Annotated in this window: 50 protein-coding genes and 3 pseudogenes (1 of these 53 only partly in view); 21 read left to right on the top strand and 32 right to left on the bottom strand. The window is 71.0% G+C overall.

Annotated features, from left to right (window positions below):
• Positions 1 to 153, bottom strand: the 5' portion of a protein-coding gene (locus AB0I54_RS32485; RefSeq protein WP_363299790.1) for a WXG100 family type VII secretion target. 150 nt of this gene lie to the left of the window's left edge; the window shows 153 of its 303 coding nt (coding positions 1-153); its start codon is at positions 151 to 153; its stop codon lies beyond the left edge, outside the window.
• A 200-nt stretch (positions 154 to 353) separates the two neighbouring features.
• On the opposite strand from AB0I54_RS32485, the gene AB0I54_RS32480 reads away from it, so the two are divergent.
• Positions 354 to 4934: an FtsK/SpoIIIE domain-containing protein gene (locus tag AB0I54_RS32480; protein WP_363299789.1), complete on the top strand. Its 4581-nt coding sequence runs from the start codon at positions 354 to 356 to the stop codon at positions 4932 to 4934.
• A 348-nt stretch (positions 4935 to 5282) separates the two neighbouring features.
• Positions 5283 to 5411 (top strand): hypothetical protein, encoded by a 129-nt coding sequence (locus AB0I54_RS32475; protein WP_363299788.1) that lies wholly within the window; start codon positions 5283 to 5285, stop codon positions 5409 to 5411.
• A 7-nt stretch (positions 5412 to 5418) separates the two neighbouring features.
• Here the strand turns inward: AB0I54_RS32475 and AB0I54_RS32470 are convergent, their stop codons facing one another.
• Both AB0I54_RS32470 and AB0I54_RS32465 read right to left on the bottom strand, forming a co-directional pair.
• A complete protein-coding gene (locus AB0I54_RS32470) occupies positions 5419 to 7164 on the bottom strand; it encodes a serine/threonine-protein kinase (protein ID WP_363299787.1) in 1746 nt (581 codons plus the stop codon).
• A gap of 71 nt (positions 7165 to 7235) precedes the next feature.
• The gene (locus AB0I54_RS32465) at positions 7236 to 8084 is read right to left on the bottom strand and encodes a menaquinone biosynthesis protein (protein ID WP_363299786.1); all 849 of its coding nucleotides are present in this window, start codon (positions 8082 to 8084) and stop codon (positions 7236 to 7238) included.
• 289 nt (positions 8085 to 8373) lie between these two features.
• Here AB0I54_RS32465 and AB0I54_RS32460 point away from each other — a divergent pair, with 289 nt between their 5' ends.
• On the top strand, positions 8374 to 8577 hold the full coding sequence (locus AB0I54_RS32460; RefSeq protein WP_004984723.1) for a cold-shock protein: 204 nt from the start codon (positions 8374 to 8376) through the stop codon (positions 8575 to 8577).
• Between the two features lie 91 nt (positions 8578 to 8668).
• Here AB0I54_RS32460 and AB0I54_RS32455 read toward each other — a convergent pair whose 3' ends face one another.
• Complete coding sequence (locus tag AB0I54_RS32455; protein WP_363299785.1) at positions 8669 to 9232, bottom strand: XRE family transcriptional regulator; 564 nt, start codon at positions 9230 to 9232, stop codon at positions 8669 to 8671.
• A gap of 68 nt (positions 9233 to 9300) precedes the next feature.
• Here AB0I54_RS32455 and AB0I54_RS32450 point away from each other — a divergent pair, with 68 nt between their 5' ends.
• The 4 genes and pseudogenes from AB0I54_RS32450 to AB0I54_RS32435 all read left to right on the top strand — a co-directional run bounded on the left by AB0I54_RS32450 (position 9301) and on the right by AB0I54_RS32435 (position 11165).
• Positions 9301 to 10005, top strand: coding sequence for an AzlC family ABC transporter permease (locus AB0I54_RS32450; RefSeq protein WP_363299784.1), 705 nt, complete (start codon positions 9301 to 9303; stop codon positions 10003 to 10005).
• On the top strand, positions 10002 to 10316 hold the full coding sequence (locus AB0I54_RS32445; protein ID WP_363299783.1) for an AzlD domain-containing protein: 315 nt from the start codon (positions 10002 to 10004) through the stop codon (positions 10314 to 10316). Before AB0I54_RS32450 ends, AB0I54_RS32445 begins: the two co-directional genes overlap by 4 nt.
• A gap of 10 nt (positions 10317 to 10326) precedes the next feature.
• Positions 10327 to 10467, top strand: a pseudogene (locus AB0I54_RS32440) (AzlD domain-containing protein); the annotation flags it as partial.
• 50 nt (positions 10468 to 10517) lie between these two features.
• Positions 10518 to 11165 carry a class I SAM-dependent methyltransferase gene (locus AB0I54_RS32435; protein ID WP_363299782.1) on the top strand — a complete coding sequence of 216 codons (648 nt, stop codon included), beginning with the start codon at positions 10518 to 10520 and terminating at the stop codon, positions 11163 to 11165.
• Positions 11166 to 11168: 3 nt separating this feature from the next.
• On the opposite strand, the gene kstD is transcribed toward AB0I54_RS32435, so the two are convergent.
• Both kstD and AB0I54_RS32425 read right to left on the bottom strand, forming a co-directional pair.
• Positions 11169 to 12938, bottom strand: coding sequence for a 3-oxosteroid 1-dehydrogenase (gene kstD, locus AB0I54_RS32430; protein WP_363299781.1), 1770 nt, complete (start codon positions 12936 to 12938; stop codon positions 11169 to 11171).
• Positions 12939 to 13004: 66 nt separating this feature from the next.
• Positions 13005 to 13550 carry a DUF6817 domain-containing protein gene (locus tag AB0I54_RS32425; RefSeq protein WP_363299872.1) on the bottom strand — a complete coding sequence of 182 codons (546 nt, stop codon included), beginning with the start codon at positions 13548 to 13550 and terminating at the stop codon, positions 13005 to 13007.
• Positions 13551 to 13706: 156 nt separating this feature from the next.
• Here AB0I54_RS32425 and AB0I54_RS32420 point away from each other — a divergent pair, with 156 nt between their 5' ends.
• Entirely contained in the window at positions 13707 to 14603 is an 897-nt protein-coding gene (locus AB0I54_RS32420) for a LysR family transcriptional regulator (RefSeq protein ID WP_363299780.1), read from the top strand.
• Between the two features lie 113 nt (positions 14604 to 14716).
• On the opposite strand, the gene AB0I54_RS32415 is transcribed toward AB0I54_RS32420, so the two are convergent.
• The 3 genes from AB0I54_RS32415 to AB0I54_RS32405 all read right to left on the bottom strand — a co-directional run bounded on the left by AB0I54_RS32415 (position 14717) and on the right by AB0I54_RS32405 (position 18991).
• Positions 14717 to 15928 carry a cytochrome P450 gene (locus tag AB0I54_RS32415; protein WP_363299779.1) on the bottom strand — a complete coding sequence of 404 codons (1212 nt, stop codon included), beginning with the start codon at positions 15926 to 15928 and terminating at the stop codon, positions 14717 to 14719.
• The gene (locus AB0I54_RS32410; RefSeq protein ID WP_363299778.1) at positions 15928 to 16980 is read right to left on the bottom strand and encodes a DUF1259 domain-containing protein; all 1053 of its coding nucleotides are present in this window, start codon (positions 16978 to 16980) and stop codon (positions 15928 to 15930) included. Before AB0I54_RS32410 ends, AB0I54_RS32415 begins: the two co-directional genes overlap by 1 nt.
• A 139-nt stretch (positions 16981 to 17119) precedes the next feature.
• Complete coding sequence (locus AB0I54_RS32405; RefSeq protein ID WP_363299871.1) at positions 17120 to 18991, bottom strand: AMP-dependent synthetase/ligase; 1872 nt, start codon at positions 18989 to 18991, stop codon at positions 17120 to 17122.
• Positions 18992 to 19504: 513 nt separating this feature from the next.
• On the opposite strand from AB0I54_RS32405, the pseudogene AB0I54_RS32400 reads away from it, so the two are divergent.
• Both AB0I54_RS32400 and AB0I54_RS32395 read left to right on the top strand, forming a co-directional pair.
• Positions 19505 to 20014 (top strand): annotated as a pseudogene (locus AB0I54_RS32400) (SDR family oxidoreductase); the annotation flags it as partial.
• Positions 20014 to 20868 (top strand): MaoC/PaaZ C-terminal domain-containing protein, encoded by an 855-nt coding sequence (locus AB0I54_RS32395; protein ID WP_363299777.1) that lies wholly within the window; start codon positions 20014 to 20016, stop codon positions 20866 to 20868. The pseudogene AB0I54_RS32400 and the gene AB0I54_RS32395, both read left to right, overlap by 1 nt.
• Before the next feature lie 399 nt (positions 20869 to 21267).
• Here the strand turns inward: AB0I54_RS32395 and AB0I54_RS32390 are convergent, their stop codons facing one another.
• The 10 genes from AB0I54_RS32390 to AB0I54_RS32345 all read right to left on the bottom strand — a co-directional run bounded on the left by AB0I54_RS32390 (position 21268) and on the right by AB0I54_RS32345 (position 28998).
• Complete coding sequence (locus AB0I54_RS32390) at positions 21268 to 21918, bottom strand: TetR/AcrR family transcriptional regulator (RefSeq protein ID WP_363299776.1); 651 nt, start codon at positions 21916 to 21918, stop codon at positions 21268 to 21270.
• Between the two features lie 47 nt (positions 21919 to 21965).
• Positions 21966 to 22265, bottom strand: a complete 300-nt coding sequence (locus tag AB0I54_RS32385) for a DUF4229 domain-containing protein (RefSeq protein WP_363299775.1) — start codon at positions 22263 to 22265, stop codon at positions 21966 to 21968.
• 103 nt (positions 22266 to 22368) lie between these two features.
• Positions 22369 to 22893 (bottom strand): GNAT family N-acetyltransferase, encoded by a 525-nt coding sequence (locus AB0I54_RS32380; protein ID WP_363299774.1) that lies wholly within the window; start codon positions 22891 to 22893, stop codon positions 22369 to 22371.
• A gap of 16 nt (positions 22894 to 22909) precedes the next feature.
• On the bottom strand, positions 22910 to 23560 hold the full coding sequence (locus AB0I54_RS32375; RefSeq protein WP_363299773.1) for a UdgX family uracil-DNA binding protein: 651 nt from the start codon (positions 23558 to 23560) through the stop codon (positions 22910 to 22912).
• A gap of 35 nt (positions 23561 to 23595) precedes the next feature.
• Positions 23596 to 24759, bottom strand: a complete 1164-nt coding sequence (gene mqnE, locus AB0I54_RS32370; RefSeq protein ID WP_363299772.1) for an aminofutalosine synthase MqnE — start codon at positions 24757 to 24759, stop codon at positions 23596 to 23598.
• Positions 24760 to 24797: 38 nt separating this feature from the next.
• A complete protein-coding gene (locus AB0I54_RS32365) occupies positions 24798 to 25253 on the bottom strand; it encodes an Lrp/AsnC family transcriptional regulator (protein WP_363299771.1) in 456 nt (151 codons plus the stop codon).
• A gap of 68 nt (positions 25254 to 25321) precedes the next feature.
• Positions 25322 to 25972, bottom strand: a complete 651-nt coding sequence (locus tag AB0I54_RS32360) for a UbiX family flavin prenyltransferase (RefSeq protein ID WP_363299770.1) — start codon at positions 25970 to 25972, stop codon at positions 25322 to 25324.
• Between the two features lie 55 nt (positions 25973 to 26027).
• A complete protein-coding gene (locus tag AB0I54_RS32355; RefSeq protein WP_363299769.1) occupies positions 26028 to 26600 on the bottom strand; it encodes a Uma2 family endonuclease in 573 nt (190 codons plus the stop codon).
• A 47-nt stretch (positions 26601 to 26647) separates the two neighbouring features.
• On the bottom strand, positions 26648 to 27550 hold the full coding sequence (gene mqnP, locus AB0I54_RS32350) for a menaquinone biosynthesis prenyltransferase MqnP (RefSeq protein WP_363299768.1): 903 nt from the start codon (positions 27548 to 27550) through the stop codon (positions 26648 to 26650).
• The gene (locus AB0I54_RS32345) at positions 27547 to 28998 is read right to left on the bottom strand and encodes a menaquinone biosynthesis decarboxylase (RefSeq protein ID WP_363299767.1); all 1452 of its coding nucleotides are present in this window, start codon (positions 28996 to 28998) and stop codon (positions 27547 to 27549) included. The genes mqnP and AB0I54_RS32345 overlap by 4 nt, the downstream gene beginning before the upstream one ends.
• A 76-nt stretch (positions 28999 to 29074) precedes the next feature.
• Between AB0I54_RS32345 and AB0I54_RS32340 the strand changes: the two are divergent.
• Positions 29075 to 29329, top strand: a pseudogene (locus AB0I54_RS32340) (PLD nuclease N-terminal domain-containing protein); the annotation flags it as partial.
• Positions 29330 to 29343: 14 nt separating this feature from the next.
• Entirely contained in the window at positions 29344 to 30225 is an 882-nt protein-coding gene (locus AB0I54_RS32335; RefSeq protein ID WP_363299870.1) for a LysR family transcriptional regulator, read from the top strand.
• On the opposite strand, the gene AB0I54_RS32330 is transcribed toward AB0I54_RS32335, so the two are convergent.
• Both AB0I54_RS32330 and AB0I54_RS32325 read right to left on the bottom strand, forming a co-directional pair.
• Positions 30122 to 31069 carry a DMT family transporter gene (locus AB0I54_RS32330; protein ID WP_363299766.1) on the bottom strand — a complete coding sequence of 316 codons (948 nt, stop codon included), beginning with the start codon at positions 31067 to 31069 and terminating at the stop codon, positions 30122 to 30124. The two genes, AB0I54_RS32335 and AB0I54_RS32330, sit on opposite strands and share 104 nt — an antisense overlap.
• A gap of 102 nt (positions 31070 to 31171) precedes the next feature.
• Entirely contained in the window at positions 31172 to 31939 is a 768-nt protein-coding gene (locus tag AB0I54_RS32325) for a CDP-alcohol phosphatidyltransferase family protein (RefSeq protein ID WP_363299765.1), read from the bottom strand.
• 165 nt (positions 31940 to 32104) lie between these two features.
• Here AB0I54_RS32325 and AB0I54_RS32320 point away from each other — a divergent pair, with 165 nt between their 5' ends.
• From AB0I54_RS32320 to AB0I54_RS32305, 4 genes are all read left to right on the top strand, one after another.
• On the top strand, positions 32105 to 32554 hold the full coding sequence (locus tag AB0I54_RS32320) for a nucleoside deaminase (protein ID WP_363299764.1): 450 nt from the start codon (positions 32105 to 32107) through the stop codon (positions 32552 to 32554).
• Entirely contained in the window at positions 32547 to 33518 is a 972-nt protein-coding gene (locus AB0I54_RS32315; protein ID WP_363299763.1) for a 2-oxoglutarate and iron-dependent oxygenase domain-containing protein, read from the top strand. The genes AB0I54_RS32320 and AB0I54_RS32315 overlap by 8 nt, the downstream gene beginning before the upstream one ends.
• 99 nt (positions 33519 to 33617) lie before the next feature.
• Positions 33618 to 35726 carry a hypothetical protein gene (locus AB0I54_RS32310; protein WP_363299762.1) on the top strand — a complete coding sequence of 703 codons (2109 nt, stop codon included), beginning with the start codon at positions 33618 to 33620 and terminating at the stop codon, positions 35724 to 35726.
• Positions 35726 to 37273 (top strand): hypothetical protein, encoded by a 1548-nt coding sequence (locus tag AB0I54_RS32305; RefSeq protein ID WP_363299761.1) that lies wholly within the window; start codon positions 35726 to 35728, stop codon positions 37271 to 37273. Before AB0I54_RS32310 ends, AB0I54_RS32305 begins: the two co-directional genes overlap by 1 nt.
• 15 nt (positions 37274 to 37288) lie before the next feature.
• Here the strand turns inward: AB0I54_RS32305 and AB0I54_RS32300 are convergent, their stop codons facing one another.
• The 8 genes from AB0I54_RS32300 to hemL all read right to left on the bottom strand — a co-directional run bounded on the left by AB0I54_RS32300 (position 37289) and on the right by hemL (position 45413).
• A complete protein-coding gene (locus AB0I54_RS32300; protein WP_363299760.1) occupies positions 37289 to 37693 on the bottom strand; it encodes an SRPBCC domain-containing protein in 405 nt (134 codons plus the stop codon).
• Between the two features lie 35 nt (positions 37694 to 37728).
• The gene (gene ccsB, locus AB0I54_RS32295; RefSeq protein WP_363299758.1) at positions 37729 to 38829 is read right to left on the bottom strand and encodes a c-type cytochrome biogenesis protein CcsB; all 1101 of its coding nucleotides are present in this window, start codon (positions 38827 to 38829) and stop codon (positions 37729 to 37731) included.
• Complete coding sequence (locus AB0I54_RS32290; RefSeq protein ID WP_363299757.1) at positions 38826 to 40538, bottom strand: cytochrome c biogenesis protein ResB; 1713 nt, start codon at positions 40536 to 40538, stop codon at positions 38826 to 38828. Before AB0I54_RS32290 ends, ccsB begins: the two co-directional genes overlap by 4 nt.
• Before the next feature lie 3 nt (positions 40539 to 40541).
• Positions 40542 to 41318, bottom strand: a complete 777-nt coding sequence (locus tag AB0I54_RS32285) for a cytochrome c biogenesis protein CcdA (protein WP_363299756.1) — start codon at positions 41316 to 41318, stop codon at positions 40542 to 40544.
• A gap of 1 nt (position 41319) precedes the next feature.
• Entirely contained in the window at positions 41320 to 41907 is a 588-nt protein-coding gene (locus tag AB0I54_RS32280; RefSeq protein WP_363299755.1) for a TlpA disulfide reductase family protein, read from the bottom strand.
• A gap of 66 nt (positions 41908 to 41973) precedes the next feature.
• Positions 41974 to 43257, bottom strand: coding sequence for a hypothetical protein (locus AB0I54_RS32275; RefSeq protein WP_363299754.1), 1284 nt, complete (start codon positions 43255 to 43257; stop codon positions 41974 to 41976).
• Positions 43258 to 43416: 159 nt separating this feature from the next.
• Entirely contained in the window at positions 43417 to 44064 is a 648-nt protein-coding gene (locus AB0I54_RS32270; RefSeq protein WP_363299869.1) for a histidine phosphatase family protein, read from the bottom strand.
• 32 nt (positions 44065 to 44096) lie between these two features.
• Positions 44097 to 45413, bottom strand: coding sequence for a glutamate-1-semialdehyde 2,1-aminomutase (gene hemL / locus AB0I54_RS32265; protein WP_363299753.1), 1317 nt, complete (start codon positions 45411 to 45413; stop codon positions 44097 to 44099).
• A gap of 324 nt (positions 45414 to 45737) precedes the next feature.
• Here hemL and AB0I54_RS32260 point away from each other — a divergent pair, with 324 nt between their 5' ends.
• Positions 45738 to 46373, top strand: coding sequence for a hypothetical protein (locus AB0I54_RS32260; protein ID WP_363299752.1), 636 nt, complete (start codon positions 45738 to 45740; stop codon positions 46371 to 46373).
• Between the two features lie 186 nt (positions 46374 to 46559).
• Complete coding sequence (locus tag AB0I54_RS32255; protein WP_363299751.1) at positions 46560 to 47300, top strand: alpha/beta hydrolase; 741 nt, start codon at positions 46560 to 46562, stop codon at positions 47298 to 47300.
• A gap of 110 nt (positions 47301 to 47410) precedes the next feature.
• On the opposite strand, the gene AB0I54_RS32250 is transcribed toward AB0I54_RS32255, so the two are convergent.
• Positions 47411 to 48871 (bottom strand): amino acid permease, encoded by a 1461-nt coding sequence (locus AB0I54_RS32250; RefSeq protein ID WP_363299750.1) that lies wholly within the window; start codon positions 48869 to 48871, stop codon positions 47411 to 47413.
• A gap of 275 nt (positions 48872 to 49146) precedes the next feature.
• On the opposite strand from AB0I54_RS32250, the gene AB0I54_RS32245 reads away from it, so the two are divergent.
• The 3 genes from AB0I54_RS32245 to AB0I54_RS32235 all read left to right on the top strand — a co-directional run bounded on the left by AB0I54_RS32245 (position 49147) and on the right by AB0I54_RS32235 (position 52761).
• Positions 49147 to 49881, top strand: coding sequence for an FCD domain-containing protein (locus tag AB0I54_RS32245; protein WP_363299749.1), 735 nt, complete (start codon positions 49147 to 49149; stop codon positions 49879 to 49881).
• Between the two features lie 70 nt (positions 49882 to 49951).
• Positions 49952 to 51421 (top strand): APC family permease, encoded by a 1470-nt coding sequence (locus AB0I54_RS32240; RefSeq protein ID WP_363299748.1) that lies wholly within the window; start codon positions 49952 to 49954, stop codon positions 51419 to 51421.
• A 71-nt stretch (positions 51422 to 51492) separates the two neighbouring features.
• Positions 51493 to 52761 carry an ArgE/DapE family deacylase gene (locus AB0I54_RS32235; RefSeq protein ID WP_363299747.1) on the top strand — a complete coding sequence of 423 codons (1269 nt, stop codon included), beginning with the start codon at positions 51493 to 51495 and terminating at the stop codon, positions 52759 to 52761.
• On the opposite strand, the gene AB0I54_RS32230 is transcribed toward AB0I54_RS32235, so the two are convergent.
• Entirely contained in the window at positions 52730 to 54607 is a 1878-nt protein-coding gene (locus AB0I54_RS32230) for a phosphatidylglycerol lysyltransferase domain-containing protein (protein ID WP_363299746.1), read from the bottom strand. The two genes, AB0I54_RS32235 and AB0I54_RS32230, sit on opposite strands and share 32 nt — an antisense overlap.
• Positions 54608 to 54691: 84 nt before the next feature.
• Entirely contained in the window at positions 54692 to 54985 is a 294-nt protein-coding gene (locus tag AB0I54_RS32225) for a hypothetical protein (protein ID WP_363299745.1), read from the bottom strand.
• Positions 54986 to 55866: the final 881 nt, after the last annotated feature.

Raw genomic sequence — 55866 nt, 5'->3', positions numbered from 1 at the left:
CGACGAGCTCTTGGTGACGTAGCCGGACTCGACCAGGTTGGCGATGTACTTGCGTAGGCCGTCGAGCTTCTCGTGGAGCTTTTCCTTCTCCTTCACGACATGCTTGGCCGCATCGCGCATGTCCTGGTATGTGACATCAAGGTCCTTGGCCATGAAGCCGCTCCCTCTTCGAACCACGGCAGAGCCATCCCTCGTGGCTCCGTGTGCGCGCAGCTTATGGCCGTTGCACTCACCGTTGCCATCGGGAAGCCCGGCTGCCTCCCGTTGCCTCGTGGTCGAAGGGAACGAACATCGTCAACTACTCTCTGTGACCTGCGTGACGAAAGCGGTCACACGGGCCTGGGAGGATCAGCGTGCGCCTGACTCTGACCGTCGTCGACCCGTTCGGCGGGGGCTCCGCCGACGTCGTACTCGATGCCGATCCCGAGTCCACCGTCGGGGACATCGCCCAGGAACTGGCCCAGCAGGTGGGGCAGAGCGGGGCGCAGGTCATTCCCATCGGGCAGCACGGGCCGGCACCTGCGGGCGGGGCGCCGCTCGTGTATGTCGACGGGTACGCCGTCGATCCGGGCGCGACCGTGGTCGGGTCGCCGTTGCGGGAAGGGGCTGTGGTCAGCCTTCAGGATCCCGCCGGGTGCCTGCCCGGTGAGCCCGCCGGTCTGGTCGAACTGCGCGTCGTCGGCGGGCCCGTGGCGGGGTTCGTGCACCGGCTCGGGGTCGGCCGGTACGACATCGGCAGCGGGCCCGCGTCGTACGTCCGGATCGAGGACCCCGAACTCGCCTCCCGCGCCCTCACGTTGTCAGTTGCAGCCGATGGCACCTGTCAGGTCGTCGTGCATCAGGACGATAAGGGGGTGGGGGTCACCCTCGACGGGGAGACGGTTGGCGAAAGCGGCAAGGTCAGCTGGCCCCTCGGCGGACAGATCGCCCTCGGCAACACCCTGCTGGAGCTGGCCCGTTACAGCCCGCCCGACGCCGCCCTCAAGTGGTCCGACGACGGGGTCGGGCTCGACTACAACCGGCCGCCCCGGCTTCGCCCGCCGGACCGGCAGACCAAGTTCCGGCTGCCCAGCCCGCCACGGGAGTACGAGGCACGGCCGCTGCCCTGGCTGATGGCGCTCACGCCCCTGGTGGGGTCCGTGGTGTCCGTGCTCATCTTTCACCGGTGGTACTACCTGATCATGGCGGGGCTCAGTCCCATCATGCTGTTCGCCAACTACTTCATGGACAAGAAACACGGGCGCAAGTCCCATGCCAAGCAGCTCAAGGAGTACAAGGAGCAGAAGGAGCGGATCGAGAAGGACGCTCAGGACGCCCTGACCACCGAGCGGTTGGACCGGCGCAATGCCGTTCCCGATCCGGCTGCCGTTCTTTCGCTCGGTACCGGGCCTCGTACTCGGCTCTGGGAGCGGCGGCGTACCGATCGCGATCACCTGGTGCTGCGGGTCGGGACCGGGCGGCTGCCCTCCGAGGTCGTGCTCGACGACCCGGAGCAGGACGACCACCGGCGTCAGGTGACCTGGAACATCGAGGACGCGCCCGTCTCCCTCTCCCTGCGCTCCCTCGGTGTCATCGGCATGGCGGGGCCCGGAGACTCCGCCCGGGCCCTCGGGCGGTGGGCCGTCGCCCAGACCGCCGCGCTGCACAGTCCCATGGACGTCCAGTTCTATGTGCTGAGCGAGAACAGCGCACAGAGCAGCTGGGACTGGGTGCGCTGGCTGCCGCACGCCCGCCCGGCCGGCGGTCAGGACGTCAACGTCCTCATCGGTACCGACGCCGAGACCGTCGGCGCCCGTATCGGCGAGCTCACGCAGATCCTCGACGCGCGGAAGAAGGCCGCCGAGCAGAACCGGGGTCAGGGTGCCGGCTTCAGCGATCCGGACATCGTCGTCGTATGGGACGGGTCGCGGCGGCTGCGCTCGCTGCCGGGTGCCGTACGGCTGCTGCGCGAGGGGCCGGCCGTCGCGATGTACGCCATCTGCCTCGACGCCGAGGAGCGGTTCCTGCCGGGTGAGTGCCAGGCGTTCGTCGTCGCCGAGCCCAAGTCCCAGGAGTACGACAGCGCTCAGAGCGACGCCTCCCGGCCCGCGGCACAGCAGCAGGTCGCCGGGGGTTTTCCGTCTTTCCACCAGGCCTGGCACGACACCAGTGCTCCGGAGGGCGAACGGAGCGAGCAGACACGGGAGTTGCGGCTGCGCGTCGAGGAAGCCGGTGCGGAGCGCATCAAGGACGTGCGGCCCGACTTCGTCTCCGCGGCATGGGCGCTGCGGCTCGCCCGGTCGCTGTCCGCCCTGCGTGACATCAGCGGGGAGACCGAGGACTCGGCCCTGCCGGGTGCCAGCCGGCTGCTGGACGTGCTCCAGTTGGAGCCGCCGACCAGCGATGCGATCGTCGCGCGGTGGCGGACGGGCGGGCAGTCCACGCTCGCGGTGATCGGTGAGTCGTACGACGGTCCGTTCGGCATCGACATGCGCAAGGACGGGCCGCACGGTCTGATCGCCGGTACGACGGGTTCCGGTAAGTCGGAGCTGCTGCAGACCATCGTGGCGTCGCTGGCCGTGGCCAACACGCCGGAGAACATGACCTTCGTGCTCGTCGACTACAAGGGCGGCTCGGCGTTCAAGGACTGTGTGAAGCTGCCGCACACCGTCGGCATGGTCACGGACCTCGACGCGCACCTCGTCGAACGCGCCCTGGAGTCGCTGGGTGCCGAGCTGAAGCGGCGCGAGCACATCCTGGCCGCCGCCGACGCCAAGGACATCGAGGACTATCAGGATCTCGTGCGCAGGGATCCCTCGCATGCGCCCGTGCCCCGACTGCTCATCGTCATCGACGAGTTCGCGTCCATGGTGCGCGATCTGCCCGACTTCGTGACCGGTCTGGTCAACATCGCCCAGCGGGGTCGTTCGCTGGGCATCCATCTGCTGCTCGCCACCCAGCGGCCCAGTGGTGTCGTCTCCCCCGAGATCCGCGCCAACACCAACCTCCGTATCGCCCTGCGTGTGACCGACGGCGGTGAGTCGAGCGACGTCATCGACTCGCCGGAGGCCGGGCACATCTCCAAGAACACGCCCGGTCGGGCGTATGTGCGCCTCGGTCATGCGTCCCTGGTGCCCTTCCAGTCGGGGCGGGTCGGTGGCCGCAGGCCCGGTGCCGCCGACCCCACCGCCCTCGCACCGTGGGTGGGCGAGCTGGCCTGGGCGGACCTGGGCCGGGCCGCGCTGGTCAAGCCGAAGGCTCAGGCGCGGGAGGACGAGGAGATCACCGATCTGAAGTTGCTCGTCGATGCCGTCCGCGACGCCAACGGGAGCCTCGGCATCCCGGCCCAGCACAGCCCGTGGCTGCCCGCCCTCGCCGAGACGCTGCTGCTCGACGAGGTCGAGGTCCCGGTCGCGTCCCTCGCCCCGGGCAGGCTGCCGCCCGCGCCGTACGGTGTGGAGGACCTGCCGGCCGACCAGGCGCGCCGCCCGGTCGTGGTCGACTTCGCGACCTTCGGGCATCTGATGATCGGCGGTGCGCCGCGCAGCGGCCGCTCCCAGGTGCTGCGGACCATCGCCGGCTCCCTCGCCCGCACCCACTCCTGCGCCGACGTCCACCTCTACGGCATCGACTGCGGCAACGGCGCCCTGAACGCGCTGACCCGGCTGCCGCACTGCGGCGCGGTCGTGGGCCGTAACCAGACCGAGCGGGTGATCCGCCTGGTCAACCGGCTCAAGGGCGAACTCGGCCGCCGTCAGGACCTGTTGGCGGAGAAGGGCTACGCCGACATCGGCGAGCAGCGGGCCGCGGCCGCCGAGGACGAGCGGCTGCCGCACATCGTCGTGCTCCTCGACCGCTGGGAGGGCTGGGTGCCCACTCTCGGCGAGATCGACCACGGCTCGCTGACCGACGAGTTGACGACGATGATGCGGGAGGGCGCGAGCGTCGGCATCCATCTGGTGCTGACCGGCGACCGCACGCTGCTCGTCGGCCGTGTCGCCACGCTCACCGAGGACAAGTACGGCCTGCGCCTCGCCGGCCGCAGTGACTTCTCCACGCTCGGCATCCCGGCCCGCAAGGTGCCGGAGGAGATCCCGCCGGGGCGTGCCTTCCGCAACGAGTCCGGTACGGAAACCCAGTTCGCGCTGCTCGCCGAGGACACCACGGGTCAGGGCCAGGCCGCGGCGATCGGCGCGATCGGTGAGGCCGCCACGGCCCGGGACGTCTCCGTGCCGCGCTCCCGGCGTCCCTTCCGGGTGGACAGCCTGCCCAGCCGGATCTCGTTCGCCGACGCCTGGGAGATGCGCGACCCGGAGGCCTCCCGCTCCCGGCTGTGGGCGCTGGCCGGCATCGGCGGCGACGAGATCGTCGGCTTCGGGCCGGACCTGGCCGACGGCGTGCCGACGTTCGTCGTCGCGGGCCCGGCGAAGTCCGGCCGCTCGACGGTTCTGATGAACTTCGCCCAGTCCTATCTCTCGCAGGGCATACGGCTGGTCGTCGCGGCCCCGCGTCAGTCGCCGTTGCGCGGGCTCGACGGCACGGAAGGCGTGCTGAAGGTGTTCACCGGCGACGACATCGACGAGGACGACTTCGAGGAGGTCATCGACTCGGCGTCGCTGGAGGAGCCGATCGCCGTCCTCGTCGACGACGGCGAGATCCTTGAGGACCTGGACGCCGAGTCCCATATGAAGCGGATCGTCTCGCGCGGCGCCGAACGCGGCCTCGCCCTCGTCATCGCCGGTGACGAGGAGGACGTGTGCAGCGGCTTCTCCGGCTGGCAGGTCGACGCCAAGAAGGCCCGCCGCGGCATCCTGCTCTCCCCGCAGGAGTCGTCGAGCGGGGACCTGATCGGCGTACGGCTGTCCCGGAGCATGGTCGGCGGCCAGGTGGTACCGGGCAAGGGCATGCTGCACCTGGGCGACGGCGAGCTGCGGACGGTGGTGGTTCCCGGGTGAGCCGGGGGCGCGGCGAGGCCGGCGCGGCGGAGGGCGGCGGGGGCTTCCCTTCGCTACGGGCACACCCCCGGCCGCAGGGTCACGGCACCCGTCGGCGGGCCTCGGCGGCGCCGGTTCGATCGCGACAAGGTGGTGCGCGGACTGCTCGTGGGCCTCGCCGTCGTCGCGATCCTCAGTCCGGCTGTGGTCGCGCTGTCCTGGGCCCCGGGCTCTAAAGCGAGGTCGCCCCCGCCTGGCCCGGCGGCGGATACGGCTTCGCCGCCACGACGGGGGCCCTGCTGCCGTGGGCGGCGGCAGCCGCGATCCTTCCGCCGGCCCGAGCCCAGGAGGCACTGGCTGGTTCAGGGCATGCGCGAGCAGTACCCGTACGTCTGGGCGGTGGGCCTCGGCGTCACGGTCGCCGCGGCCGCGCTGCTCGTCCCCGTGCTCGTCGCGTACGCGCGACGGCAAAGGGACCGGACGGCGCCCGCTGCTTGACCTTCGGCTACTCGACCTTCGACATCCGGGCCACCGGATTCCCCTCCGCCGAACTGTCCGACGTGTACTTGAGATCGTCGCCGACCGGCGTCAACTCGACCGAGTGGGGAGCCGGGTTGCAGCCGTCGTGGTTGCCCTTGGCCCCCACCGATGTCGCGACGAGCTGCGTCTTCGTCACCTTCTTCAGGGTGAGCACGTCGGTGCAGACCCCGCCGAGCTGGTCGGTCTGTGTCATACGGCCCAACTCCTCGCCGACGCCCGCCCGGTGGACCGTGAGCCGGAAGGTGCCGATGGGGAGATTGCCGTCGAGGGCGGTGCCCTGGCCCTCCCAGGTGCCGAGGTAGCGGGCGGGGACGGCGGTCGGCGTGCTCGCGGCGTCGCTGGAGGAGGCGCTGGGTGCGGTGCTGGATGCGGTGCTCGGTGCCTGGGAGTACTGCTGGTCGCTGCCGGCGTCGGAATCCTTGTCGCCGCCGAGCATCGGGCGGATCACGAAGCCCAGCCCCACGGTCACCGCGGCCAGTGCCCCGGCGACCGCGAGCGCCACCGTGCAGCTCACCCGGCGCCCACGGCCTCCCTCGCCCTGAGTGGAGGCGGCCGCCACGGAGACGGAGACCTTGCCCGGCGGCTGCTCGGCAGGCACCGCGTCCCGCGGCTCCGGTACGACGGTCGGGGCACCCGGTACGGCGTTCTGCTCCCCCGGCACGAAAGTCGGCGGCCCCGGCGCGACGGCCGGGGACGCCGGCGCCGACATGTCCGGCGCCGGTCCGAACTCCCCCGCCGCGGCCGGGGGCACTGCGCCCGCGTTCCCGCCCACCGACGGACTGCTGAAGCCCACCGGCCCGGACGGCACCGCCTCCGCGGTCTCCAGATTGAGCAGCCGTACGGCGCTCCGGCTGACCTGCTCGACCAGCGCCCCCGGCAGCCACCCGCCCGCGACGAGCCGCGCGGCCCCGTCGGGAGCGAGGCGTCGGCCGATCTCCCCGGGGGTCGGCCGCGCGCCCGGGTCCTTCGTCAGGCAGGCCTCGGCCACCTCCCGCAGCTCACCGCCGAGCGAGCCGAGTTCGGGCGGCTCGTGGACGACCTTGTAGAGCAGGGCGGCCGAGGAGTCCCCGGGGAAGGGCGGATTCCCGGTCGCCGCGTAGGCCAGGACCGCGCCGAGGGAGAAGACGTCCGCCGCGCCGGTGACCCCCTTGCCCAGGATCTGTTCGGGCGACATGTAGCCGGGCGAGCCGATCGACACGCCGGACGAGGTCAGCGACGCCGTGCCGTCCGTGGCCCGGGCGATGCCGAAGTCGATGAGCAGCGGTCCGTCCAGGGTCAGCAGGACGTTGGACGGCTTCACGTCCCGGTGCACCAGGCCCAGTTCGTGCACCGCCGCCAGTGCCTCGGCGAGGCCCGCGCCCAGCACCCGTACGGAGTGCGCGGGCAGCGGTCCGCCGTCGGTCACGGCGGCCGCGAGGGACGGGCCGGCCGCGTAGCCGGTGGCGACCCAGGGCACGGCGGCCTCCGGGTCCGCGTCCAGGACCGGCGCGGTCCAGGCGCCGCCGACCCGGCGCGCGGCCTCGACCTCGCGCCGGAAGCGGGCGCGGAACTCCTCGTCGAGCGCGAAGTGCGGATGCACGATCTTCACGGCGACCGTGCGGCCGCCCGTGCTCCGCCCCAGGTACACGCGCCCCATTCCGCCGGCACCGAGCCGGCCGAGGAGCCGGTAGGGTCCGACGACGGTCGGTTCGTCGACTCCGAGCGGCTGCATGGCGTCCCCCTCCCCCTGGGTGCTGTCGTCGTACGACAGGATCTGCGCCTGGCTGCCCTGCAGCGTAGTGATTAGGGCTGGAGCAGATCCACCTTCACATCCGCCGGGAAGCCCGTGGTCGGGCCCACCCGGCGGGCGAACTCCGCGACCGCCGCCAGCTGGGGCCCGCCGAAGCGGAAGTCGAGGGTGGTGAAGTACTGCTCCAGGACCCGCTCGTCGAAGGCCTCCCAGCGGGCCGCCTGCTCGGCGACCTTGCCGACCTCCTCCAGGGAGAGGTTGCGGGAGGACAGGAACGCCTCGTGCACCTGACGGGTGATCAGCGGCTCGCGCTCCAGGTAGTCACGGCGGGCGGCCCACACCGCGAAGACGAACGGCAGGCCCGTCCACTCCTTCCACAGCGCGCCCAGGTCGTGCACGGCGAGGCCGTAGCGCGGCCCGTCGAGGAGGTTGGCCCGCAGCGCCGCGTCGCCGATGAGCACCGCCGCGTCCGCCTCCTGCATCATCAGGCTGAGGTCGGGCGGGCAGGTGTAGTAGTCGGGCCGTACGCCGTAGCGCTCGGCGAGCAGCAGCTGGGCGAGGCGGACGGAGGTGCGGGAGGTGGAGCCGAGGGCGACCCGGGCGCCGTCCAGCCGCTCCAGGGGGACCTGCGAGACGATCACGCAGGACATCACCGGGCCGTCGCAGCCGACCGCGATGTCGGGGAAGGCGACCAGGTCGTCGGCGTTGCGCAGGAACTCGACGAGGGTGATCGGCCCGATGTCGAGGTCCCCCCGCACCAGCTGCTCGCTGAGCTTTTCCGGCGTGTCCTTGGTCAGCTCGAAGTCGAGGAGGGTGCCGGTTCTCGCGAGCCCCCAGTACAGGGGCAGGCAGTTCAGGAACTGGATGTGACCGACGCGCGGCCGGGTGCGAGAATTGTCCACATCGCGAGACTAGACCCCATGAGGTACGGTGCTGTCTCCGACCCCACGGTCAACCCGGCTCACCGGATCTTCAAACATCCGGGTGACGTGATCTTGACCTCTATTGCTTTCGGCTGCCTGCATGCTAGGCTCGCCGCAAGTTGCAGTTTGGTTTCCCTTGCAGTACAGAGCCTGCGGAGCATGTGACCGCGGGCTCTCGTCGTTTTCAGACATATGCAGTTGTGCGGCGTTGTTTCACACTTGCAGGTTCTGGAGCAGGGCAAACCCTTTGTGAGCCCAAGGAGGGCTTATGGCTACCGGAACCGTTAAGTGGTTCAACGCCGAAAAGGGCTTTGGCTTCATCGCCCAGGAGGGCGGCGGCCCCGACGTCTTCGTTCACTACTCCGCGATCAACGCCACCGGCTTCCGCTCCCTCGAGGAGAACCAGCAGGTGAGCTTTGACGTGACGCAGGGCCCGAAGGGTCCGCAGGCGGAGAACGTCACCCCCGTCTGATCTCTGCCTGACCGCAGAACCTGAGAGCAGTACCCAAGGAGCCCCGCGCCGCAAGGCGACGGGGCTCCTGCCTTTTGAGTTCATTTCCGGTTCACATGTGCTGCATGATCAGTACGAACTTCGTTCCGGCCGTGAGTGCCTCGTAAGCGTGCGGCACGTCCCCGCGGTACGACATGTAGTCCCCCGGTCCCAGTTCGACCGCCTCGCCGCGCGGTCCGGCCTTCACCGTTCCCGCACCGACCACGATGTGCTCCGTGGTCCCGGGAATGTGCGGCTCGGAATCCCGTACGGTCCCGGGTTCCAGCCAGACGTAATAGATATCCCTGCGCGCGCCCGGCGGGCTCGCGGACAGCAGCGTGGCCAGATAGCTGGACTGCTCGGAATGCACCGTGGGTCCGGCGCCGGCCCGGATCACCTGGACGGCGGGCGCGGGCGGCTCGACGAGTGCGCTGAAGGGCACCCCGAGGGCCACCGCCAGTGCCCAGATGGTCTCCATGCTCGGATTCCCGCTCGCCGCCTCCAGCTGGGACAGCGTGGACTTCGCGATCCCGGCGCGCTTGGCCAGCTCGGACAGGGACAGCCCGGTGCGGGTGCGCTCGCGCTTGAGGGACGCGGCGATCCACTCCATCGGGAGCCGGGCGGGAGGCTGGGACATGTCGTTCGCTCCATCGGTACGATCGTTCGCCTTGACGGACAGGGCGTGCGTTGTTCATTGTAGAAAACATGCGTTCGCTTCTCCGAACACGCTCGCTTCTCCGCACACCCGAGTCCGGCTCGCTGGTCCGGGACAGTTCACTCGTCTGGCTGGCCGGCGGCATCGTCGGCGTGTCGTTCGGTGCCGTCTCCGTCGCGGGCGGGCTCCCGGTGTGGGTGCCGGTGGTGATGTCGCTGGTGGTGTACGCGGGCTCGGCCCAGTTCAGTACGGTCGGCGTGCTGCTCGCCGGGGGCGGCCCGCTGGCCGCGGCGGCCACCGGTCTGCTGCTCAACACCCGCACGGCCGCCTTCAGCCTCGCGGTCGCCGGGATCATCGGCCGGGGCCGGGCCACCCGGCTGCTGGGCGCGCACCTGGTCACCGACGAGACGGTCGCCTTCGCCCTCGCCCAGCCGGATCCGGTACGGCGCCGCAGGGCGTTCTGGATCTCCGGACTCGGCCTGTTCGCCGCGTGGAACACCGGGGTGCTGATCGGGGCGCTCGCCGGGAGCGCCCTGGGCGACACCGCCCGGTACGGCCTGGACGCCGCCTTCCCCGCCGTACTCGTGGCCCTGGTGCTGCCCGCCCTGCGCGCGGACGCGGCCGTACGACGCTGTGCGCTGCTCGGCGCGGCGGTGGCCCTGGCGGTGACGCCCGCCGTGCCCGCCGGGGTACCGGTGCTGCTCGCACTCGCAGGGCTGCTCCTGCACGGCCGCGGTCAGCGGACCGCCGTATGAACGCGACGGTGGCCGCGGTCCTGGCGCTGGCGGTGGGCACCTACGCCCTCCGGCTGGTGGGCCCGGTGCTGCACGGGCGGGTGGAGATCCCGGCGCGGGTGCGGGAGCTGGCCTCGGCGGGGGCCGTCGTCCTGCTCGTCGCCCTGCTGGCGACCGGCGCGCTGAACGAGGACGGCGGCTTCGCGGGATGGGCACGACCGGCCGGCGTCCTGATGGGCGGGGTACTGGCATGGAGGCGGGCACCGTTCGCGGTGGTGGTGCTCGGCGCGGCAGGCACGACGGCACTGCTGCGCGCGGCCGGGGTGACCTGAGGACGACGGGCTGTCAGTCGCCTTCCGCCTGGTGGGCCCGGTGCTGCACGGGCGGGTGCGGGAGCTGGCCTCGGCGGGGGCCGTCGTCCTGCTCGTCGCCCTGCTGGCCACGGGTGCGCTGACCGAGGGCGGCGGCTTCGCCGGATGGGCGGTGGCCTGAGGACGACGGGCTGTCAGTGCCGTCCGCTACGGTCCCCGTCCATGACCGACGCCGACTTCCTCACCGCCACCCGCACCTTCTACGACGCGATCGCCGACGACTACGCCGACCGCTTCCGGGACGACCTCGCCGCCAGGCCGCTGGACCGGGCCGTGCTCGGCGCGTACGCCGAACTGGTCGGCACCGGCGGCACGGTGGCCGACCTCGGCTGCGGTCCCGGACGGACCACCGCCCGCCTCGCCGCCCTCGGCGTGCCGGTCTTCGGACTCGACCTGTCGGAGTCGATGCTCGCGATCGCGCGCCGCGAGAACCCGGCCTTGCGTTTCGTCCAGGGCTCGATGCTGGACCTGGACCTGCCGGACGGCGGTCTGGCGGGGGTCATGAGCTGGTACTCCTCCATCCACACCCCCGTGGAGCTGCTGCCCGCCCTGTTCACCGAGTTCCACCGGGTGCTCGCCCCGGGCGGCCACCTCTTGCTTGGCTTCCAGGCCGGCGACGCGCCACGCCGCCACGACAACCCGTGGGGCCACCCGGTCGCGCTGGAATTCCAGCGGCGCCGCCCGGAGCGGATGGCGGAACTGCTCGCCGGGGCCGGCTTCGCGCTGCTGTCCCGCACGGTGCGCGAAGCGGACGAGGACCTCGGCGAGTCGACCCCGCAGGCGTTCCTGATCGCGCGCAAGCCCCTCTAGCGCCTAGAGCCGCCCGGCGAGGTCCAGCGCCGCGACGTACCCGAACGTCATGGCCGGGCCGATCGTCGACCCGGCGCCCGCGTAGCTGTGCCCCATCACGGCGGAACTGGCGTTCCCGGCGGCGTACAGCCCCGGGATCACCGAGCCGTCGGCCCGCAGCACCCGCGCCCGTGCGTCCGTCACCAGCCCGCCCTTGGTGCCGAGGTCGCCCGGCACGATCCGGAAGGCGTAGTACGGCGGCAGCCACAGGGGCGCCAGGCAGGAGTTGGGCAGGACGACCGGGTCCGTGTAGTAGTGGTCGTAGGCGCTGTCGCCCCGCTGGAAGTCGGTGTCCTTGCCGTTCAGCGCCTGGGAGTTGAACCGGTCGACGGTCGCCCTCAGGGCGCCGGCCGGGATGCCGATGGCCGAGGCGAGGGCGTCCCAGCTCCAGGCCTTGTGGACGGCGCCCGAGCCGTACCAGTCGTCGGGCAGGACGAAGGCCGGGGCGACGTCCCGGAACAGATACCGGTTGCGGTAGTTCTGATCGACGATCAGCCAGGCCGGGATGTCGGGGTCGGTGGGGTCGCGGTCGTACATGGTGTGGACGACGTCGCTGTACGGGGCGGCCTCGTTCACGAAGCGGCGGCCCGCCGCATTGACCACCAGGCCGCCGGGCAGGGTGCGTTCGGCCAGGCAGAAGTACGGCTGGCCAGGGAGCGGGATCGCCGGTCCCCACCAGGCGTCGTCCATCAGACCGAGCGCGGCGCCGGCCCGCTCCCCCGCCCGGATCCCGTCCCCCGTGTTCTCCCTGGCCCCGACGGTCCACTCCGTGCCGATGGGCTGCCGCTGGTACTGCGCCCGCATGGCCGCGTTGTGCTCGAACCCGCCGGAGCCGACCACGACCCCGCGCCGCGCCCGGACGAGCCCCGGGGACCCGTCCCGGGTGACGACGGCCCCCGTCACCGCCCCGCTCTCCGTGTACAGGTCGGTGAGCGGGGTGTCGAGCCAGAGCGGCACCTGGGCGTCCAGCAGTCCCTTGCGCAGTCCGGCGGCGAGCGACTGCCCCATGGTGAGCGGCTTCTGCCCGAGCAGGGCCGCCTTGGTGCCGCGCGCCAGGCACTCGGCGGCGACGGCGGCCCCCTTCACGCTCACCGCGGCCAGGGCGAGCCACTTGTAGTCGGCGCTGAAGACCACCATGCCGGCGGGCACCTGCAGATACGGCGGGTTGAGACGGGCGAGTTCGGCGCCCAGGACGTTCCCGTCGAGCTGGTCGGGCTCGATGGAGCGCCCGCCCGGCAGGCCGCCCGGCAGCTCGGGGTAGTAGTCGCTGTAGCCCTCCATCCACCGGAACCGCAGCGGGCTGTTGGCCATGACGAACGAGATCATGGCGGGCCCGTGGGCGAGAAACGCCTGCTGCCGCGAGGCGGGCACGTCCGACCCCACCACGGCGGCGAGATAGGCGGCCGCCTTGGCCGGGGTGTCCGGTACTCCGGCCGCCAGGAGGACGGGGTTGTTGGGGATCCAGATCCCGGCGCCGGAGCGGGCGGCGGAGCCTCCGAAGGTGGCCGCCTTCTCCACGACGACGCAGCTCAGCCCCTGTTTCGCGGCGGTGAGCGCGGCCGTCATCCCGGCCGCCCCGGCCCCGATGACGACGACGTCGTACGTGCCCAGGAGGGGCAGGTCGGCCGCACTGGCACCCTGCTGGGGCCCGGTCACCGCGAGGGCGAGTCCGGCGCCCGCGGCGGTGCCGAGCACTTGTCTCCGGGTGGGTGAGCCGGTGCGTGTGGCGGCCATGGCAGGTCCCTCCGAGGCGGGCTTGGGGGACCGGAATGTCGCGCGGGGGTCTTGTGAAGTCAAGGGCTAAGCGTCGGCCAGCACTTCGAGGCAGTCCTGCCGGGCCGGCTCGCTCAGCAGGGCGCGCCAGCGGGTGAAGAGGGCGAGCAGATCCAGGCCGTGCTTCGCGCGGAAGGCGGGGTCGTGGCGGGCGAGGTCGAGTTCGTTGGCGGCGGTGAGTTCTGCGAAGTCCCGCAACAGTCCGGGGGCGGGGCGCAGGGTGCCGTGCGTGAAGCGGTCACGGAAGGGGGAGTTGTGGTCCGTGAGGGTCGGATAGGTGGCCCTGCGGTCGCAGCTCGCGTAGAAGTACACGATCGCCTCGGCCTCGGTGCCGATCACCGTCCTGAGCTCGGGGCGGCGGTCGAGCGGGAGCAGTGCGGAGGGAAAGCCGTCGGTGCCGTAGGCCGCATGGCACAGGCCGGCCAGCCGGAGGGCGGGGCGGGCGCCCCAGACGGCCAGTCGCTCCCGTACCCGGTCGAGGTGGGCGAGGAGGGTGCCGCCCGGGTGGGCGAGGGTGTCGGCGCCCAACTGCCGTAGGCATTCCCGTGCTTGCGTCACCGTCCGGTCGTCCATGTGCCGTGTCCCTTCGGCGAGTGCGGTCGGCACCCGCTCCTCTTCCCGGGGGAGGAGCGGGTTGCCGCCTGGGCCCGCAGAAGAGCTTCGTCCTTGCCCCGCATTCCAGTCAATCCTTGGGATTTGTCACCAACTCCAAGTGCTAGCTTGGATGTCGTGACCCTCGACGACCTGCGTGTGTTCGTGGCCGTGTGCCGGGCCGGGAGCCTGAGCGCGGTGGCCCGGGATCTCGGGTGTACGCAGTCGGCCGTGAGCCAGCACGTCAAACGCCTGGAGCGGGAGACCGGAGTGGCCCTGCTGGAGCGGCAGCCGCGCGGGGTCGTGCCGACGCAGGCGGGACGGATACTCGAAGCCGCGGCCGCCGAGGGGATCTTCGGACTCGATCTCGCCGTACGGCAGTTGCGGGACCTGGTCGAGGGGCACAGCGGTTATGTGCGTGTGGCGACCGGGGCGACGACCGTACGGCACTTCATGTCGGAGGCGGTGGTCACCTTCCGCCGCCGCCATCCGAAGGTGAACCTGGAGTTCCGGACGGTCAGTTCGGGGCGCGGCAGCTTCGACGCGCTGGCGGACGGCACGCTGGACCTGGCCTGGATAACGCTCGGTGCGCCGGTGCGGGGGATCGAGCAGCGGGCGGTGGTGGAACTGCCGTGGGTGCTGGCGGTACGGGCGGACGATCCGCTGGCGGAACGCTCCTCCCTGGCCGCCGGTGAGCTGACGGACGTACGCCCGATCCGGCTTCCGCCGAACTCCGCTTCCGCCGCCCATCTGGAGGCCGCGTGCGCGGAGTCGGGGGTGCGCTTCGCCTACGACACCAGCGTCGCCGACTGGGACACGGCACTCCTGCTGGCGGAACTCGGTGTGGGACGCGCGGTCGTCCCCGCCCTGCCGGGGCTCGCCGTCCCCGGCGCCGGCCGGCTCCGGCTGATTCCGCTGCCCGCTCTGCGCCCGCTGCCGGTCGGCTGGGCGGTGCGCCGCTGGGACGCCCTCGGCCCACCGGCCCGCGCCTTCGCGGACACGGTCGTCGAGAGCGCTCGTGCCCAAGCTGCCTGAGGGGTCCCAGGCGGCCTGAGGAGGTTCGGACGGCCTGAGGGGTCCGGACGGTCTGAGGGGGTCCGGGCGATGCGCGCCCCGAACCCCCTCCGCCTCAGCCCGCCGCCCTCAGCTCACCAGGCCACCGGCAACTCGATCGGGAACCGCCGGATCGTCTCCGTGTCCCAGCGCACCTCCTCCGGCGCCACCGCCAGCCGCAGTTCGGGGAACCGTGCCAGCAGCCGTTCGATCGCCACCTCCAGCTCCGCCATGGCCAGGGGGACCGCGATGCACCGGTGGCCGCCCCAGCCGAAGGTCATGTGGGGGGAGTTGCGCCCGGGCAGGTCGGGGTCGATGACATGGGGTTCGGGATAGCGCACCGGGTCCCGGTTGGCGGCCAGGTACGACACATGGACGAACTCGCCCGCCCGGATCTTCACGCCGTCCATCTCGACGTCCTCCATCGCCACCCGGGGGATGCCGACCCCCTTGCGGAACGGGATGTACCGGAGCATCTCGTGGATCGCGTTCGTCAGGTTGTCCGGGCGCCGCCGCAGATAGTCCGCCAGCTCGGGCCGGGTCAGCAGCAGATACGCGATGTTGCTGATCTGGCAGGTGGCCGTGTCCTGCCCGCTGAGCACCAGGGTCAGGGTCATGACGGCCAGCTCCCTGTCGTTGAGCTGGTCCTCGCCCTCCCGTGCGGCGGCCATCGAGCTGATGATGTCGTTGCCGGGGGTGCGGCGGCGCTGCTCGACCATGGCACCGAAGTAGTCCGTCAGATCGGTCTTGACCTTGGCCGCCGCCGCCCTGTTGTCCGCGCCGGTGACCAGGAGCCGGTGGACCTGCTCGCGCATCCGGGACCACTCGTCGCGGGGGATCCCGAGCAGATGGAGGATCGTGTGCTGGGGGAACGGGTTCGACAGATGCTGCACCAGGTCCGCCGGCGGTCCCTGCTGTGCCATCTCGTCGAGCAGGGAGTCCGCGAGCAGGACGATCCGCTCCCGCATCCCGTCGACCTGCTGCTGGGTGAACGCCTGGGAGGCCAGGCGCCGTACGCGGCTGCTGTGCGGCGGGTCCATGACGTTGATGGACTCGGGGGAGACGATGGGCTCCGGTGTCATCCGGGGATAGTCGTGGCCCATGATCTGCGCCCGGCTGAAGCGCTGGTCGGAGCAGACCTGCTGGACCGAGCGGAAGCCGGTGACCAGCCAGGCGCCGGCGTCGCCGTACGGGAGCCGGATGCGGGTGAGGGAGTCGCGTTCCATGATGGCCGCGAGCTCGGGATCGAAGTCGAGGGCGTCGCTGTAGTCGAACGGGCAGGTGATCGGCTCGTCGCTCGTGCTCATCAGGCACCTGTCCCCTTCATCGGCGTGACATTGGTGGCGTCCACGACGGGGCGCAGGCGCCGCGCCAGGGTCACGGCGTCGCCGACGGCCCAGTAGTGGACGAAGAACAGCCGGGGCTGGTCGGTGAGGTTGTGGTGGTGGAGCTCGACGAGGTCGGCGCCGCCGCGCCGGAGCCCGGCGAGGACGTCCTGGACCTCGTCGGCGATCACGGCGAAGTCGCCGCTGATCGCGGCCCGGCCGCGGCCGAGCGGCTGGAAGTTGAACGAGGTGGTCGAGCCGAGGCCCGGCGGCAGGAGGAGATGGCCGTCGGTGATGGTCTCCCTGCGGACGAACGTGCTCTGGTAGACGCCGCTGTCGGCGGTGCCCTTCACCCCGAGCGCGGCGTCGATGGCCGCGGTGTCCAGGTCGAAGGGTGGGGCGAGGGGCACGACGGGGGGCACGGTGAAGGCGGCATGCGGCTTCGGGAACGGGGTGGCGGTGCGGTCCAGGGCGGCGCGCAGTCCGCGGGCGACGGCCACCGGGTCGGTGCCGTGGGCGTGGAGGTGGCACCACCAGATGTCGGGCCGCTGGGCCAGCAGGTGCTTGTGGATCGCGGTCTGCCCGATCCCGTGCTCGTGCAGGGCGTCGCTGAACGGCTGGAGTTCACGCTCGGTGACCACCGCGTCGCCCATGAGGAGCGAGCTGCCGTCGGCGTACCGGACGAAGGACACGTGGGTGCCCAGGGCGAGCGCGGGGGCGACCCTGATGCCCCGGGAGACCACATGGAGGTCCCGGCGCAGCAGGGGCGTGTGGTACATGAACCGCTTCATGCCGCCCGGTGCGCCGAGGGCCGCGCCCACGTCCGCCCAGTCGGCGAGTTCGGTCATCACCGGCGGGACCGGGGTGTGGACCGGCTCGGTCCCCGGCCCGGCGGTCGCGGCGCGGGCGGGGGGAACCGCCCCGATCGCCCCGATCGCCCCGGTCAGTACGGGCGCGAGGGCGGCGGTGGCCAGCACGCGACGCCGGGACGCTCTCGGTCTGGGGTCGGCATGCTGCTGTCGGTCGTCAGTCATCTCATATGCCTCCTGGCGCGATGGAAGCACGGGAGAACTCCCGGACCCGTGATCTGCACCGGCACATGGGCCCAGGTGGGCTAAGCGGGCTGGAGCGGTCGGATGAGCCCACCGCACACCGCCGGACGGGCCAGGGACCCTACGCCCTGTCGTACAGCTCCTCGACCTGTGCCGAGAAGTCGCGCATGACCGCCTCCCGGCGCAGCTTCATCGACGGGGTCAGATGGCCCGCCTCCAGCGTGAAGTCGACCGGGAGCACCGTGAACTTCCTGATCGACTCGGGGCGGGAGACCAGCCGGTTCGCCTCGTCCACCGCTCGTTGCAGCAGCGCCCTCAACTCGGGGTCGTCCACGAGGAGTTCCGGCGGGACGGGATGCCTGCCGTTCATCTGGCGCCAGTGGGTGATGCCGTCGGGGTCGAGGGTGAACAGGGCGGTGACGTAGGGGCGGGCGTCGCCGACGAGCATGCACTGGGAGATCAGGGGGTGGGAGCGGAGCCAGTTCTCCAGCGGGGCGGGCGCCACCGACTTGCCGCCCGCCGTGATCAGCAGCTCCTTCTTGCGGCCGGTGATGGTCAGATAGCCCTCGTCGTCCAGCTCGCCGATGTCGCCGGTCGCCAGCCAGCCGTCGCGGGTCGCGGGGACGACCCCGCCCGCCTGCGGGTCCCAGTAGCCGCGCAGCACATGGTCGCCGGCGATGAGGATCTCGCCGTCCGCCGCGATACGGACCCTGGTGCCGGGCAGCGGCCAGCCCACCGTTCCCAGCCGAGGCTTCAGGGGCGGGGTCACGGTCGAGGCGCCCGTCGTCTCCGTCAGCCCGTAGCCCTCGAAGATCTCGATGCCCGCACCGGCGTAGAAGGCGGCCAGCCGGCGGCCCAGCGGGGAGCCGCCGCAGATGGCGTACTTGACCCGGCCGCCCATCGCGGCGCGGATCCGGCGGTAGACCAGGGGGTCGTAGAAGGAGCGGGCGGTCTTCAGGGAGCGGCTCGGGCCGTGGCCCGTGCCGGTCTGCCGGGCCTCCAGCGCCTCGCCGTAGCGCTGCGCCACCGACACCGCCCGGTCGAAGGTGGACACGCGGCCGCCCGCCTCCGCCTTGGCGCGGGCGGTGTTGAAGACCTTCTCCAGCATGTAGGGGATGGTCAGCAGGCAGGTCGGCCTGAAGGCCGCGAGGTCCGGGAGCAGGTCCTCGGCCTTCAGGCTGGGGGCGTGGCCGAGCCGTACCCCGGCCCGGATGCAGGCGATGGCGACCATGCGGCCGAAGACATGGGACATCGGCAGGAAGAGGAGGACCGACACCTCCTCGCCGGACTTCGCCTTGAAGATGGGGTAGAGGAGCTCGATCGCGTTGTCCACCTCGGCGAAGAAGTTGCCGTGCGAGAGGGCGCAGCCCTTGGGGCGGCCGGTGGTGCCGGAGGTGTAGATGATGGTGGCGAGCGTGTCGGGGACCAACATGCCGCGGCGTACGCCGACTTCGCCGTCCGGCACCGGTGCGCCGAGCTCCGCCAGACGGCTCACATGGCCCTTGTCGATCACCCACATGTGCCGCAGGTCGGGGAGGCGTTCGAGTTCGGGGCCCATGGCGGCGGCCTGCGCCGAGGTCTCCGTGACCAGGGCCACCGCGCCCGAGTCCTGGAGGATCCAGCGGGTCTGGAAGACCGAGGAGGTGGGATAGACGGGGACGGTGACGAGGCCGGCGGCCCATGCGGCGAAGTCCAGCAGGGTCCACTCGTACGTCGTGTTGGCCATGATGGCGATCCGGTCGCCCGGTACCAGCCCCTCCGCGATCAGGCCCTTCGCCACCGCCAGGACCTCCTGGGCGAACCGGGCCGCCGTGACGTCCTCCCAGTCGCCGCTCGCCGTCTTGCGGCTGAGGACCACGGCTCCGGGTTCCGCCTGCGCGTTGTCGAACGGCAGGTCCGCCAGCGACCCGTGCGTCACCGGCGGGGCGAACGGCGGTACGGAGGCCTCGCGTACGGCTCCGTCGAGGCGGCGTGTCTCGGGCTCCACGAGGATCGGCGCACCGTCGTAGTCGGTCGCCGAGACCGTCGCGCCGGAGGAGAGGGGGGCGTTCGGGTACGGAGTGGACACGGGGCGGCTCCTCTGGCGTGCAGCGGTGGACTGCTTGCTGCATGTCGTACGTGCCTCGCGCACCGAGGCGTTCAGCGGCGGTTCGTCCAAACAGGGGTTACCGCTGGTCAGGCAGGCGATCGTACGGGGCCGCTGTGGCGGGCTTGTGCGCTTTCGGGAATGGTCCGGGAACGGGGCTGTGCAATCTCGTGGGTTGCGTGAGGGAGGTTCAGGTTCTGACGGAATCGCCGTGACGTAGGCTTACCTCCGGTAACCTTACTCCAGAGTAAGCAAATTCGCCCCAGTCTTGCGGGAGTTGGAGACATGGCCGACCGCTACCTCAGCCTCACCGGCACCGCACCCGGCCGCGTCCCGGCCCGCCGGCTGGGACTCCCACAACCCGCACGACTCAGCCGCAGGTCGGCCCAAACCCCTTCCCCGACCGGCCCTTTGCCGGACGGCGCCCAGGTCGTCGTACTCGACGTGCCCGCCGCCGAAGCCGACGCGCGCGGGGTCGCCGAGCGTTGGAGTTCGGTCCTGGAGGTCAATCTCGGGAGCGTGCTCCGTACGACCGACGCGCCGCTCGCGAGCGGCACCCTGCGGCCCGGCGGACGGATCGTGGCCACCGCCTCCATCGCCGGGCTCGCCGGGTTCGCCGGCAACGCGGGGCAGACGAACTACGGCGCGAGCAAGGCCGGGGTCGTCGGGCTGGTGCGGTCCCTCGCGCCGCGGGCGGCGGCCCGGCACGGGGTGACCGTCGACGCGGTCGGGCCCGGCTTCATCGAGACACGGATGACCGCCGCGACACCGCTCCTCGTCCGGGAGGCGGGGCGCCGGATGAACTCCTTCGCCCAGGGCGGCCTGCCCTTCGACGTCGTCGCGACCACCGCCCGGCTCGCCCGCCCCGCCTCCGGCGCGGTGAACGGGCGGGGCGTGCGGGTCTGCGGCCAGCGCCTGCTGGGGGCCTGATGTCCGCCGCCGTCGTCCTCACCGGCTCCCCCGCCCTCGCGCCCCTGCTCGCCCGGGGCGCCCTGCGCTCGCCGTTCAAGCGGCCCCGGCCCGACGCCGGCTTCCCGCGCACCCGGCTGGTGCTGCCCGGCGTACGCGTCGACCTGGCCCGGCTGGCCGCCTACGAGCGGGTGTGCGGCTTCGCCACCGGTGACGACTCGCTCCCGGTGACCTATCCGCACGTCCTCGGCTTTCCGCTGGCCATGCGGCTGATGAGCGGCCGCGACTTCCCGCTGCCGCTGCTCGGCCTGGTCCACACGTCCATAGAGATCACCCGGCGCTCAGGGCTTCCGGCCACCGGGGAGTACGAACTCTGCGTGCACGTCGACGGGTTGGCGCCGCACCGGCGCGGGACGGAGGCGGCCGTCGTCACCGAGGTGCGCGGCGACGGGGAGGTCGTATGGGAGTCGCGGAGCACCTATCTCGCCCGGCACCGGACCGGTTCCGGCGCGCCCCGGCAGACCGGCCGCGAGCGGGGGCCGCTGCCCGCCGTCGCCGAGTGGCGGATCGCGCAGGACGTCGGACGGCGGTACGGGGCCGCGTCCGGCGACCGCAACCCCATCCATCTCCACCCGCTCACCGCCCGCCTCTTCGGCTTCCCCCGGGCCATCGCGCACGGCATGTGGACGGTGGCCCGCTGCCTCGCCGCGCACGGCACGCCCGGGGCGGTGCGGGTGCGGGCGGAGTTCCGCGCCCCGGTGCTGCTGCCGGGCACCGTGCGGTACGCGGCGGACGACGCGGGCGGCTTCGAGCTGCGGGACGGCGACGGGCGCCACCTCCATGTGACCGGCGAGGTGCGCCCGCTCACCGCGTGAACACGTGAACGGGGGCGAACAGCAGGTGACCGGTCGCCGGTGCCGGCCGCACACAGCCCGGCCCCCTCATGCCTCCCAGACCCCGACGCACCGTCGTGCTCGCGGACCCGGACACCCGCTGGAAGTGGGGCGCCTCCGTGGCCCGGCAGATCGCTCCCGAACACGGGTGGCGCGCAGCGGCGCGAAGAGGCTGTACCGGGTGGGGCGTCAGCGGGTGGCGCCGGCGCTGCGGCGGTGGGGAGCGGCGTAGGGCACCGCTAGGGCCTGTCCGGCGGATCATGCCGCAGACGCGGGGCCTGGCACGCCCTCCTCCGCCTTGCAGCTGGACGCACCAGGCCCCGCTCACCTGGGCTGATTCGGCGCCGCTGCTTTCCTGCGACTTGATCCGCCGGACAGGCCCTAGTCGGCGGTGAAGGGCGGGGACCAGGGCCGGCCCTCCATCAGGTTGCCGAGCCCCGCCCAGGCGAAGTTCATGAGGGTCGCCGCGGCCTGGCGGGCGGTGACGCCTGGGGTGACGTTGGCCCAGGCGGCGAGGGACTCGGCGGCGCCGACCAGGGCCTCGGCCAGGCCGGCGACCTCGCGCTCGGGAAGGTCCGGGTCCCGGTGCGCGGCACGTGCGGCAACGACGATGAGATGGGTCACGAACGCGACGAGTTCCTCGCGCATCGCGGCGACCTCGGCGGCGAAGGGCTCGCCGTGGGTGCGGGCCTGGAGGTGCAGGATCGACCAGCCGTCGGGGTGTTCGGCGGTGTGCGCGAAGAACGCCTGGAGCCCGTCCCAGAGCTGGCGGTCGGCGGGCAGTCCCGACTGGACGCCGTCCCGCACCGCCTGCGTCAGCGCCTTGCCCTCACGGCGTATGCACGCCGTGAACAGGTCTTCCTTGGAATTCAGGTACAGATACACCAACGGCTTGGACACGCCCGCCAGTTCGGCGATCTCGTCCATCGATGCGGCCATGTACCCCCGCTGGCCGAAGGTCCGTACGGCGGCGTCGAGCATCTGCTGCTCCCGCACCGCCCGCGGCATCCGCTTGGTCTTCACGGCACCCATGGGGGCAAGCCTAATTGGGCCCCCGGGCACTCAACGCGGGGAAGGCGCTAGGAAGTCTGGCCGTGGGCCCGCGCGGTGTCGTCCGCCGCGTCCTCCTGGTTGCGGTTGGCCTCCAGGTTCGACTTCATCCGGTCGACCTTCTGGACGATCTTGACGGACGCCCGGTCCCGCTCCTTGCGCAGCACCACCCAGCTGATCGGCGCCGAGAGCACCAGGGCGAGCAGGAGGACCCACAGGAAGTTCGAGTCGCCGAAGCCGCGCGGGAAGACGCCGGAGTAGACAGCGCCCCAGACGACCAAGAAGCAGCCCGCGAAGATCCCGAGCCGCATCAGCGTGTAGCGGAGCATCTCAATCCACACTTCCGTTTCGAACGGTCCTTACGCCACAAACGGGCACCGTCCAGTGAAGCACGTCCGGGACCCGATCTTGCACGGGGGTCGCGCGGACCCCTCACACGAGCGGCAGCAGCATGGTGATCTCGTCCCGGTCGTCCCCGGGGGCGACGCGGATCGCGTCCGGCACCCGGCCGACCTCCTTGTAGCCGCAGGAGCCGTAGAACCGCTCCAGGCCGTGACCGCCCCGGCAGCCGAGCCGTATGGCGTCGATGCCCTCGAAGCCGCGGGCCGCGTCGGCGGCGGCCGCCAGCAGGTCCCGGCCGTACCCCTTGCCCTGGTGCCGCGGGTGGACCATCACGGTGTAGAGCCACACCCAGTGCTTCATCAGCCGGTGTGTGTTGAAGGAGATGAACACGGTCGCGGCCACCTCGCCCGCCTCGTCGTGCCCGACGAGCAGCCGGACCCGCCCCTCGGTCATCGCCACGAGGTGCTTCACGAGCTCGGGCCGTATCTCCTCCCGCCCCACCGGCGCCACGAAGCCCACGGCTCCGCCCGCGTTGGACACCTCGGCCCACAGATCGAGAACCCCGTCGCGGAGGGCAGGAGTGACGGAGGGGTCGAGAGTAAACGTAAGGGGCATGCGCGCATGCTATCCATTACCCCAGGGCGCGCACAGCCACTTCCAGATCGGCCACCAGCCCCCGGTACGCCCCCTCCCGGTCCTCGGCCCGGAGCACCGCCGAAGGATGCACGGTCGGCACCAGCCGCTGCGGCCGCCCGTGGATCTCCCGCTCCAGCACTGTCCCGCGCGCCTCGGTGACCCGGAACGAGGAGCCGAGCAGCGCCTTGCCCGCGGTGGCGCCCAGCACCACGATCAGCTCGGGCTCGACCGCGGCCAGCTCGGCGGCGAGCCAGGGTCCGCAGGCGGTCATCTCCCGCAGGGTCGGTGCCTTGTGGATACGGCGCTTGCGGGGTTCGTCCCGGGTGAACTTGAAGTGCTTCACGGCGTTGGTGACATACGCCTCACCCGGGTCGAGACCGGCCTCCTCCAGCGCCCGGTGGAGCAGCTTCCCGGCGGGCCCGACAAAGGGCCTGCCCTGCCGGTCCTCCTGATCCCCGGGTTGCTCCCCGACCAGCATCACCCGCGCGTCCGCCGCGCCCTCGCCGAACACGGTCCGCGTGGCCTCCCGGTGCAGGGGACAGCCGCGGCAGCCGGCGGCCGCCCTGCGCAGAGCGGCGAGACCGCCCCGGGCAGGGACGAAGGGCTCCGCGGTATAGGCGTCCTCAGGGGCCTTCGTCACGGTCATGCCGGACGGGTACCCGTCCGGCCGCCGGCGTCACGTCACACGCGCATCGGCTGCGGGGACTCGCGCCGCGCCGGGTCCGGACCGTCGTACTCGCGGATGATCTCGTAGCGGGTGTTGCGCTCGACCGGGCGGAAGCCCGCGTCGCGGATGAGGTCCAGCAGGTCCTCGCGGGTCAGCTTGTTCGGGGTGCCGTAGTTGTCGGCGTCGTGGGTGATCTTGTACTCGACCACCGAGCCGTCCATGTCGTCCGCGCCGTGCTGGAGGGCGAGCTGGGCGGTCTGCACACCGTGCATCACCCAGAAGACCTTCACGTGCGGGACGTTGTCGAAGAGGAGCCGGGAGACGGCGAAGGTCTTCAGCGCCTCCGCACCGGTGGCCATCTGGGTCCTGGCCTGGAGCCGGTTGCGGATCTTCCCGTCCTTCATGTCCACGAAGTCGTGCTGGTAGCGCAGTGGGATGAAGACCTGGAAGCCGCCGGTCTCGTCCTGCAGCTCACGCAGCCGCAGCACGTGGTCGACGCGGTGGCGGGGCTCCTCGATGTGGCCGTACAGCATGGTGCACGGGGTCTTGAGGCCCTTCTCGTGCGCCAGGCGGTGGATCCGGGACCAGTCCTCCCAGTGGGTCCGGTGGTCCACGATGTGCTGCCGGACCTCCCAGTCGAAGATCTCCGCGCCACCGCCGGTGAGGGACTCCAGGCCCGCGTCGATGAGTTCGTCGAGGATCTCGGAGGCGCTGAGCCCCGAGATGGTCTCGAAGTGGTGGATCTCCGTCGCCGTGAACGCCTTCAGCGACACGTCCGGCAGCGCGGCCTTCAGCTCGCGCAGCGAACGCGGGTAGTAGCGCCACGGCAGGTTCGGGTGCAGGCCGTTGACGATGTGCAGCTCGGTGAGGTTCTCCGACTCCATCGCCTTGGCGAGCTTGACGGCCTCCTCGATGCGCATCGTGTACGCGTCCTTCTCGCCCGGCTTGCGCTGGAACGAGCAGTAGGCGCAGGAGGCCGTGCACACGTTGGTCATGTTGAGGTGGCGGTTGACGTTGAAGTGCACGACGTCGCCGTTCTTGCGCGTCCGCACCTCGTGCGCCAGGCCGCCCAGCCAGGCCAGGTCGTCCGACTCGTACAGCGCGATGCCGTCCTCGCGGGTCAGCCGCTCACCGGAGCGGACCTTCTCCTCCAGCTCGCGCTTGAGCCCGACATCCATGCCAACACCTTTCTACGACAGCCCGACCAACGGTATCCCTACACCTCTTCGGGCAGTTCCCCGACCCGGTTCTCCCACTTCGTGGACAACACGATGGTGGTACGGGTCCGGGAGACGCCCTTGGTCCCGCTCAGCCGCCGGATGGTCTTCTCCAGCCCGTCCACGTCCGTCGAGCGCACCTTGAGCATGAAGGAGTCGTCGCCGGCGATGAACCAGCAGTCCTCGATCTCCGGCAGGTCCTTCAGCCGGCGGGCCACGTCCTCGTGGTCGGCGGCGTCGGAGAGCGAGATGCCGATCAGGGCGGTGACGCCGAGGCCGAGGGAGGCGGCGTCCACCGTGGCGCGGTAGCCGGTGATGACGCCGGCCGCCTCCAACCGGTTGATGCGGTCGGTGACGCTGGGCCCCGACAGGCCGACGAGGCGTCCCAGCTCCGCGTAGGAAGCCCGGCCGTTCTCTCTCAGGGCCTGGATGAGCTGCCTGTCCACCGCGTCCATGCGATCGAAGCCTTCCGCTGAAGAGTTCCAGAAGTAATGAGAGTTGCTGCGACTTGCTCGGACGGCGATCACGCCGTGCGGGTTCCGCCGCCTAGTTCGCCCGCCCAGCGGCGGTAGAGGCCGTGTGCGACGCCCGCCGCGTCGAGGACCCGTCCGGCGACGAAGTCCACCAGGTCCTGGATGTGGGTCGCCCCCGCGTAGAAGGCCGGTGAGGCGGGCACCACGGTCGCGCCCGCGTCGTCCAGGGCGACCAGGTGCCGCAGGGTCTGGCCGTTCAGCGGGGTCTCCCGTACGGCCACGACCAGCTTGCGGCGCTCCTTGAGGCTGACGCTCGCCGCCCGCTGGAGCAGGTCCTTCGACAGGCCGAGCGCGACGCCCGCCACGCAGGCGGTGGAGGCGGGCACGATGAGCATCCCCTTGGTGGGGTACGACCCCGAGGACGGCCCGGCCGCGAGGTCGCCCGCGTTCCAGTACCGCACCCCCTCGACGTCCGCATCGAAGGTCCCGGGCTTTCCGTCCGCCCCACGGGCCAGCCATTCCCGCAGGTCGTCCTGCCAGTGGGCGTCCCGGAAGGAGATCCCCGTCTCATCGAGCAGGGTGAGCCGCGAGGCCCGGCTGACCACCAGGTCGACACTCTCACCGGCCACGAGCAGCGCACGCAGCACAGCGGCCGCGTACGGAGTCCCGGATGCTCCGGACACCCCCACGATCCAAGGCACGCGCTGCGTTTCTCCTGCGTTCACACCTTGAGCGTACCGGTGTGCCGCCCGGTCCTCAGGCCGGGTGGGTGGCCTTGGGATCGACGGGGAGACGTGAGGTGGGCACGGTCAGCTTGCCGAGGGGTGAGACCACGGTCAATTCGGGACCGTAAGGGATGGTGTCGCGGCCCAAATAGCCGTCGGGTCCGGGATTCCACATGGTCACGACGTGGCCCTTGAGCGGGTCGAGGACGAGGTAGTTGGCAATGCCCCGGGCGGCGTACCACCGTGGTTTCACCTCGTAGTCCCGTCGGATGCTTTCCGGGGACACCACTTCCGCGACGAACTCGATGAGATCCGGCGAGTAGGCGCTGCGGTTCTCGGCCTCCGCCTCGGCCGGGATGACCGCGATGTCCGGGCAGAATTCGTGGGCGTCGTCGAACGGAAACGCCACATCGCTCACCACGACCCATCCGGCCGGGAGCTGTTCCTCGACGATCGCCCAGAAACGCTGGATCGTCCTCCCGTGGAACGGCCTGACCGGGTTCATCACGATGCTGCCCTCGACAATCTCCGTCACATAGCCGGGGAACATGTCCTCCAGCTTGCTGAGCTGCGAGTGCAGGCGATCCATGCCCGAGACGGTCACGCTGGCCTCCCTGGGGGTCCTGCCCTCGATGGTAGGCCGCACCGTACTCAGACGGTCAGACCCCGAACCAGGAGATCCAGCAGCGCGCACACGAACAGGGCAATGCCGATGAAACCGTTGACGCTGAAGAACGCCCTGTTCAGGCGGGACAGGTCATGTGGGCGGACGATCGTGTGCTCGTAGACGAACGCGGCCGCGACGATCAGCAGGCCCAGCCAGAAGAACGCGCCGGCGCCGGTCAGTACGGCGTACCAGACGAACAGGGCCGTGGTGAGGGTGTGGCAGGCGCGTGCGCCCCAGATGGCCGCGGGGATGCCGAAGCGGGCCGGGACCGACATGACGCCGATCTCGCGGTCGGTCTCGACGTCCTGGCAGGCGTAGATCAGGTCGAAACCGCCGATCCAGACGCCGACGGCGAGGCCGAGGACCACCGCGTCCCAGGACCAGGTGCCCGAGATGGCGAGCCAGCCGCCGACCGGGCCCATCGCCTGGGCCAGGCCCAGGATCGCCTGCGGGAAGTTCGTGAACCGCTTGCCGTAGGGGTAGACCACCATCGGGATCACCGCGATGGGGGCCAGGGCCAGACAGAGCGGGTTGAGCAGGGCCGCCGAGCCCAGGAAGATCACCAGCGCGATCAGCGCGCCGGTCCAGGCGTGCATCACCGACATCGCGCCGGTCACCAGCTCACGGTGGGCGGTGCGCGGGTTACGGGCGTCGATCTCCCGGTCGATGATCCGGTTGACCGCCATGGCGAACGTACGCAGGCCCACCATGCAGATCGTGACCAGCAGCAGCCGGCCCCAGTGGATGTTCCGGTCCCACTCGAACATCGCGGTCAGCGCGGCGATGTAGGCGAAGGGAAGCGCGAAGACCGAGTGCTCGATCATCACCAGACGCAGGAACGCCTTGGTGCGTCCCGGCTGCGGGAGTGCCGCGGAGGCGCTGCTCACAGGCCGTACTCCTTCCAGCGACGGTCCACCAGGGCCGCCGTATCCGGGTCCGACAGGACCATCTCCGGCCATCCGCCGTCCCTCGTGTAGCCCTCCTCGGGCCACTTCCTCGTCGCGTCGATGCCCGCCTTGCCGCCCCAGAACTGCTGGTAGGAGGCGTGGTCGAGATGGTCGACGGGCCCCTCGACGACCGTGAGGTCACGGGCGTAGTCCGTGTTGCCGAGGGCCCGCCAGGCGACCTCGTGCAGATCGTGCACGTCGCAGTCGGCGTCCACGACGACGATCAGCTTGGTCAGGGACATCATGTGGGCCCCCCAGATCGCGTGCATCACCTTCTGCGCGTGCTTCGGGTACTTCTTGTCGATCGAGACGATCGCGCAGTTGTGGAAGCCCCCGGCCTCGGGCAGGTGGTAGTCCACGATGTCCGGGACGATGATCTTCAGGAGGGGGAGGAAGAAGCGCTCCGTGGCGCGGCCGAGGGGGCCGTCCTCCGTCGGGGGGCGGCCGACCACGATCGACTGGAGCAGCGGCCGCTTCCGCATCGTCACGCAGTCGATCTTCAGCGCGGGGAAGGGCTCCTGCGGTGTGTAGAAGCCGGTGTGGTCGCCGAAGGGGCCCTCCGGGAGCATCTCGCCCGGCTCCAGCCAGCCCTCCAGGACGACCTCGGCGTTCGCCGGGACCTGGAGCGGGACCGTCTTGCAGTCGACCATCTCGATGCGCCTGCCCGCGATGAAGCCGGCGAACAGGTACTCGTCGATGTCACCGGGCAGCGGGGCGGTCGAGGCGTACGTCACGGCCGGGGGGCAGCCGAAGGCGATCGCCACCGGCAGGCGCTCCCCGCGCCTGGCCGCGACCTGGTAGTGGTTGCGGCTGTCCTTGTGGATCTGCCAGTGCATGCCGATGGTGCGCCGGTCGTGGCGCTGCAGGCGGTAGAGCCCGAGGTTGCGGACCCCGCTCTGCGGGTCCTTGGTGTGCGTGAGCCCCAGGTTGAAGAAGGAGCCGCCGTCCTGCGGCCAGGTGAACAGCGCGGGGAGCATGCCGAGGTCGACGTCGTCGCCCTGGAGGACGACCTCCTGCACCGGAGCGTCCTTGACCTTCTTCGGCGGCACGTGCGTCATCGAGCCGAGCTTCCCGAACGCCTCGCGCACCCCCACGAAGCCGTGCGGCAGCTCGGGCCGCAGCAGCCCGCCGATCTTCTCGCTGATCTCGCCGTACGACTTCAGGCCGAGCGCCTTCAGCAGGCGCCGGTCGGTCCCGAAGACGTTCATCGCGAGGGGCATCGCGGAGCCCTTCACGTTCTCGAAGAGCAGCGCCGGGCCGCCGGACTTCTGCACCCGGTCGACGATCTCCCCGACCTCCAGATACGGGTCGACCTCGACCTTGACGCGCTTGAGGTCGCCCTCGCGTTCCAGCGCCCTGAGCAGGGACCGAAGATCGTCGTAAGCCATGTGACCCAGTATCGGCCACGGGCTAACCTGGGCCCGTCACCGGGGCCGTCTCACTCTGTCGAGGGATCTCACGCCAATGCTCAGGTATCTCCCCTTCCTGCTGGTCCTGGCGCTGTGGATCTACGCGTTCGTGGACTGCCTCAACACACCCGAGGAAGAGGTGCGCGGCCTGCCGAAGGTGGCGTGGGTCATCATCATCCTGCTCTTCGGCGAGGTGCTGGTCGGCCCGGTCGCCTGGCTGATCGCCGGCAAGGTGCGGACCCCGGCCCCCGCCCCCTGGGTCGCCCCCGACGACAACCCCGAGTTCCTGAAGTCCCTCAGGAAGGACGAGCCCGAGGCCGAGTGATGGAGCTGAGGCTGCTCGTCACCTTCGAGAAGGTCGCCACCGCCCTGAGCTTCACCCGGGCCGCGGCCGAGCTGAAGTACGCCCAGTCCAGCGTGACCGGCCAGATCCGCGCCCTGGAGTCGGACCTGGGCACGGAGTTGTTCGACCGGCTCGGCAGCCGTATCCGGCTCACGGAGGCGGGCGAGCGGCTGCTGCCCTACGCCCGGCGGATGATCGAGCTGGCCGAGGAGGCGCGGACGGCGGTGGCCGGCGCGGACGAACCGGCCGGAACCCTCGCCATCGGGACGATGGAGTCGCTGACCTCCTACCGGCTGCCGCCGCTCCTCGAACTGTTCCACCACCGCTACCCCCGGGTGCGGCTCTCGCTGCGCACCACCATCGGCGACGAGACCCGGCAGGCGCTGCGGCAGGGCACGTACGACCTGGGCTTTCTGATGGAGGAGCAGACCGAGCACGCCGGGCTGGAGGGCGTGGTGCTGGCCGAGGAGCCGCTGGTGCTGGTGGCCGCGCCCGGACACCCACTGGCCGGGAAGCCGGTCACGACGGCGGACCTGGTACGGCAGCCGCTGCTGGCGACCGAGCCCGGCTGCGCCTACCGGGACCTGTTCGAGCGGGAGCTGACCGCCCTCGCCCCGGTGGACTTCATGGAGTTCGGCACGATCGAGGCTACCAAGCGCGCGGCGGCGGCCGGCCTCGGGAGCGCGCTGCTGCCCGAGGTGACGGTCGCCGCCGAACTTTCGGAGGGTTCTCTCGTACGACTGGCGTGGGAGCCGTCGTTCACGCTTCGCACGCAGCTGGCGTGGCGGGCCGGGAAGCGGCTTCCGGCGCATGCGCGGCTGTTCGTGGAGCGGGCGCGGCAACTGGTCGCCGAGCAAGGGTGACCTTCAGGCTCGCCGTCACGATCAGCGGTACGCCCAGCGCCTGGACGAGGCCGATGTGGTGGCCGTACACCGCCCAGTCCATGACCATCGCGACGGCCGGGTAGACGAAGGCGAGGACGGCGATCTTCGAGGTGGCAAGCCGGGCGTAGGCGGCGTACATCAGGACGTACATCACCCCGGTGTGGATCAGCCCGAGTCCGGCCAGCCAGCCCCAGTCCCATCCCGTTCCGCTCATCGCGCCGAAGTCGGCGAAGGGGAGCAGCAGCGGGATGCCGACGAGGACCTGGACGAGGGCGATCAGGTGCGGGCGTACCCCGGTGATGCGCTTGGTGACCAGGGTGGACAGACCGTAGAGGAGGGCGGCGAGCAGGGCCTGTCCCACGCCGACGACATACGAACCGCCCCCCGTGAAGTCGCCGGGTGTGACACCGGAGACGAGGATCAGGCCGGCGAAGGCGAGGGCGATCCACCCCACCGTGGCGGCCGTGAGCCGCTCGCGGAACAGCAGGGCGCCGAGCAGGACCACGTAGAACGGTTGCGTGTGGTAGACGACCGTCGCCACGGAGATGGACGTGTTCTCGTACGACTGGAACAGCAGCACCCAGTTGAAGACGATGAACACACCGCCGAGGACGGCCAGTCCGAGGGTGCGCGGGGTGAAGCCGTGGTCGCGCAGCCAGCCGCGGGCGACGACGTATCCGCCGAGGGCCAGGGCGCCGAACAGGACGCGGAAGAACACGACGTCGAAGGGCGAGGCGCCCGACTCGACGACGAAGACGCCGAGGGTGCCGGAGAGCACCATCGCGATCGTGAGCTGGGCCGTGCCCTTGTTCTCTGGGGTCATGCCGTCGAAGCTACGAGCGGGCACGGGTGCCGGTCCACGCGCCGGTGGGGCGACCTGCCGATGGGCTCATCGGCGCCGCCGATGAGCCCGGGTCAGCCGGCGTCAGCGCAGGCGGGACGAGGACAGGATCGACAGCAGGTGCGCCGGGACCATCACCCAGGTGATCACGGCGAGCGCGCCCAGCGCCCAGCGGGTGGGCTCGATGCCGCCGGTGATCTCGCCGGCGATCGCGGCGACGAGCAGCACCAGGGACGCCTCGATGCCGTTGGTGACGCGGTGGATCTTGAAGGCGGCGGCCAGCCTGCGCACCGTCGCGACACCCTGCGAACGCGGCCGGGTCGCCTCGTCGTCGGCGACGGTCAGTCCGCGCCGGGCGCGTGCCACGTCCACCAGGTCGGTGGAGGCCTTCAGCAGGACGACACCGAGCGCGGTGGCGATGCCGACCGACACCCAGCCGCCGTAACCCGAGCGCGCCGCGTGGAAGCCGGCGCCCGCCATCAGCGCGGCGTCCGCGAGATAGGCGCCGAGGCGGTCGACGTAGATGCCCGTCGCGCTGTTCTGCCCCTTCCAGCGGGCGACTTCGCCGTCCACGCAGTCGAAGAGGAGGAACAGCTGCATCAGCACCGCGGCCAGGACGGCGCCCGTCAGACCGGGTATGAGCAGGGCCGCGCCGGAGGCGATCCCGCACACCACCATGGTCCAGGTGAGCTGGTCCGGGGTGACGGGAGTGCGCACCAACTGCCGGGTGAACCGCAGCGAGACCTTCCGCATGTACAGCCGGCCCGCCCAGTGCTCGCCGTTGCGGCTCGCCAGCTTGGCCTGCGGCTGTACGACCTCCCGCAGCTCCTCCAGAACCGGAGCGGCAACCATGACTTCCTCCCACCACCGGGGGCCGACTGCCGCTTCACGCGGCGATTGATCGGGCCAGGGTACAGAGTGGGTTTCCCGGCGCTTTACCGAGGCCACCCCTGAAGACCCCCGTACGTTGGGCATGTTGTCCCGGTGCCGGCGCCCGTGCCCGAGGAGAGTGAACGCATGGATCAGCAACAGGCCCGCGCCTGGCTCGCCACCGCCGTCGCCGAGGCCCGCGCCGGGCTCGCCGAGGGCGGCATCCCGATCGGCGCGGCCCTCTACGGCGCCGACGGCACCCTCCTCGGCCGCGGCCACAACCGCCGTGTGCAGGACGGCGACCCCTCGATGCACGCGGAGACGGCCGCCTTCCGCGCGGCGGGGCGGCAGCGGTCGTACCGGGGCACCACGATGGTGACCACCCTCTCGCCCTGCTGGTACTGCAGCGGCCTGGTCCGCCAGTTCGGCATCTCCCGGGTCGTGGTCGGTGAGGCGGCCACCTTCCACGGCGGCCGCGACTGGCTGGCCGAGCACGGCGTGGAGATCGTGCTCCTGGACGACCCCGAGTGCACAACACTCATGCATGAGTTCATCGAGGACAACCCGGCCCTGTGGAACGAGGACATCGGTGAGTGAGCCCCGGCCCCGCATCCCGACCATCGATCTGCGCCCCTGGCTCGACGGCGGCCCCGAGGCGCGCGGGGACATCGCCCGTACCGTCGACCGGGCCCTGCAGACCGCCGGATTCCTGCTCGTGACCGGACACGGGGTGGAGCCCGGTCTGCGCTCGGCCGTCCGGGAGGCCGCGCGCCGGTTCTTCACGCTGCCCGTCGAAGCCAAGCAGGCGTACGAGGCGAAGGTCGGCGGACGCGGGTGGCTCGGGCCGGGGGCGGAGGCCAACGCGTACGCGGAGGGGACCGAGACCCCGCCGGATCTGAAGGAGTCCCTGACCTTCGCGACGCACGAGCCGTTCGAGGACCCGGTGGTCAACGCCGAGTGGTACGCGCCCAATGTGTGGCCGGGCGAGGTTCCCGGACTCCGGCCGCTGTGCGAGCGGTACCTGGGGGAGATGGCCGCGCTGGAGAAGCGGCTCCTTTCGCTGCTCGGTCACGCCCTCGGGCTCGAACCGGACTTCTTCAGCCGGCACATGGACCATCCGACGTACGGCTTCAACATCAACTGGTACCCGGGGTCGGAGGTGATCGGCGAACCGCTGCCGGGGCAGTTCCGGATCGGTCCGCACACCGACTTCGGGACGGTCACCATCCTGGACCGGCAGGCGGGCAGGGGCGGGCTCCAAGTCCACACGGACGAGGGCGGATGGCAGGACGCGCCCTTCGACCCCGCCGCCTTCACCATCAACATCGGTGATCTCATGGCCCGTTGGACCGGGGACCGATGGCGGTCGGGCCGGCACCGCGTGCTCCCGCCGCCCTCGGACGCACCCTCCGAGGAGCTGATGTCCCTCGTCTACTTCGGCGAATGCACCCCGGGCACACTCGTCGAGTCCGTCCCGGCCCCGGTGGGCCGGGTGGCGTACCCGCCCGTCGACTCACATGTGTACCTGCGCGAGAAGCTGGACTCGATCACCGTCGATTGATGGGCCCGATCATGTCGGCAGTTTCGTAATCCAACGGACACCACGCGATCTGGTACGAAGCAACTCCCCCTTCCTACACTGGTGTTGAGGGGGGATGCGGTGCACAGACGTCTGCACGGACGGGGGGCCCTGTTCGACACGGATCCGGCCGGCCTGGCTCCGAGGCTCGTGGGTCTGCGCCCCTACCAGCACCGTGCACATCCGTTCGAGCACCCGGCGGAGCCGCCCTTCGTCATGCTCACCGGCGCGCGGGGCCTGGGCAAGAGCGCGGTGCTCGGCGAGCTGCGGGAGGCCTACAAGGGCCACACGCCGGTCGCGCTGGTCGACTGTGCGGACGCCCAGTTCGCGGGGCCGCCCGCGGACCGGCCCGCCGAGTCCTGGTCGCCGGTGGCGCAGGCGCTGCTGGTCATCGCCGAGCAGCTCGCGGAGCCGGTGACCGGAGCCGGCCGGATCACCTTTCCCCGGCTGATGTCGGGCCTGGTGGCGGTGGCGGCCGGCGGCTGGAGCGACGCCGACTCGGAGCGGATCCGGCGCGAGGTCGAGCGGATCCTGCTGCTGAACGAGAGCGGATCGTGGATCAGCGGCTTCGCCGGGCGCTGGGCCGGCAAGGTGGCGGCCAAGGTGGTCGCCGCGGCGACCGGCAGCGGGCCGTTCCTGTCGGGGGCGATCGAGGCCACGCTGGAATCCGTCGCGGAGGGCTTCGCGAGCCGCCGGCACCAGAAGGCGTCGGTCTGGTACCGGACGTATCCGAACGCGGGCGGGCACGCCCAGCGCGGGCTGATCCTGCTCTCCGGGCACTTCCGGGCGGGCGGCACCTCCCGGGAGCACGCCGAGCGCCATCTGGTGCGGGCCCTGCTCGCCGATCTGACGGAGGCGTACGCGGGCGTGCTGCCGCGCATGCAGCGGCTCGGGCGGCCGCTCGTCCTCATCGACAACGCGCAGGCCCCGCCCGGTCCGGGGCTCATGGAGGCGGTGCTGCGGGACCGCTCCGAGGGCATGACCGACCAGGTGGCGTTCATCGGCGCGCTGCGCGGCGACGGGCGGGAGAGCTTACGCAACGCCGTACGGCATGCGCTGCCCGAGGTGGCCCGGCGCAGCGACTGGACCCCGGACGCCGCCGTGCCGTCCTCGCGGGCGCTGCTGGTGTCGCTGCCGCCGCTCACCCCCGACGACACCCTGCACATCGTGGGCGCCGTCTGCGACGAGACACCCGTACCGCCCCAACTCCCGCACGCCACCCACCGGCTGACCGGCGGCAACCCGCTCGGCATCGTCCTGCTCGCCGAGTCGGCCGCGCAGAACCTGCCGCAGGCGGCATCGCTCGGCGAACTGCTCACCGCGGACGTCCGGCTGCACGAGGACCACGCCGGCTCCCCCACCTATCTCGAACTCCTCGACCGGCTGGTGCCCGACGACCGGCTGGACGAGCTGACCGTGCTGGCCGCGGCCCACGACCACGACTCGGCCTGCGCCCTGGCCGCGGCCCTGCTCCCGGACGACTTCGGCCCGGCGGACGTACGGGCCCTGCAGACCCGGCTCGCCCAGGAGGGACTGCCGGGCGCGCCGGGCCAGTTCGTCGGCGACCCCTTCGTACGGACCCTGCTGCTGCTCCGGCTGCATCTGCGCGAGCCCGACCACGCGCAGTGGCGCACCGCCCATGAAACCCTGATCGCACACTACGAGCAGGCCAGCGAGCCCACGGACGCCTTCCGGCTGCACCACGAACTCGCTCTGGGAACCACCGAGTCGGCGGTCGCCCAGCTGCGCGACACCTTCCACTCCCTCGACACCCGCACCTGGCTGCGCACGCTCCGCTTCGTCGCGTCGGCGCCGTACTTCCACGCGCACGACGCCGAAGGACGCGACTTCGGCGGCCGGGGCGAGGGGCGGATCGCCGTGGCCCTCGGCCGGACGGACGCCGCCCAGGACGTGCCGGAGGGCGTGGACGCCGTACTCCACCTGCGGATACGGCGGTTGCTGCACGCGGTGTGGCAGCTGGCCGATCCGCTGGTGCTGCCCGATCCGAGGGTGTGCGACCGGCTGCGGTTCGAGCTGGAGCAGTTGTCCAATCTGCGGCCCGCGGGCAACGCGCTACTGTGGCGGGCCTCGCGGGACTGGCCGGCGGCCGCGCTCGCCGGGCGGGCGCCGGCCGGCCCGGACGACGAGGACGACCCGGATGACCCGGATGACCGGAGCGGGAGGACGTGATGGCACGCAGGGGGCTGGGCACATGGCTGCGCGAAGGCGTCTGGGAGATCCCGCTCCGCCGCTATCTCGCGCTCCTGGTAGCGGCATGCCTGGTGACCGGCCTGGTCCTCGCCGTGCGCACCCTGACCCACGACGACCGCTCCTGCGCACCCGGAGTGGTACGCCCGAAGGACAGCGACGAGTGCGTGGGCGTGACGACGACGGCGTACGACTTCGGGCATCCCCAACTCCGGGACACGGTACGGGCGATCGAGCGGGAGAACGGCCGTCTGAAGCCCGGGAGTTATGTGACGGTGGCGATGATGCTGCCGTACACCGCGACCGCCGCGGCCAGCCTCAGCGACATACAGCACGAGTTGCAGGGCGCCTATCTGGCGCAGTACCGGGCGAACCACGACTCCAACGGTGAGGCCCCGGCGATCCGGCTGGTGCTCGCCAACCCGGGGGCCACCGGCGCCCATTGGCGGCAGATGGTCGACCGGCTGGCGCACATGACGACCACCTCGGACCGGCTGCGGGCGGTCGCCGGGGTGGGGCAGAGCACCGACAACAACAAGAAGGCCGTCAGGGAGCTGACCCGGCTGGGCATCCCGGTGGTCGGCTCCTCCATCACCGCCGACGACCTGGCCAACGGCCAGGGCGACAAGGACCCCTTTCCGGGGCTGGCCCGGGTCTCGCCGACCAACACCGACGAGGCCCGCGCGCTGGCCTCCTTCGCCAAGGTCGGCGCGGGCAAGGCGCTGCTGGTGTACGACAAGCCCGGTGACCCGTACACCCGGACGCTGCAGAAGTCGTTCGCCGCGCTGATCAAGGGGTCGCCCTACGAGCCGCAGCCGTTCACCCCGCCCGCCGACCGCACCCAGGAGGGCACGACCGCCAACACCTTCCGGCAGATCACCCATCTGGTGTGCGACACGTCCAAGGAGACCGACACCATCCTGTTCGCGGGCCGGCACACCCAGCTGCGGCAGTTCATCAACGCGCTGGGCGGACGCGGCTGCCAGGAGCGGAAGTTCACGGTGCTGACCGGGGACGAGGGCTCGTATCTGACCGGCGAGAAGGACCTGGACCGCGCCGCCCTCAGGCACAACCTCGCCGTCCGCTACACCGCCCTCGCGCACCCGGACGCCTGGGTGAGGGATCCCGCGAGGACGGGGGGCTCGGCGGCGGACGCGCAGGTGCTCCAGCAGCAGCTGGCGAGCGGCAAGCGGCGGCCGGTCGGGCCGATCGGCCCGGTCGCCCTGGAGGACGGGCAGCTGATCATCGCGTACGACGCCGTCCAGCTGGCCGTGCACGGCATCCGCGAGGCGGTCCCGGACGGCCGGAAGATCCCGGCGCTGGCCGATGTGGGACTGCAGTGGCCGCAGGTCAAGGGCTCGCTGCGGGTCGGCGGGGCGAGCGGCTGGATCTGTCTGGACGTGCACGGCAACCCGTACGACAAGGCCGTGCCGATCGTGGAACTCTCCCCGGAGGGCGGCTCGCGGTTCGTGCGGATCGCCTGGCCGGAGGGGAAGCCGCCGGCGAAGGAGTGTCTGCCGCCGTCCTAGGCGGCACCCGCTGTCCTAGGCCGCGCCCTCGACGAACTCGATCAGACGTTCGAATCGGGCCCGCCAGCGCTGCTCCGACTCCCCGTCCCCCCGGAACTCATGGGTGAAGCGCAGGGCGCTCCCCGTCTCCCCGTCCCGCTCCAGATGGAAGCGGACCCGGCCGGCGCCCTCCAGCGTGTACTCGGCGACCCGGTCCACGTCCCACGCGGTGATGTGCCCGCTGCCCAGCTCACGCAGGGTGACCGCACCCCCCAGCCGGGGTTCGAGGACGTCGGCGACGGTGAACCAGCCCGCGAGCCCCTCCGGGGTGGCGAGCGCGGGCCAGACCGTGTCCATGGGCCTCGGGAGCCGCACCAGGAAGTGGAGGATGTGCGTGTTCCCATGGGTCTGGCTGATGCCCTGTTCGATGGAACCGCTCATGACACCAGCCTGACCCGTCACGCAGGGTTCCGCACTTACACGCCCGCGTAGGAGTGCTTGCCGCTCACGAAGATGTTGACGCCGTAGTAGTTGAACAGCCAGCAGCCGAACGCGATCATCGCGAGGTAGGCGGCCTTGCGGCCCTTCCAGCCGGCCGTGGCACGGGCGTGCAGATAGCAGGCGTAGGCGACCCAGGTGATGAAGGACCAGGTCTCCTTGGGGTCCCAGTTCCAGTAGCGGCCCCAGGCGTCGCCCGCCCAGATCGCGCCCGCGATGATCGTGAACGTCCACAGCGGGAAGACGGCCGCGTTGACGCGGTAGGCGAACTTGTCCAGCGAGGCGGAGGCGGGCAGGCGCTCCAGGACCGAGGTCGCGAACTTGCCGGGCTTGCCGCCGCTGACGAGCTTGTTCTCGTACGAGTCCTTGAACAGGTAGAGGATCGTGGCGACCGCGCCGACGTAGAACACCGCGCCGCAGAAGATCGCGGTGGAGACGTGGATGTACAGCCAGTACGAGTGCAGGGCCGGGACCAGCTGGTCGCTCGCCGTGTACAGGACGGTCACCGCGAGGCCCAGGTCGAGCAGGACCGTGGTGATGAGGAACAGGCCCATCCAGCGCACGTTCTTCTTCAGCGCCAGCAGCCCGAGGTACACGGCGACGGCGACCGTGGAGAACGTGATGTTGAACTCGTACATGTTGCCCCACGGCGCCCGCTGCACGGAGGCCGCACGGGCGACGACACCGCCGAGCTCCACCAGGAAGGCGAGCACGGTGAGGGACACGGCGATACGGCCGTAGAGGTCGCCCTGCTCGTCACCGCCGTGGGCACCGGGGCCGTCCGGCACGTCCCGGGCGCCGGCCGCGGACCGGACGACGACCTTGGGCCGCTCCAGGACGGCGGTGCCCCCCGCCCGCTGCACGGTGACCGCGGGCGCGGCCGCCTTCTTCGACGCGTCGGCGGTGAGCGCGGCGGCCGTACGGCCGACCTTGCTGCGGCTGCCGAGCAGCCACTCGGCGATGTACGCGAAGAAGGCCAGGGTGTAGACGGCCATGGACGAGTAGATCAGCGTGTTGCTGATGCTCGCCAGATGCTCGTTGGTCGCGATGGCGAGATCGGTTGCGGCGGCGAGAGTCACTTCTCAGCCCCTTCGGCAGGTACGACTTCGGGGTCGGGGGATTCTGCAGGGTCGTCGGGGTCGGGTGCCCCCGGCGCCTGGTCGTAGAGGTTGCCCGCGAGGTCGCCCAGTTCCTCGGGCACCTTGGCGGACTCGCTGCGGCCGAGGCCGGCCATCTCGACGACGGTCACGCCGTCGGCGCCGCGCACGGCCCGCACCCAGACGCGACGGCGCTGGATGAACAGGGACGCGGCCAGACCGAAGATCGCGGCGAGCGCGCCGCCGAGCGCCCAGCCGCTGCCGGGCTCCTGGACGATCTCGAAGCCGGCCCACTCCTTGACGTCCTTCTCGAAGGTGATCGAGCCGGCGCCGTTCGGGAGCTGCGTGGTCTCGCCGGGCTTCAGATTGACCCTCAGCTGCCGGCCCTTGGCGTCCTTGAAGGCCTTCATATGGGTCTTGTTGAGCTGGTACACGCTCTGCGGCAGACCCGAGTTGACGCCCAGGTCGCCGTGGTACGGCGCCAGGTTGAGCACCGGGTTCAGCAGCGACGGGAACTGCGAGAGCACCGAGGCGCCGCCGCCGTAGGTCGGCAGGAAGAAGGCCTGGATGCCCAGCTGCTCGCTGGTGCCCTTGGCGTCCTTGTAGCCGTCCATGACCTTGACCACGCCGTTCGAGGTGACGTTGCCGTCGAGCGGGAGCAGCGGCACGGCGTCGCGGTAGACGACGGTGCCCTTGCCGTCCCGGACCGTGATGACCGGCGCGTAGCCATGGCTGACCAGGTAGACCTTGGAGTCGCCGATCTTCAGCGGCTCGTTGACCTTGATGGTGGTCGACTTCTGCTTGCCGTACGCGCCGTCCGTGTAGGTGATGCCGGCCTGGAAGGTGCGCGGGGTGCCCCGGTTCGGGCCGGTGAGCTCGTAGGTGGCCTTGAAGTCCTTGAGGTCGAAGCTGAACGGCACCAGGTCGTCGGTGGTGAAGAGGCTGCCGGACTTGAAGTCGTCGTACTGGATGATCGAGTTGGCGAAGCCGGCGCCCTCGACGACCAGCTTGGTGCCGTCCGACTTGTACAGCTGGCCCGAGGCGAAGGCCACCAGCATCACGATCAGCGCGATGTGGAAGGCCAGGTTGCCCAGCTCACGCACATAGCCCTTCTCGGCGGCGACGGCGTCACCGGCGACATGGGCGCGGAAGCGGCGCTTCTTCAGCAGGGCGAGCGCGGCCTCGCGGACCTGCTCGGGGTCGGCCTCGGTGCGCCAGGTGGTGTAGGCGGGCAGCCGGGTCAGCCGCTTGGGCGCGGCCGGCGGGCGGCTGCGCAGCTGGCCCACGAACTGCCAGGTGCGGGGGACGATGCAGCCGATGAGGGAGACGAACAGCAGAATGTAGATCGCGGAGAACCACACCGAGCTGTAGACGTGGAAGAGGCCGAGCTTGTCGTAGATCGGCGCGAGCGTCGTGTGCGTCTTGCGGAAGTCGTCGACCTTGGTGACGTCGGCGCCGGTCTGCGGGATCAGCGAGCCGGGGATCGCGCCGAGCGACAGCAGCAGGAGCAGCAGCAGCGCGACCCGCATGGAGGTGAGCTGCCGCCAGAACCAGCGGACCCAGCCGACGACGCCCAGGGAGGGCAGGTTCGGCAGCTCCTCCTGGGGTGCCGTGGACAGCTGGGAGCCGGCGGCGCCCAGGTCCTGGTCCTCGGCGCCGGCCGCGGAGTTGTCCGTTGTGGTGTTGCTCATCGGTCAGATCCCCACATTGAAGCCGGTGGACCAGGTCTGCATCTGGCTCACGAGACTGTCCCACGCCCCGGTAAGGAGCAGCACACCGGTGGCGACCATCATCGTGCCGCCGATGCGCATCACCCACACATAGTGTTGTTTGACCCAGCCGAAGGCGCCGAGAGCCTTGCGGAAGGCGACCGCGGTGAGGACGAAGGGCACGCCGAGGCCCAGGCAGTAGGCGACGGTGAGTACGGCGCCGCGGCCGGCGCTCGCCTGCTGCGAGGAGAGGGCGACGACGGAGGCGAGGGTGGGACCGATGCAGGGGGTCCAGCCGATGCCGAACAGTGCGCCGAGGAGGGGCGCGCCCACCAGACCCGTGGCGGGGCGCCGGTGGAAGCGGAACTCACGCTGGGTCAGCCAGGGCATCATCCCCATGAAGAAGACGCCCAGCAGGATCATGAGGACGCCGAGCACCTTGGACAGGGTGTCCTTGTACTCCTGCAGGGTCTGCCCGAAGTAGCCGAAGAGCGCGCCGCCGGAGACGAAGACGGCGGTGAAGCCGAGCACGAAAAGCGAGGCGCCGGCCACCATCCGGCCACGGCGGGCCTCGCCCAGGTCGGTACCGGTGACCCCGGTCACATAGGAGAGGTAGCCGGGGACGAGGGGCAGGACACACGGCGAGAAGAACGAGACGAGGCCGCCGAGTACGGCGATCGGCAGGGCCAGCAGCAGGGCGCCGCTGTAGACGGTCTCGTTCTTGCCCACCAGATCCGCGGCAAGCGGGACAAGCGCACTCACGTCACTTCTCCGCGAGGACCGGCTTGAGCATCTTGAGCAGGTTCTCCTCGCTGAGCGCCTCCAGGGCGCGCGCGGCGATCTTCCCGTCCCGGTCGATGACCAGCGTGGAGGGGATCAGCTGCGGGTTGAGCGTGCCCTTCTTGAAGCGGAGCATCAGCTTGCCCGTCGGGTCGTACAGGCTGGGGTAGGTGATCCCCTGCTCCTTCTCGAAGGCGATCGCCGGGGTGGTGCTGGTGTCCCGGGTGTTGATGCCGACGAACTGGACGCCCTTGTCCTGGTAGTCCTTGGAGACCTTGGCGAAGTACTTGCCCTCGGCGCGGCACGGACCGCACCAGGAGCCCCACACGTTGACGACGACGACCTTGCCCTTGTAGTCGGCGATATCGAGGGTCTTGCCGTCGATGGTCTTGCCGGACAGGTCGGGCACCGGGGAGCGGTGGCCCTTGGCGGCCGTGTCGATCCCGTTGGTGCCCGTGACGAAGTTGGTGTTGCCGCCTCCGCCGGAGGTGCCGCCGGAGGTGCACGCGGACAGGGTCAGCGCCGCTGCGGCGGCCGCGGCGGCAAGCAGGAGGCGGCTACGGGTGGTCATGTGAAAAGTTTCGCATGTCCGTTCCGAGGATCTTGGGCACCCCCCTTGCGGGCGGAAACCCGCATTTCAGGCCGCGTTCGAGGCGGCTCCGGAGGCCAGGAAGGTCTTCCAGCCGCCGGCCGGCTGCTGCCCGACGTCCAGCGTACGCAGCTTGCCGAGCACCTGCGGCCGCTGTACGTCCAGCCAGTCCACGAACTGCCGGAAGGAGACCATCCGCACGTCGGCGCCCTTCTCCTTCTCGCGCGCGATGTGCTTGAAGGCCTCCTCGACGGCGTCCATGTAGATGCCGCCGTTCCACTGCTCGAAGTGGTTGCCTATGAAGAAGGGTGCGCGGTTTGTCTCGTACGCCCGCTTGAATCCCGATATGTACGCCTGCGCCGACTGCTGCCGCCAGCCCGGGTAGTTGTGGGCGGGTGCCTTGGTCGAGTTGACCGACTGGTTGGCGAGCATGTTGTAGTCCATCGACAGGACCTCGAAGCTGCGGCCGGGGAAGGGTATCTGCTGCAGCGGCAGGTCCCAGATCCCCAGCTTCTTCTGCGGCCACACCTGACGGCCGCCGGGCGAGGAGGCGTCGTAGCGCCAGCCGAGCTCGCGGGCGGTGGGCAGCAGGTTGTTCTGGCCGAGCAGACAGGGGGTACGGCCGCCGGCCAGCTCCTTGTCGTAGTCGAACGGCAGCGACGGCAGGTCGGTCCAGCCGCTGTTGGTCCGCCACTCCTTCACAAAGGCCTTGGCCTGCTGGATCTCGCTCTTCCACTGCTGCGGGGTCCAGTTGCCGACGGTGCCGCTGCCCGAGCAGAAGTGGCCGTTGAAGTGGGTGCCGATCTCATGGCCCTCCAGCCAGGCGCGGCGGACGTTGGTCAGCGTGGCCTTGACGTGGTCGTCGGTGAGGTAGCCGATGTCGGAGGCGCCGCGCGGGTTGTTCGGCGGGTTGTAGAGCCGCTTCTTCGACTCGGGCAGCAGATACAGCCCCGAGAGGAAGAAGGTCATGCTCGCGCCGTGTTCCTTGGCGAGGTCGAGGAAGCGCGGGAAGAGACCGTTGCCGACCTCGCCCGCCCCGTCCCAGGAGAAGATCACGAACTGCGGCGGGGTCTGCCCCGGCTCCAGCGGCTCGGGCTTGGCGGGCTGGTGGGGCTGCTTGCCCGTGAAGGACGTGGAGCCGTCCCCGATGGGCCGGCCGGGACGCCCGCCGCCCTTGCCGTCGCCGTTTTTACCCCCGGAGCGGCCCGCGCCGGAACCTGAACCGTGTCCGTCCCCGTCTGAGGCGGTGAGAGTGCCGCAGCCCGCGAGACCGGCGGCGGCCGCGGCGCCCGCGCCGAGGCCGAGTATTCCCCTCCGGGAGAAGGTGCGCATGGAGAACCCCGATTCATCGCGTCCTGCTGGTGGTCACCCATTCAGAGGACATGACGAACCGGTAGGTTCCATTATTTGTTCTGCATTTCGCAACGAACGCGACAAAATCATCCCAAGAGGCCCCGAAGCGGGGCCCCTTGACGGAGTATCAGGCTGCTGTCAGGCGCCGAACGCCTTGCTCTGCCCCTTCACCGGCTTGGCGCCGGAGAGCAGATGGGCGGGGACGAGGTCCCGCGCCGGCTCCGTGTAGCCGACGGACACGATCTTGTCGCCCTGGTAGGTGAAGGTCGTCAGCGAGGCGAGCGTGCACTGCCGTCTGCGCGGGTCGTGCCACAGCCGCCGCCGCTCGACGTAGGACCGCACGATCCAGATCGGCAGCTGGTGGCTGACGAGCACGGCCTCGTGCCCGCGCGCCCGGTCCTTGGCCGCATTGAGCGCGCCCATCATCCGTACGACCTGGTCGACGTACGGCTCGCCCCAGGACGGCCTGAAGGGGTTGACCAGGTGCTTCCAGTTACCGGGCTTGCGCAGGGCGCCGTCCCCCACGCCGAAGGTCTTGCCCTGGAAGACGTTCTCGGCCTCGATGAGCCGCTCGTCGGTGTCGAGGTCGAGCCCGTGCGCCTTGGCGATCGGGGTCGCGGTCTCCTGCGCCCGCTCCAGCGGGGAGGCGACGGCATACGTCACGTCCCGGGGGGCGAGGTGCTCGGCGACCCGGTCGGCCATCTGCCGCCCGAGCTCGGAGAGGTGGTAGCCGGGCAGACGCCCGTACAGCACCCCGTCCGGGTTGGCGACCTCGCCGTGCCGCATGAGGTGGACGACGGTGATGTCGTTGCTGCTGCTCACGCGGTGGCCTCCGCGGCTGCTCGGGCCGCCGCCGGGAGGGCGTCGGCGATCTTCTGGATGGCCCGCTCGTCGTGGGCCGTGGACACGAACCAGGACTCGAAGGACGACGGCGGCAGATAGACACCGCCCGCCAGCAGCGCGTGGAAGAAGGCGGTGAAGCGGAAGGACTCCTGCGCCTTGGCGTCCTCGTAGCTGCGCACGGGGCGGTTGGTGAAGAAGACGGAGAACATGTTGGAGGCGGTCTGCAGCTGGTGCGCGACGCCTTCCTTGGTGAGGGCCTCGGTGACCAGACCCTGGATCTGCGCGGAGACGGCGTCGACCTTCTCGTACGCCGCGTCGTCCAGGAGCCGCAGCTGGGCGAGGCCCGCGGCGGTGGCGACCGGGTTACCGGAGAGGGTGCCGGCCTGGTAGACGGGCCCGGCGGGCGCGAGGTGCGCCATGACATCGGCGCGCCCGCCGAAGGCGGCGGCGGGGAACCCACCGCCCATGACCTTCCCGAAGGTCATGAGGTCGGGCCTGACCCCGTCGATCCCGTACCACCCGGAGCGGCTGGTCCGGAACCCGGTCATGACCTCGTCGGAGATGAAGAGGGCCCCGTTGCGCTGGCAGGCGTCCTTCAGTCCCTGGTTGAACCCGGGCGCCGGCGGCACGACACCCATGTTGCCGGGCGAGGCCTCGGTGATCACACAGGCGATCTCACCCGGGTGCCGGTGGAAGGCCTCGTGCACGGCCTCCAGGTCGTTGTACGGCAGCACGATCGTGTCCCCGGCCTGGGCACCGGTGACACCGGGCGTGTCGGGCAGCGCGAACGTCGCGACGCCGCTGCCCGCCGCGGCGAGCAGCGAGTCGACATGCCCGTGGTAGCACCCGGCGAACTTGATCACCTTGGCCCGCCGGGTGAACCCGCGGGCGAGCCGGATCGCCGACATGGTGGCCTCGGTCCCGCTGGACACGAGCCGCACCTGCTCGACGGGCTCGACCCGCGCGACGATCTCCTCGGCGAGGGCGACCTCGCCCTCACCGGGCGTGCCGAACGACGTACCGCGTGCGACGGCCTCCTGGACGGCGGCGATGACCTCGGGGTGCGCGTGCCCGAGGATCATGGGCCCCCAGGAGCAGACGAGATCGACGTACTCCCGCCCGTCGGCGTCGGTCAGATACGGGCCGGTGCCGGACACCATGAACCGTGGCGTACCGCCCACGGCCCGGAAGGCGCGCACCGGGGAGTTCACGCCGCCGGGCGTGACGGCGGCCGCACGGTCGAACAGAGCCTGCGAGGCAGGTGCTTCGTACGGATAGGGCATTTCGCTCATGACGTGCGACTTCTCCGACTTCTCGGACTCCGGTTGCGTAGTGACCTCATCAGGGTAGGACGCCCTCGTCACCGCTCCGACAATCACGTCGCCGTTGCCGGGCCGCCCCGGCGCCATCTGCGAGACTGGGAGCTGGTACACACAGCTGATACACGCAGCTCAACACACAGCTCATACGGCTCATGGTGTTCAGAGGCTGCGAAGATCCTGCGGACTGGTGTTTCAGCGCACGTTTCGGCGGGCGGCCGTGGGGGAGGTCACTGACACGATGATCGGGTTGCGCGGCGGGGGCCACGCGTCCTAGAAAAGCAGTCGGGTGGAGATATGCATCGCGGTGGCGGACTGGGCGAGGGGACTGATGACCTGGGTCCTCGACGTGCCCGGCGGGGAAGGCACCGACGCGACGCGGAGGAGACCGAGGCACGTCAGTCACACGGGGCACCGGGTGAGTCGGAGCGCGACGAGCGACGTATCGAACGTCGGATCGATCCGCTGAGAACGGGGAGCAGGAATGGTGGTCGGGTGGGGGTGACGTACAAATACTTCGGCGCGCCCGACGGCGCGACCGCGGCCCGCGTCCCGATCTCGATGCGCCCCGAGGAACTCGGCGGCGACGAGCTCGGCATGAACGGCATGTTCACCAAGATCAAGCCGGAGACGATGGCCGCGATGGTGCTGACCGGCATCGAGGGCGTCCCCCTGCACAAGGTCCCGCCCCTGGAGCTGGTCGTCCTGCACCCCGACTACGCCGTCGTAAAACTCCCGATGACGGTGGTGGACCCGCTGCGGGGCATAGGCGAGGAAGCGGTGGGCGCGGCGGCCTTCATCTGGTCCACGGTCCCGGACCGGGGCGGCCCGCGGGACGCGTTCAACGTGTACCAGCTGCTGCACGAGTGGCAGGACTTCAGCCATCGGTTGCATGAGGCGGGGCATCAGCCGTACTGCCTTGTCTGGCCCTGAGGAGCCTCCGCGGAAATCCGTTGGCGGGCCACGGCGGCCGCTGCTACTTTTCTGGAGGCCGTGCGAGAGAACGAGGAGGTGGTACCCGTGAACGCAGTATCGACATGGGTGCTCCCCTCCGGGGTCACGGTCGGGCGATAGGTCGTCCGGGAGCGCCGTTCAAGCGCACTCCCGAAAGGCACGACCATGCATTTCACTTCCGAACAGCGCCTCGACGACGGCGTCCTGGAGCGCGAGTTCACTCTCGGCGAGATCCCCGGCATCCTGTGGACGCCCGAAACCGCATCCGCCTCCGCGCCGGTGCCGCTGATCCTCCTCGGCCATCCCACGCTCGGGCTGCGAAAGATGTACCCCCGGCTGGTGGACCGGGCCCGGCACTCCGCCGCGGAGGGTTTCGCCACCGCCACCATCGAGCTCCCCGGAAGCGGAGACCGGCCCAGTTGGCCCGCCCTCGACCAGGCCCGCGCCGACCTGCGCCAGGCCATGCGGGCCGGCAAGCCGGTCAGCGACGAGATTGTCGACGCCCTCATCCTCCCGCTGGTCGACAAGGCGGTCCCGGAATGGCAGGCCGCGCTGGACGCCTTCCTGTCGCTACCCGAGATCGGCGGTCCGGTCGCGTACTCGGGGGGAGTGATCTCCATCGGCATCCGGCTGGCAGTGGTCGAGCCGCGCATCGTGGCCGCCGGTCTGTTCGCAGGGAGTCTTGTGCCTCGCGTCATGTTCGAGGAAGCCCGACAGGTCACTATTCCGCTGCACGTCCTATTGCAGTGGGACGACGAAGGCAACGACCGGCAGGCGGCCCTGGACCTGTTCGACGCCTTCGGCTCCAAAGAGAAGACGCTGAACGCCAACATGGGCGGGCACACCGGCGTCCCGCAGTCCGCGGGGGACGCCGCAGCCGGCTTCTTCGCCCGGCACCTGAAGTGAGGCCGGGCCGGGTCGGCGGCCAGGACTCCATGTGGCGCTGAGCCGCCCCGGTACAGCCCTGCGGCGGTGGTACGGAGCGAGCCGTACCACCGCCGTTCGGCGAGGGTTCGCTAGGACGACGTGACCGACTCCCGGCCGCGGGCCCGGCGTTCGCGGATCAGGGCGAAGATGACCACACCGATGGCCACCAGGGTGGACAGGACCACCTGGTCGCGGCCGCCGCCGTCGGCCGTGTCGGTGAGCATGTAGCCCAGTACGAAGGTGATCAGGGCGATGGTGGCCCAGGTCAGGTAGGGGTACAGCCACATCCTGACGATCAGCTTCTCCGGCGTCTCCCGCTCGATGATCTTGCGCATCCGCAGCTGGGAGAAGCAGATCACCATCCAGACGAACAGGGCGATCGCGCCGGAGGAGTTGAGCAGGAACTGGAAGACCGTGTCCGGCCACAGGTAGTTGAAGGCGACCGCGACGAAGCCGAAGACCACCGAGGCCAGGATGGCCGCCCGCGGCACGCCGCGTCCCGTGGCCCGTCCGAAGGAGGCCGGGGCGTCGCTGCGCCGGCCGAGGGAGAAGGCCATGCGCGAGGCCGTGTAGAGGCCGGAGTTGAGGCAGGACAGGACCGAGGTCAGCACGATCGCGTTCATGATCTGGGCCGCGTGCGGGATGCCGATGGAGCTGAGGGCCGCGACGTACGAGCCGTCCTTGAGGATCGCCGGGTCGTCCCAGCGCAGCAGTGAGACCACGATCAGGATCGAGCCCAGGTAGAACACCGCGATCCGCCAGATCACGCTGTTGGTGGCCTTGGTGACGGCGGCCCGCGGGTCCGCGGTCTCCCCCGCCGCCAGCGTGACGATCTCGCTGCCCATGAAGGAGAAGACCACCATCAGGACGCCGGTGAGGATCGCGCCGGGGCCGTTCGGCAGGAAGCCGCCGTGCGCGGTGAGGTAGGAGAAGCCGGACGCGGGGTGGTCGGAGCCGGGCAGCAGGCCGAAGATCGCGAGGCCGCCGATCACGATGAACGCCGCGATCGCGACGACCTTGATGCCGGCGAACCAGAACTCGAACTCGCCGTAGGAGCTGACCGAGGCCAGATTGGTGGCGGTGAGGACGATCATGACGATCAGTGCCCAGCCCCACTGCGGGACCGCCGGTATCCAGCCGGCCAGGATCTTCGCCCCGGCGGTCGCCTCGACCGCGAGCACCACGACCCAGAAGAACCAGTACAGCCAGCCGATGGTGAATCCGGCCCAGCGGCCCAGCGCACGGTCCGCGTACGCGGAGAACGAGCCGGAGCTCGGATTGGCCGCTGCCATCTCACCGAGCATGCGCATGACCAGGACGACGAGGACGCCGACGAGCGCGTAGGAGACGAGGATGCCGGGGCCCGCGGCGGCGATGCCGGAGCCGGAGCCGACGAACAGGCCGGCGCCGATGACACCGCCGATCGCGATCATCGAGAGGTGGCGGTTCTTCAGACCGGCCTGCAGACCGGAGTCGGCCGGAGCGCTCTCGGCCGCGGTCGTCACCGGGCCGGTGTCCAAAGGGGCGGGGACGGGGGGACGTGTGGTCATCTCGACATCCATGGAGGGAGTGCGGACCAGGGCGTCTGGAAATTAGTTCAGTACGATCCAAAAGAACAAGACTTGTTTAAGTGTTCACCTTGCTCTATTTTTCGCGTAGCGCGGAACCGCATCGTTCGCCGCGGCCACCGCGTCGTCCCCGTCCCCGTGTTCCGGCCCCTGGGGAGCCCCCATGCACAACAGCGCGGCATGGTCGCGAGAACCCTCCGTACCGTCGCCTTCGCCGCGGGCAAAGTCCCCGCTCGGCAGGCCGTTAGGGTGGCGTCGTGGTGAATGCAGCGGGCAAGTTCGGTCCCTACAACCAGCCGGGTGCCGCACGCCCCGCGCCGGTCTCCGGGGTATGGGACACCCGCGTCCTGACGGGCCGGGGCCCCACCGGATCGGAGCTCGTCCGCTCGCGGATCGCCCTTCGGGTGCGCCTGAAGTCCGTGGCACCGGGAGACCGGCTGCCGGACGCCGGCGTCCTCGCCGAGGAGCTGGGGATCAGTGAGATCACCGTGCGCCGCGCGCTGGAGGGCATGTGCCAGGACGGCCTGCTCGACCGCCGCCGGGGCCGGGCCGGCGGGACCTTCGTCGCGGCGGACTGGGACACGGTCGTCGCCCTGATGCACGACACCACCGAGGCGGCCGCGCTGGACGCCTTCCATCTGCTGCTCGAATGCGGTCTCGTCGCCCACACCGCCGGCGAGGTCCCGGACGGGGGGCTCGACGGGCTGCGGGCTCTGGTCGACGAGATGGACCAGGTGGACGAGGAGGGCCGGCTGCTCGAACTGGAGACCCGCTTCCACCTCGACCTCGCACAGACGCTCGGCGGCGCCGGCATCCGTGAGTTCGCCGCCGACCTGCTCGGCCGGCAGTGCCTGCTGCGGCCCGCTCCGGCACCCGCTGTCATCCGGGCCCGGAACCGCTGCCACTCCGACCTGCTGGACGAGCTCGCCCGCGGCGCGATGGCCCCGGCGGTACGAGCGGTGAAGGCCCACCAGCACGCCGTCCCGGACTGACACCCGCTCGCGCCGGCCAACCCCCTTCCCTCCCCTGCCCGTGCCGCCACCCCGAGAAGGAGCCGTCGCCATGCCCGACCCCGGAGCGGTCGGCCCGTCCCCGACGTCGGGCCAGGCCGACGGCGCGCCCCAGCGGCTGCGCGGCGGCGTCCTCGGCATGGCGGACATCGCCGCCGCCACGATGGCCAACGTCGGCCCGGCCATGAGCTTCTTCTTCGGCTTCGCCTTCCTGGCCACCACCGCCGGCGTCGCCTCGCCGCTGACCATCGCCGCGGCGGGCGTCGCCGTCGCCCTGCTGGGCAACACCCTCGCCGAGTTCTCCCGCGCGCACCCCTCGGCGGGCAGCTTCATCACCTTCGTCGGCAAGACCTTCGGGCCGGTCAGCGCGGTGACCACGGCGCTGCTCGCCGGCCTCGGCTACATCATCGCGATGGGCTCCGTCATCGCGATCTCCGGCGGGTTCGTGCAGATCACCCTCAACCACTACACCGGCGTCGACCTGCCGTGGATCATCTGGACACTGCTGCTGACCGGGCTGGCGGTGGTGCTGATGCTGCGCGGGATCGTGGTCTCCACCAAGTGGGCCGGTTACTTCTTCGTCGTGGAGATGCTGGTCCTGGTCGTGGTCTCGATCGCGGCCCTCGTCGAGCACCGCGGCCACCTCTCGGCCGATCCGTTCCTGCCGGGCCACATCACCCACGGCCTCCAGGGGCTGGCGGCGGGCTTCCCGCTGGCGGTGTATCTGTTCATCGGCTGGGAGAACTCGGCGGCGCTGGCCGAGGAGACGGAGAACCCACGGCGCAACGTCGGCCGCGCGGTGTTCTCCTCCGTCGCGATCATGACCGTGAGCTACATCCTCTTCTCGTACGCCACGGTCACCGGCTTCGGCTACGACGTGGAGCGGCTCGGCGACTCCCCCATCCCCTTCATCGACGTCGCCCGCCACACCCTCGGCGCGCTGGCGTTCGTCGCCTACGTCGGAGGCCTGACCTCCACCCTCGGTGTGCTGATCGCGGGGATCAACTCCCAGGCGAGGCTGGTGTTCAACGCCGGACGCGAGGGGCTGCTGCCGTCCTTCTTCGGCTATGTGCACCCCACGCGCCGTACGCCGACCAACGCGATCGTCACCTTCGCCGTCACCGCGCTGCTGATCATCGCGGGCTGGGGCCTGGGGCATCTGCTCGGCGGGAAGGGCCCGATGGACCCCGTGGTCTTCTTCACCGAGTCCTCCAGCCTGGGCGCCATCCTGATCCTGCTGGTCTACCTCGCCTCCAACATCGCGCTGCCGCTGTACTACCGCAGATACCGGCCGCAGGAGTTCCGGGTGGTACGGCACCTGGTGCTGCCCGCGATCGGCACCCTGGCCATCCTGGTTCCGCTCTACTACCTCGCCAAGCCGGGACAGCCCGCGCCGTACAGCTGGTTCCCCTACGCGGCACTGGCCGCGCTGCTCGCCTCCGTCGGCTATGCGTCCCTCCTGGTCCGTCGCGACCCGGGGCTCGCCGAACGCGTCGGGTCGGTCGTCGCCGACGTGGAGTGAAGGCATCGGGCACGACGTGGAGTGAAGGCATCGGGCAAAGGCAGGGAATGAACATGACGGAAGGAGTCCGTGTGCTCACTGACCAGGAGGCCGCCGCCCTCGGCTCGGTCGACGAGGAGGCCGTCGGCCGCACCCTGCTCGAACTGCTGGCGATCCCGAGCGTGACCGGGAGCGCCGCCGAGTCGGAGATCCAGCATCACCTCGCCGGGCGGCTGGAGCGGCTCGGGCTGGATGTGGATCTGTGGTCCATGGACCTGCCCGAACTGCTCGCGGACCCGGACTTCCCCGGCATGGAGGTACCGCGCACGGAGGCCTGGGGGCTGGTGGGGCACACGGCGGGCGGGGACGACGGGCCGACGCTGGTGCTGCAGGGGCACGTGGACGTCGTACCGCCCGGAGACCCCGCCGCGTGGCAGGGCGATCCGTTCGTGCCCAGGGTGACCGGGGACGTCGTGCACGGGCGCGGTGCCTGTGACATGAAGGCCGGGCTGGTGGCGCACCTCGCCGCGCTGGCCGCCGTACGGGCGGCCGGGGTGCGGCTGCGCGGCCGGGTCGCCGTGCACTTCGTCGTCGGCGAGGAGGACGGCGGGATCGGCGCCTTCGGGACGCTGCGGCGCGGGCACCGGGGTGACGCCTGTGTCATCACGGAGCCCACCGCCGGCACGCTGATCACCGCGAACGCGGGTGCCCTCACCTTCCGCGTCGCCGTCCCCGGCAAGGCGGCCCACGCCAGCTCCCGGGACGCGGGCGTGAGCGCGATCGACGCCTATGTGCCGCTGCACGCGGCGCTGGCCCGGCTGGAGGCCGCCCGCAACACCGACCCGGATCCGCTGATGGCCGAGTACCCGATCCCGTACGCGCTCTCGGTCGGGACCGTGCGCTCGGGCGACTGGGCGAGCAGCGTGCCCGATCTGCTCGTCGCCGAGGGACGGCTCGGTGTCCGGCTGGACGAGGACCCGGCGCACGCCCGCGCCGAGCTGGAGCGCTGTGTGGCCGAGGCCTGCGCCGCCGACCCCTGGCTGCGGGACCACCCGGCGACCGTGACCTGGCCGGGCGGCCGGTTCGCCAGCGGGCGGCTGTCGCAGGGGCATCCGCTGCGGGACACGGTGCGCGACGCCTGCACCGACGCCAACGGCTGGGCCTCCCGGCCCCGCGAGCGCGGGGCGCCGTATGGGAGCGACCTGCGGCTCTACGCCGGGGCCGGGATACCCACGCTGCAGTTCGGGCCGGAGGACGTGCGGGTGGCGCACAGCGCCGAGGAGCGGGTGTCCTTGAGCGAAGTGGTCGGTGTGGCAAGGGCGTTGGTGCTCACTGTGCTGCGGACGGTGGGGACGAGGTGACCTCCTCGCAGGGGGTCTGCTTGCGCCGGGTGAAGGACGGGAGCGCGGGCGGCGTGAGGAAGCCCTCCGCCCGCGCGCTCGCCAGCCCGATGCGCGGGATGTCGCTGCTCTTGGCGAAGAGCAGATAGCGCGGCTCCCACACCGGGCGGTACTTGGCGTTGGCGCGGTACAGGGACTCGATCTGCCACCAGCGTGAGAAGAAGGTGAGGATCGAGCGCCACAGGCGCAGGACCGGGCCGGCGCCGAGGCGGGAGCCGCGTTCGAAGACCGAGCGGAACATCGCGAAGTTCAGCGAGACCCGCTCGACGTCCAACTCCTTCGCCCGCAGCAGGAGTTCCACGACCATGTACTCCATCAGGCCGTTCTCGCCCTCGCGGTCACGGCGCATCAGGTCGAGGGAGAGGCCGCGCTCGCCCCAGGGGACGAAGCTGAGCAGGGCGCGCGGCGCGCCGTCGGCGTCCCGGCACTCCAGCATCACGCAGCGGCCGTCGGACGGGTCACCGAGGCGGCCCAGGGCCATGGAGAAGCCGCGCTCGGTGGCACCGTCGCGCCAGTGGTCGGCGCGCTCGACGAGCAGGGCCATCTCGTCGTCGGGGATGTCCTCGTGGCGCCGGATGCGGACCGTGTACCCGGCCCGGCGGACACGGTTGTGCGCCTGCCGTACGACGCGCATGGCGCGCCCTTCGAGGGTGAAGTCGGCCAGGTCCACGATCGCCTCGTCGCCCAGTTCCAGGGCGTCCAGGCCGTGGCGTGCGTAGATGGTGCCGGCCTCCTCGCTCGCGCCCATCACGGCGGGCGTCCAGGCGTGCCGGCGTGCCTCGGTGAGCCAGGCGTCGATGGCGCCGGGCCAGGCCTCCGGGTCGCCGATCGGGTCGCCGGAGGCGAGGCTGACGGCGCCGACGACGCGGTAGCCGATGGCGGCCTTGCCGGTGGGCGACCAGATGACGGCCTTGTCGCGGCGCAGCGCGAAGTAGCCGAGGGAGTCGCGGGCGCCGTGCCGGTCGAGCAGCCGGCGCAGCCGCTCCTCGTCCTCCGCGCTGAGCAGCCTGCGGCCGCGGGGCGAGCGGAAGCAGGCGTACAGGACGAGGCAGAAGGCCGCCGCGAGCAGGACGTTGATGGCGATGTCGGTCCAGCGGGGCGCGTGCACGGCGTCGATGCGGTCGGCGAGCGGGCCGACGCTGATGCCCCGCAGGAAGGTGTAGGCGATCTCGTCGGTGACGGTCGCGCCGGGGAGCTTGTTGGTGGCGTTCACGAGCAGCGTGCCGAGCGCGCCGGTGACGAGGATGCCGCCCGCGCCGACGGCCAGGGCCAGCTTCGGGTTGGAGGGATCGCCGACGGCGTTGAACTCGCGGCGGCCGACGATCAGCGCGGCCACGAAGAGTCCGGTGAGGCCGGCGGAGACCCAGTTGAAGACGTGTTCGCGGTATTCGGGCTGGGTGAGGGCGAGGACGTAGAGGCCGAAGAGGGGGCCGGCGAGCAGCAGGTTGGACAGCCAGGCGGCCCGCTTGCGGCGTCGCATCACCAGCGCGAGGAACAGCGCGAGCGCGGCCGAGACGAGGCCGGCGGTGGCCAGGTACGGGGTGAAGAACTGGCCGGCGTGGTGCGCGTGCTCACGGTGGATGTCCAGCAGCCGGCCGGTGTTGTGCTCCTGCACCTCCTCGCGGAACGGCAGGGACATGACGGCCACGATGTTGAACACGACCATCAGCCGCAGGTACCAGACCGTGGCTGTTGCGGCCCAGACCCTGAGCGGGGGCGGGTCGGCCTCGTTGGTGCGCTGTCGGGAGTTGCGCTGAGCGGGCACCTGTGGGGAAATCAGGGGCGGCCGCTGTGCGGGTGCGGGCATGGTGACTGGTCACCTTGGGGACGGGGACGGGACTATGCTGACCCTACAGCTTGTAGGGAAGTCGGCATATGGGCCGACCGGCACTCACCCGGGTCGGTCCGATCCCCGCCGCGCCGCCGCCAGATGCCAGGCCAGGTTGCCCACGGCCGCGCCGGCCGCCACGACGGCGACGATCACACCGCCCGTGGCGAGCCCGTCACTGAAGAGATGCGGGCGCCGGTCGAGGCTGTGCAGCCCGAAGCCGCACAGTTCATACACCCCTGTGGCGGCAATCACAAGGCTCACGACGAGCACGGCGAGCGTGGGCGCGAGACTTACCCCCGCCTGCGAGAGCAACCACCGGGACCGTCGGGCCTGCGGTGTCTCGGTGCCCTGCATGGTTCCCCCCGGTGGACAGACGAACGGCCGTCGGCAGATGGGAACCTACAGTACGTAGGGTCGGCTTGGTCTCAGGTCGGGCCAACGCCCGCCCGACGAGACCGGCCCGCCCCGGGCCACCGCAGCGACCCACGGCGTCCGGACCATCGCCCTCACGGGTGACGCCCCGGACCGCACGGAGACGACAGCCCACAGCAAGACGCCCGCGCCCGGCCCCGAGAAACCACCCACGGCAGCTTCACCGCCGAGCCCCGCCCCACGACCGAGACCCACCGGGCGAAGCAAGACGCGATGCCGACGACGCCCACCCAGCCGACAAGACCGGACCCGCCCAGGCAACCACGGCGCCCCTCCGCGTTCCGGGCCTCGCCCTCACGGGTGACGACCCACGCCACACGGAGACGACAGCCTGCAGCAAGACGCCCGCAACCGGCCCCGAGAAACCACCCACGGCAGCTTCACCGCCGAGCCCCGCCCCACGACCGAGACCCACCGGGCGAAGCAAGACGCGATGTCGACGACACCGGCCCAGCCAGCAAGACCGAACCCGCCCAGGCAACTACGGCGACCCTCCACGTTCCGGGCCTCGCCCTCACGGGTGAAGACTCGGGCCGCATGGAGGCGACAGCCCGCAGCCAGATGCTCGCGCCCGGCCCCGTGGACACCCACGGCAGCTTCACCGTCAAGCCCCGCCCCACGACCGAGACCCACCGGGCGAAGCAAGACACGGTGTCGACGACGCCCACCCAGCCAGCAAGACCGAACCCGCCCAGGCGACCACGGCGGCCCTCCACGTTCCGGGCCTCGCCCTCACGGGTGAAGACTCGGGCCGCATGGAGGCGACAGCCCGCAGCCAGATGCTCGCGCCCGGCCCCGTGGAC

The sequence above is a fragment of the Streptomyces sp. NPDC050625 genome, assembly GCF_040654755.1.
GTDB lineage: Bacteria > Actinomycetota > Actinomycetes > Streptomycetales > Streptomycetaceae > Streptomyces.
This window is presented reverse-complemented; position numbering and strand designations above follow the sequence as displayed.

What these genes read in the sequence shown, in the direction of transcription:
- AB0I54_RS32410 (WP_363299778.1), bottom strand. Translation starts at nt 16,980, where the DNA reads ATGACTGACGACCGACAGCAGCATGCCGACCCCAGACCGAGAGCGTCC.
- kstD (WP_363299781.1), bottom strand. Translation starts at nt 12,938, where the DNA reads ATGGCCGCCACACGCACCGGCTCACCCACCCGGAGACAAGTGCTCGGC.
- AB0I54_RS32240 (WP_363299748.1), top strand. Translation starts at nt 49,952, where the DNA reads ATGCCCGACCCCGGAGCGGTCGGCCCGTCCCCGACGTCGGGCCAGGCC.
- AB0I54_RS32450 (WP_363299784.1), top strand. Translation starts at nt 9,301, where the DNA reads ATGCGTTCGCTTCTCCGAACACGCTCGCTTCTCCGCACACCCGAGTCC.
- AB0I54_RS32475 (WP_363299788.1), top strand. Translation starts at nt 5,283, where the DNA reads ATGCGCGAGCAGTACCCGTACGTCTGGGCGGTGGGCCTCGGCGTCACG.
- AB0I54_RS32330 (WP_363299766.1), bottom strand. Translation starts at nt 31,069, where the DNA reads ATGACCCCAGAGAACAAGGGCACGGCCCAGCTCACGATCGCGATGGTG.
- AB0I54_RS32260 (WP_363299752.1), top strand. Translation starts at nt 45,738, where the DNA reads ATGCATCGCGGTGGCGGACTGGGCGAGGGGACTGATGACCTGGGTCCT.
- AB0I54_RS32455 (WP_363299785.1), bottom strand. Translation starts at nt 9,232, where the DNA reads ATGTCCCAGCCTCCCGCCCGGCTCCCGATGGAGTGGATCGCCGCGTCC.
- AB0I54_RS32320 (WP_363299764.1), top strand. Translation starts at nt 32,105, where the DNA reads ATGGATCAGCAACAGGCCCGCGCCTGGCTCGCCACCGCCGTCGCCGAG.
- AB0I54_RS32280 (WP_363299755.1), bottom strand. Translation starts at nt 41,907, where the DNA reads ATGACCACCCGTAGCCGCCTCCTGCTTGCCGCCGCGGCCGCCGCAGCG.
- AB0I54_RS32470 (WP_363299787.1), bottom strand. Translation starts at nt 7,164, where the DNA reads ATGCAGCCGCTCGGAGTCGACGAACCGACCGTCGTCGGACCCTACCGG.
- AB0I54_RS32255 (WP_363299751.1), top strand. Translation starts at nt 46,560, where the DNA reads ATGCATTTCACTTCCGAACAGCGCCTCGACGACGGCGTCCTGGAGCGC.
- AB0I54_RS32305 (WP_363299761.1), top strand. Translation starts at nt 35,726, where the DNA reads ATGGCACGCAGGGGGCTGGGCACATGGCTGCGCGAAGGCGTCTGGGAG.
- AB0I54_RS32460 (WP_004984723.1), top strand. Translation starts at nt 8,374, where the DNA reads ATGGCTACCGGAACCGTTAAGTGGTTCAACGCCGAAAAGGGCTTTGGC.
- AB0I54_RS32270 (WP_363299869.1), bottom strand. Translation starts at nt 44,064, where the DNA reads ATGCGGCACGGCGAGGTCGCCAACCCGGACGGGGTGCTGTACGGGCGT.
- AB0I54_RS32335 (WP_363299870.1), top strand. Translation starts at nt 29,344, where the DNA reads ATGGAGCTGAGGCTGCTCGTCACCTTCGAGAAGGTCGCCACCGCCCTG.
- AB0I54_RS32300 (WP_363299760.1), bottom strand. Translation starts at nt 37,693, where the DNA reads ATGAGCGGTTCCATCGAACAGGGCATCAGCCAGACCCATGGGAACACG.
- AB0I54_RS32385 (WP_363299775.1), bottom strand. Translation starts at nt 22,265, where the DNA reads ATGCTCCGCTACACGCTGATGCGGCTCGGGATCTTCGCGGGCTGCTTC.
- AB0I54_RS32290 (WP_363299757.1), bottom strand. Translation starts at nt 40,538, where the DNA reads ATGAGCAACACCACAACGGACAACTCCGCGGCCGGCGCCGAGGACCAG.
- AB0I54_RS32345 (WP_363299767.1), bottom strand. Translation starts at nt 28,998, where the DNA reads ATGGCTTACGACGATCTTCGGTCCCTGCTCAGGGCGCTGGAACGCGAG.
- AB0I54_RS32390 (WP_363299776.1), bottom strand. Translation starts at nt 21,918, where the DNA reads ATGGGTGCCGTGAAGACCAAGCGGATGCCGCGGGCGGTGCGGGAGCAG.
- AB0I54_RS32435 (WP_363299782.1), top strand. Translation starts at nt 10,518, where the DNA reads ATGACCGACGCCGACTTCCTCACCGCCACCCGCACCTTCTACGACGCG.
- AB0I54_RS32415 (WP_363299779.1), bottom strand. Translation starts at nt 15,928, where the DNA reads ATGAGCACGAGCGACGAGCCGATCACCTGCCCGTTCGACTACAGCGAC.
- AB0I54_RS32365 (WP_363299771.1), bottom strand. Translation starts at nt 25,253, where the DNA reads ATGGACGCGGTGGACAGGCAGCTCATCCAGGCCCTGAGAGAGAACGGC.
- mqnE (WP_363299772.1), bottom strand. Translation starts at nt 24,759, where the DNA reads ATGGATGTCGGGCTCAAGCGCGAGCTGGAGGAGAAGGTCCGCTCCGGT.
- hemL (WP_363299753.1), bottom strand. Translation starts at nt 45,413, where the DNA reads ATGAGCGAAATGCCCTATCCGTACGAAGCACCTGCCTCGCAGGCTCTG.
- AB0I54_RS32445 (WP_363299783.1), top strand. Translation starts at nt 10,002, where the DNA reads ATGAACGCGACGGTGGCCGCGGTCCTGGCGCTGGCGGTGGGCACCTAC.
- AB0I54_RS32375 (WP_363299773.1), bottom strand. Translation starts at nt 23,560, where the DNA reads ATGACCGTGACGAAGGCCCCTGAGGACGCCTATACCGCGGAGCCCTTC.
- AB0I54_RS32325 (WP_363299765.1), bottom strand. Translation starts at nt 31,939, where the DNA reads ATGGTTGCCGCTCCGGTTCTGGAGGAGCTGCGGGAGGTCGTACAGCCG.
- AB0I54_RS32425 (WP_363299872.1), bottom strand. Translation starts at nt 13,550, where the DNA reads ATGGACGACCGGACGGTGACGCAAGCACGGGAATGCCTACGGCAGTTG.
- AB0I54_RS32275 (WP_363299754.1), bottom strand. Translation starts at nt 43,257, where the DNA reads ATGCGCACCTTCTCCCGGAGGGGAATACTCGGCCTCGGCGCGGGCGCC.
- AB0I54_RS32225 (WP_363299745.1), bottom strand. Translation starts at nt 54,985, where the DNA reads ATGCAGGGCACCGAGACACCGCAGGCCCGACGGTCCCGGTGGTTGCTC.
- AB0I54_RS32380 (WP_363299774.1), bottom strand. Translation starts at nt 22,893, where the DNA reads ATGCCCCTTACGTTTACTCTCGACCCCTCCGTCACTCCTGCCCTCCGC.
- AB0I54_RS32395 (WP_363299777.1), top strand. Translation starts at nt 20,014, where the DNA reads ATGTCCGCCGCCGTCGTCCTCACCGGCTCCCCCGCCCTCGCGCCCCTG.
- AB0I54_RS32250 (WP_363299750.1), bottom strand. Translation starts at nt 48,871, where the DNA reads ATGACCACACGTCCCCCCGTCCCCGCCCCTTTGGACACCGGCCCGGTG.
- AB0I54_RS32230 (WP_363299746.1), bottom strand. Translation starts at nt 54,607, where the DNA reads ATGCCCGCACCCGCACAGCGGCCGCCCCTGATTTCCCCACAGGTGCCC.